Source organism: Citrobacter farmeri, assembly GCF_019048065.1.
Classification (GTDB): domain Bacteria; phylum Pseudomonadota; class Gammaproteobacteria; order Enterobacterales; family Enterobacteriaceae; genus Citrobacter_A; species Citrobacter_A farmeri.
On record NZ_CP077291.1, the window covers coordinates 979,752 to 1,037,422 of the forward strand.

The 57,671-nt window shown below is 53.7% G+C and carries 52 protein-coding genes (2 of these 52 cut by a window edge); 40 read left to right on the forward strand and 12 right to left on the reverse strand.

The features are described 5' to 3' along the window. From I6L53_RS04575 to fucA, 5 genes are all read left to right on the forward strand, one after another. On the forward strand, positions 1–1,112 hold the 3' portion of the coding sequence (locus tag I6L53_RS04575) for a sugar ABC transporter ATP-binding protein (RefSeq protein ID WP_042322489.1). 388 nt of this gene lie to the left of the window's left edge; the window shows 1,112 of its 1,500 coding nt (coding positions 389–1,500); its start codon lies beyond the left edge, outside the window; its stop codon occupies positions 1,110–1,112. Between the two features lie 3 nt (positions 1,113–1,115). Beyond that, positions 1,116–2,099, forward strand: a complete 984-nt coding sequence (locus I6L53_RS04580; RefSeq protein ID WP_042322493.1) for an ABC transporter permease — start codon at positions 1,116–1,118, stop codon at positions 2,097–2,099. Between the two features lie 73 nt (positions 2,100–2,172). After that, positions 2,173–3,123, forward strand: coding sequence for an ABC transporter substrate-binding protein (locus I6L53_RS04585; protein WP_042322495.1), 951 nt, complete (start codon positions 2,173–2,175; stop codon positions 3,121–3,123). 140 nt (positions 3,124–3,263) lie between these two features. Continuing rightward, on the forward strand, positions 3,264–4,262 hold the full coding sequence (locus I6L53_RS04590) for a LacI family DNA-binding transcriptional regulator (protein WP_042322499.1): 999 nt from the start codon (positions 3,264–3,266) through the stop codon (positions 4,260–4,262). Positions 4,263–4,318: 56 nt separating this feature from the next. Further along, a complete protein-coding gene (fucA, locus tag I6L53_RS04595; protein ID WP_042322501.1) occupies positions 4,319–4,966 on the forward strand; it encodes an L-fuculose-phosphate aldolase in 648 nt (215 codons plus the stop codon). 65 nt (positions 4,967–5,031) lie between these two features. Here fucA and xni read toward each other — a convergent pair whose 3' ends face one another. From xni to queF, 5 genes are all read right to left on the reverse strand, one after another. Continuing rightward, positions 5,032–5,787, reverse strand: coding sequence for a flap endonuclease Xni (gene xni / locus I6L53_RS04600; protein WP_042322504.1), 756 nt, complete (start codon positions 5,785–5,787; stop codon positions 5,032–5,034). 112 nt (positions 5,788–5,899) lie between these two features. Further along, complete coding sequence (gene sdaB / locus I6L53_RS04605) at positions 5,900–7,267, reverse strand: L-serine ammonia-lyase II (RefSeq protein ID WP_042322507.1); 1,368 nt, start codon at positions 7,265–7,267, stop codon at positions 5,900–5,902. A gap of 60 nt (positions 7,268–7,327) precedes the next feature. Further along, positions 7,328–8,617 (reverse strand): HAAAP family serine/threonine permease SdaC, encoded by a 1,290-nt coding sequence (gene sdaC, locus I6L53_RS04610; protein WP_042322509.1) that lies wholly within the window; start codon positions 8,615–8,617, stop codon positions 7,328–7,330. 507 nt (positions 8,618–9,124) lie between these two features. Next, positions 9,125–10,489, reverse strand: a complete 1,365-nt coding sequence (ppnN, locus tag I6L53_RS04615) for a nucleotide 5'-monophosphate nucleosidase PpnN (protein ID WP_042322511.1) — start codon at positions 10,487–10,489, stop codon at positions 9,125–9,127. 112 nt (positions 10,490–10,601) lie between these two features. Then, entirely contained in the window at positions 10,602–11,450 is an 849-nt protein-coding gene (gene queF, locus I6L53_RS04620; protein ID WP_042322514.1) for an NADPH-dependent 7-cyano-7-deazaguanine reductase QueF, read from the reverse strand. A gap of 68 nt (positions 11,451–11,518) precedes the next feature. Between queF and syd the strand changes: the two genes are divergently transcribed. The 8 genes from syd (at position 11,519) to I6L53_RS04660 (ending at position 20,049) form a co-directional block, all read left to right on the forward strand. After that, positions 11,519–12,064 (forward strand): SecY-interacting protein, encoded by a 546-nt coding sequence (gene syd, locus I6L53_RS04625; RefSeq protein WP_042322517.1) that lies wholly within the window; start codon positions 11,519–11,521, stop codon positions 12,062–12,064. 636 nt (positions 12,065–12,700) lie between these two features. Next, a complete protein-coding gene (locus I6L53_RS04630; RefSeq protein ID WP_042322519.1) occupies positions 12,701–13,030 on the forward strand; it encodes a YqcC family protein in 330 nt (109 codons plus the stop codon). Next, entirely contained in the window at positions 13,030–13,824 is a 795-nt protein-coding gene (gene truC, locus I6L53_RS04635) for a tRNA pseudouridine(65) synthase TruC (protein ID WP_042322521.1), read from the forward strand. The genes I6L53_RS04630 and truC overlap by 1 nt, the downstream gene beginning before the upstream one ends. A gap of 6 nt (positions 13,825–13,830) precedes the next feature. Further along, the gene (locus tag I6L53_RS04640; protein ID WP_042322523.1) at positions 13,831–14,280 is read left to right on the forward strand and encodes a flavodoxin; all 450 of its coding nucleotides are present in this window, start codon (positions 13,831–13,833) and stop codon (positions 14,278–14,280) included. A gap of 481 nt (positions 14,281–14,761) precedes the next feature. After that, on the forward strand, positions 14,762–16,120 hold the full coding sequence (gene gudP, locus I6L53_RS04645) for a galactarate/glucarate/glycerate transporter GudP (protein WP_042322524.1): 1,359 nt from the start codon (positions 14,762–14,764) through the stop codon (positions 16,118–16,120). Continuing rightward, complete coding sequence (locus I6L53_RS04650) at positions 16,117–17,457, forward strand: enolase C-terminal domain-like protein (RefSeq protein WP_042322527.1); 1,341 nt, start codon at positions 16,117–16,119, stop codon at positions 17,455–17,457. The genes gudP and I6L53_RS04650 overlap by 4 nt, the downstream gene beginning before the upstream one ends. 20 nt (positions 17,458–17,477) lie before the next feature. Next, complete coding sequence (gene gudD / locus I6L53_RS04655; RefSeq protein WP_042322529.1) at positions 17,478–18,818, forward strand: glucarate dehydratase; 1,341 nt, start codon at positions 17,478–17,480, stop codon at positions 18,816–18,818. 88 nt (positions 18,819–18,906) lie between these two features. Continuing rightward, positions 18,907–20,049 carry a glycerate kinase gene (locus I6L53_RS04660; RefSeq protein ID WP_042322531.1) on the forward strand — a complete coding sequence of 381 codons (1,143 nt, stop codon included), beginning with the start codon at positions 18,907–18,909 and terminating at the stop codon, positions 20,047–20,049. Between the two features lie 37 nt (positions 20,050–20,086). On the opposite strand, the gene barA is transcribed toward I6L53_RS04660, so the two are convergent. Further along, the gene (barA, locus tag I6L53_RS04665; RefSeq protein ID WP_042322532.1) at positions 20,087–22,843 is read right to left on the reverse strand and encodes a two-component sensor histidine kinase BarA; all 2,757 of its coding nucleotides are present in this window, start codon (positions 22,841–22,843) and stop codon (positions 20,087–20,089) included. A 57-nt stretch (positions 22,844–22,900) separates the two neighbouring features. On the opposite strand from barA, the gene rlmD reads away from it, so the two are divergent. The 5 genes from rlmD to eno all read left to right on the forward strand — a co-directional run bounded on the left by rlmD (position 22,901) and on the right by eno (position 30,621). After that, positions 22,901–24,202 carry a 23S rRNA (uracil(1939)-C(5))-methyltransferase RlmD gene (gene rlmD / locus I6L53_RS04670; RefSeq protein WP_042322534.1) on the forward strand — a complete coding sequence of 434 codons (1,302 nt, stop codon included), beginning with the start codon at positions 22,901–22,903 and terminating at the stop codon, positions 24,200–24,202. A gap of 48 nt (positions 24,203–24,250) precedes the next feature. Continuing rightward, positions 24,251–26,485 (forward strand): GTP diphosphokinase, encoded by a 2,235-nt coding sequence (gene relA / locus I6L53_RS04675; protein ID WP_042322537.1) that lies wholly within the window; start codon positions 24,251–24,253, stop codon positions 26,483–26,485. A gap of 97 nt (positions 26,486–26,582) precedes the next feature. Next, the gene (gene mazG / locus I6L53_RS04680; RefSeq protein ID WP_042322540.1) at positions 26,583–27,374 is read left to right on the forward strand and encodes a nucleoside triphosphate pyrophosphohydrolase; all 792 of its coding nucleotides are present in this window, start codon (positions 26,583–26,585) and stop codon (positions 27,372–27,374) included. Positions 27,375–27,598: 224 nt separating this feature from the next. Then, entirely contained in the window at positions 27,599–29,236 is a 1,638-nt protein-coding gene (pyrG, locus tag I6L53_RS04685; RefSeq protein ID WP_042322543.1) for a glutamine hydrolyzing CTP synthase, read from the forward strand. Positions 29,237–29,325: 89 nt separating this feature from the next. After that, a complete protein-coding gene (eno, locus tag I6L53_RS04690; protein WP_042322547.1) occupies positions 29,326–30,621 on the forward strand; it encodes a phosphopyruvate hydratase in 1,296 nt (431 codons plus the stop codon). A 56-nt stretch (positions 30,622–30,677) separates the two neighbouring features. On the opposite strand, the gene I6L53_RS04695 is transcribed toward eno, so the two are convergent. Further along, entirely contained in the window at positions 30,678–31,502 is an 825-nt protein-coding gene (locus I6L53_RS04695) for a MurR/RpiR family transcriptional regulator (RefSeq protein ID WP_042322549.1), read from the reverse strand. Positions 31,503–31,667: 165 nt separating this feature from the next. On the opposite strand from I6L53_RS04695, the gene I6L53_RS04700 reads away from it, so the two are divergent. The 3 genes from I6L53_RS04700 (at position 31,668) to queE (ending at position 34,656) form a co-directional block, all read left to right on the forward strand. Continuing rightward, entirely contained in the window at positions 31,668–33,224 is a 1,557-nt protein-coding gene (locus I6L53_RS04700) for a PTS transporter subunit EIIC (protein ID WP_042322765.1), read from the forward strand. Next, positions 33,224–33,913, forward strand: a complete 690-nt coding sequence (locus tag I6L53_RS04705; RefSeq protein ID WP_042322552.1) for an N-acetylmannosamine-6-phosphate 2-epimerase — start codon at positions 33,224–33,226, stop codon at positions 33,911–33,913. Before I6L53_RS04700 ends, I6L53_RS04705 begins: the two co-directional genes overlap by 1 nt. Before the next feature lie 71 nt (positions 33,914–33,984). Next, positions 33,985–34,656 carry a 7-carboxy-7-deazaguanine synthase QueE gene (queE, locus tag I6L53_RS04710; RefSeq protein WP_042322555.1) on the forward strand — a complete coding sequence of 224 codons (672 nt, stop codon included), beginning with the start codon at positions 33,985–33,987 and terminating at the stop codon, positions 34,654–34,656. A 79-nt stretch (positions 34,657–34,735) separates the two neighbouring features. Here the strand turns inward: queE and queD are convergent, their stop codons facing one another. Further along, the gene (gene queD / locus I6L53_RS04715) at positions 34,736–35,101 is read right to left on the reverse strand and encodes a 6-carboxytetrahydropterin synthase QueD (RefSeq protein ID WP_094465694.1); all 366 of its coding nucleotides are present in this window, start codon (positions 35,099–35,101) and stop codon (positions 34,736–34,738) included. Positions 35,102–35,403: 302 nt separating this feature from the next. Between queD and cysJ the strand changes: the two genes are divergently transcribed. The 4 genes from cysJ to I6L53_RS04735 all read left to right on the forward strand — a co-directional run bounded on the left by cysJ (position 35,404) and on the right by I6L53_RS04735 (position 40,392). Beyond that, the gene (cysJ, locus tag I6L53_RS04720; RefSeq protein ID WP_042322561.1) at positions 35,404–37,203 is read left to right on the forward strand and encodes an NADPH-dependent assimilatory sulfite reductase flavoprotein subunit; all 1,800 of its coding nucleotides are present in this window, start codon (positions 35,404–35,406) and stop codon (positions 37,201–37,203) included. Then, entirely contained in the window at positions 37,203–38,915 is a 1,713-nt protein-coding gene (gene cysI / locus I6L53_RS04725) for an assimilatory sulfite reductase (NADPH) hemoprotein subunit (protein ID WP_042322564.1), read from the forward strand. Before cysJ ends, cysI begins: the two co-directional genes overlap by 1 nt. A gap of 101 nt (positions 38,916–39,016) precedes the next feature. Then, the gene (cysH, locus tag I6L53_RS04730; protein WP_042322565.1) at positions 39,017–39,751 is read left to right on the forward strand and encodes a phosphoadenosine phosphosulfate reductase; all 735 of its coding nucleotides are present in this window, start codon (positions 39,017–39,019) and stop codon (positions 39,749–39,751) included. Between the two features lie 359 nt (positions 39,752–40,110). Next, the gene (locus I6L53_RS04735; RefSeq protein ID WP_042322567.1) at positions 40,111–40,392 is read left to right on the forward strand and encodes a DUF5339 domain-containing protein; all 282 of its coding nucleotides are present in this window, start codon (positions 40,111–40,113) and stop codon (positions 40,390–40,392) included. Between the two features lie 109 nt (positions 40,393–40,501). Here the strand turns inward: I6L53_RS04735 and I6L53_RS04740 are convergent, their stop codons facing one another. Beyond that, positions 40,502–41,539 carry an aminopeptidase gene (locus I6L53_RS04740; RefSeq protein ID WP_042322569.1) on the reverse strand — a complete coding sequence of 346 codons (1,038 nt, stop codon included), beginning with the start codon at positions 41,537–41,539 and terminating at the stop codon, positions 40,502–40,504. Between the two features lie 275 nt (positions 41,540–41,814). Between I6L53_RS04740 and cysD the strand changes: the two genes are divergently transcribed. The 12 genes from cysD (at position 41,815) to rpoS (ending at position 51,567) form a co-directional block, all read left to right on the forward strand. After that, positions 41,815–42,723, forward strand: a complete 909-nt coding sequence (gene cysD / locus I6L53_RS04745) for a sulfate adenylyltransferase subunit CysD (protein ID WP_042322572.1) — start codon at positions 41,815–41,817, stop codon at positions 42,721–42,723. 9 nt (positions 42,724–42,732) lie between these two features. Beyond that, positions 42,733–44,160 (forward strand): sulfate adenylyltransferase subunit CysN, encoded by a 1,428-nt coding sequence (cysN, locus tag I6L53_RS04750; protein ID WP_042322575.1) that lies wholly within the window; start codon positions 42,733–42,735, stop codon positions 44,158–44,160. Further along, positions 44,160–44,765 (forward strand): adenylyl-sulfate kinase, encoded by a 606-nt coding sequence (cysC, locus tag I6L53_RS04755; RefSeq protein ID WP_042322577.1) that lies wholly within the window; start codon positions 44,160–44,162, stop codon positions 44,763–44,765. The genes cysN and cysC overlap by 1 nt, the downstream gene beginning before the upstream one ends. Positions 44,766–44,811: 46 nt before the next feature. Continuing rightward, a complete protein-coding gene (locus I6L53_RS04760; RefSeq protein WP_042322579.1) occupies positions 44,812–45,135 on the forward strand; it encodes a DUF3561 family protein in 324 nt (107 codons plus the stop codon). A 183-nt stretch (positions 45,136–45,318) separates the two neighbouring features. After that, positions 45,319–45,630: a cell division protein FtsB gene (gene ftsB / locus I6L53_RS04765; protein ID WP_042322581.1), complete on the forward strand. Its 312-nt coding sequence runs from the start codon at positions 45,319–45,321 to the stop codon at positions 45,628–45,630. An 18-nt stretch (positions 45,631–45,648) separates the two neighbouring features. Then, positions 45,649–46,359: a 2-C-methyl-D-erythritol 4-phosphate cytidylyltransferase gene (ispD, locus tag I6L53_RS04770; RefSeq protein ID WP_042322584.1), complete on the forward strand. Its 711-nt coding sequence runs from the start codon at positions 45,649–45,651 to the stop codon at positions 46,357–46,359. Then, on the forward strand, positions 46,359–46,838 hold the full coding sequence (ispF, locus tag I6L53_RS04775; RefSeq protein ID WP_006811766.1) for a 2-C-methyl-D-erythritol 2,4-cyclodiphosphate synthase: 480 nt from the start codon (positions 46,359–46,361) through the stop codon (positions 46,836–46,838). The genes ispD and ispF overlap by 1 nt, the downstream gene beginning before the upstream one ends. Then, on the forward strand, positions 46,835–47,884 hold the full coding sequence (gene truD, locus I6L53_RS04780; protein WP_042322588.1) for a tRNA pseudouridine(13) synthase TruD: 1,050 nt from the start codon (positions 46,835–46,837) through the stop codon (positions 47,882–47,884). Before ispF ends, truD begins: the two co-directional genes overlap by 4 nt. Then, positions 47,865–48,626, forward strand: a complete 762-nt coding sequence (gene surE, locus I6L53_RS04785; RefSeq protein WP_042322590.1) for a 5'/3'-nucleotidase SurE — start codon at positions 47,865–47,867, stop codon at positions 48,624–48,626. The genes truD and surE overlap by 20 nt, the downstream gene beginning before the upstream one ends. Then, positions 48,620–49,246 carry a protein-L-isoaspartate O-methyltransferase gene (pcm, locus tag I6L53_RS04790; RefSeq protein ID WP_042322593.1) on the forward strand — a complete coding sequence of 209 codons (627 nt, stop codon included), beginning with the start codon at positions 48,620–48,622 and terminating at the stop codon, positions 49,244–49,246. Before surE ends, pcm begins: the two co-directional genes overlap by 7 nt. Positions 49,247–49,435: 189 nt before the next feature. Continuing rightward, positions 49,436–50,512 carry a murein hydrolase activator NlpD gene (gene nlpD / locus I6L53_RS04795; protein WP_233438086.1) on the forward strand — a complete coding sequence of 359 codons (1,077 nt, stop codon included), beginning with the start codon at positions 49,436–49,438 and terminating at the stop codon, positions 50,510–50,512. Positions 50,513–50,574: 62 nt separating this feature from the next. Next, positions 50,575–51,567: an RNA polymerase sigma factor RpoS gene (gene rpoS / locus I6L53_RS04800; RefSeq protein WP_000081550.1), complete on the forward strand. Its 993-nt coding sequence runs from the start codon at positions 50,575–50,577 to the stop codon at positions 51,565–51,567. Between the two features lie 110 nt (positions 51,568–51,677). Here the strand turns inward: rpoS and I6L53_RS04805 are convergent, their stop codons facing one another. Next, complete coding sequence (locus tag I6L53_RS04805) at positions 51,678–52,094, reverse strand: MarR family winged helix-turn-helix transcriptional regulator (RefSeq protein ID WP_042322601.1); 417 nt, start codon at positions 52,092–52,094, stop codon at positions 51,678–51,680. Positions 52,095–52,266: 172 nt separating this feature from the next. Between I6L53_RS04805 and I6L53_RS04810 the strand changes: the two genes are divergently transcribed. Genes I6L53_RS04810 through I6L53_RS04820 form a run of 3 tightly spaced genes read left to right on the forward strand, consistent with a single transcriptional unit; the run spans position 52,267 to position 54,534 of the window. Further along, complete coding sequence (locus tag I6L53_RS04810) at positions 52,267–52,860, forward strand: non-oxidative hydroxyarylic acid decarboxylases subunit B (protein WP_042322603.1); 594 nt, start codon at positions 52,267–52,269, stop codon at positions 52,858–52,860. After that, positions 52,860–54,287 (forward strand): non-oxidative hydroxyarylic acid decarboxylases subunit C, encoded by a 1,428-nt coding sequence (locus I6L53_RS04815; RefSeq protein ID WP_042322605.1) that lies wholly within the window; start codon positions 52,860–52,862, stop codon positions 54,285–54,287. Before I6L53_RS04810 ends, I6L53_RS04815 begins: the two co-directional genes overlap by 1 nt. 10 nt (positions 54,288–54,297) lie before the next feature. Next, complete coding sequence (locus I6L53_RS04820) at positions 54,298–54,534, forward strand: non-oxidative hydroxyarylic acid decarboxylases subunit D (RefSeq protein ID WP_042322608.1); 237 nt, start codon at positions 54,298–54,300, stop codon at positions 54,532–54,534. 98 nt (positions 54,535–54,632) lie between these two features. Here the strand turns inward: I6L53_RS04820 and mutS are convergent, their stop codons facing one another. Both mutS and sitD read right to left on the reverse strand, forming a co-directional pair. Next, positions 54,633–57,194 (reverse strand): DNA mismatch repair protein MutS, encoded by a 2,562-nt coding sequence (mutS, locus tag I6L53_RS04825; protein WP_042322611.1) that lies wholly within the window; start codon positions 57,192–57,194, stop codon positions 54,633–54,635. Positions 57,195–57,342: 148 nt separating this feature from the next. After that, on the reverse strand, positions 57,343–57,671 hold the 3' portion of the coding sequence (gene sitD / locus I6L53_RS04830) for an iron/manganese ABC transporter permease subunit SitD (RefSeq protein ID WP_042322613.1). 520 nt of this gene lie beyond the right edge of the window; only the last 329 of its 849 coding nucleotides appear in the window; its start codon lies beyond the right edge, outside the window — the gene reads right to left on this strand; the stop codon is at positions 57,343–57,345.

Here is a 57,671-nt window from a genome sequence, read left to right on the forward strand (position 1 = left end):
GATTAAACCTGAATATTTCGCCTGAAACGCTGGTGGCAGATCTGACGGTGGCACAGCAGCAGATGGTGGAAATCGCGAAAGCAATATCCGTTAATGCCAAAATCCTGATTATGGATGAACCCACGGCGGCGCTGACGGAAACGGAAATAGAAAGTTTATTTCAGGTGACCCGGTTACTTAAAGCGCAGGGGACCGGGATTGTCTATATCTCGCATCGTCTGGAAGAACTGGCCTTGATTGCCGATCGCGCGACGGTCATGCGCGATGGCCAGTACATTGATACCGTTGATTATGAAACCGTGAAGATCAGCGACCTGATTGCGATGATGGTGGGGCGTGAGCTGGGAAATATCTACCCTCGCCGCGAAGCGCGGGCGCATCAGGAACCGGTGCTGGAAGTCAGCGGCCTCACGCGTAAAGGCGTCCTCAATAACATCGATTTTACGCTGAATCGGGGAGAGATACTGGGCTTTGCTGGCTTGATGGGGGCCGGACGAACGAAGCTGGCGAGGGCGCTTTTTGGCGCCGATCCCATCGACAGCGGGACCATTAAGTTGAACGGCAAAGCCATTGTGATAAAGGGTATCTCTGACGCCATCGCGCAAGGTATTAGCTATTTAACCGAAGACCGCAAAAAAGAGGGGCTGGCGCTTAATCTGTCCGTTGAGCGCAATATTATGTTAGGGAATTACCCTGAATACGCTGACCGTTTTGGCAACGTTGATGCGAAACGCTGCCAGCAAACGAGTGAAGAACAGGTCAGGGCGCTCAGAATCAAAACGCCGCACCTTGAACAGGCGGCTCTGAATCTGAGTGGGGGAAATCAGCAAAAAATTATTATTGCCCGCTGGGTATGCAAAGATACCGATATTCTTATTTTTGATGAACCCACCCGGGGAATTGACGTTGGCGCAAAGCTGGAAATTTATGAATTAATGAATCGTCTTGTGGCGAAAGGGAAGTCGATCATTATGATTTCCTCGGAATTACCGGAGGTTCTGGGCATGTGCGATCGTATCTTAGTTATGCGCAGTGGTCGTATTACCGGAGAATTAACTGCTGATAACGCCACACAAGAAAAAATCATGCAATATGCGACGTTAGAGGATTAAATCATGACCATCTCTGTAACCTCTTCAGACAGCAATAATAAGAAAATAAAAATTAATAAAGAACTTTTAATGCGCCTTGCGCCGCTTTTTAGTTTGATTATTTTGGTTGTCTTCTTCAGCTTCAGTTCGCCGTTTTTCTTTAATACCGAAAATATTATGACGATTGCGCTACAAACGTCGGTTATCGGCATTATGGCTATTGGCGTAACGTTTGTGATTATTACTGCGGGGATCGATCTTTCCTTAGGGTCGGTGGTGGCGTTTTCCGGCGTTGCGGTGGGCATTTGTGCGACGCTCGGACTGCCACTGCCGGTTTGCATTCTGGCGGGCGTGCTGGCCGGGGGATTGTGCGGCTACATAAACGGTCTGCTGGTGACCAAAATGACGATTCCGCCGTTCATCGCCACCCTGGGGCTGATGATGTCCGTCAGAGGAATCAACATGGTCATGACGGACGGTCGCGCCATTTATTTTGCTGATTACCCCACCTTTAAATTGCTGGCGCAGGGACGTTTATTCGATGTACTGCCGTATCCGGTGTTCTATCTGGTGATTGTCGCCCTGGCTGCCGGTTATATCCTCAAAAAAACAGTGATTGGTCGCTACGTCTATGCCGTGGGCAGTAATGAAGTGGCGGCGCACCTTTCCGGGATCAAAGTCCAGCGCGTTAAGATCTTTGTTTATGCCTTCTGTGGACTGTTAACGGGCATTGCCGGGGTCATTCTGGCCTCGCGCCTGAACTCTGGTCAGCCAACGGTTGGCGTCGGTTATGAACTTGAAGCCATCGCCGCCGTGGTAATCGGCGGCACCAGTCTGATGGGCGGGATCGGCACTATCGGCGGCACCATCATCGGTGCATTCATTATGAGCGTATTGAAAAACGGCCTGAACCTGATGGGCGTCTCCCAGTTCTGGCAAATGGTGGCGATGGGCATTGTGGTCGTCGCCGCTGTCTATCTCGATACGTTACGCAAAAAGATTCGTTGATTTACGCTCCCGGCAGTCACGGGGAACACAGACCCTGACGTTAAGGGTGACACACTCACAACGGAGTACAACAATGAAAACCAGGCATTTTATCTATGCGTTATCCCTGCTGGCGTGCGTCACTTCCAGCGCGTTGGCGAAAGATTTGAACCTTCCCGTCATCAGTAAAGGTTTCCAGCATGAATTCTGGCAAACCGTAAAAATGGGAACGGAAGCGGCAGCGAAAGAGTTGGGCGATAAAACCAGCTATGTGGGGCCTGCGGATGAAACCCAGATCGCAGAACAAATTCAGCTGGTTGAAAACGCCATGGCGCAAAAACCGAATGGCCTGCTGCTGGCCGCGCTGGATGCGAATGCGCTTGCTCCGCTGGTGGAAACGGCGAATTCGCGAGGTATTAAGGTTGTCACCTTTGACTCTGGCGTGAACTCCGATATTCCAGTCAGCTTTGTTGCGACCAATAACCGTAAAGCTGGCGCTGAAGCGGCGGATGCGCTGGCGGCGCAAGTGAATAATAAAGGTAAAGTCGGCATTATTGCTCACGTCGCCGGAACGTCATCGGCGATTGAGCGCTCGGAAGGGTTTATTGCCCGTATGAAGGAAAAGTATCCGGACATCAAGGTGCTGCCTGTGCAGTACAGTGATGGCGATCCGCAAAAAGCGATGGATAAGACCATTGATATGATTCAGGCCAATCCCGATCTGGCCGGGATTTATGGCACTAATGAGGGCTCAACGCTGGGGGTCGCTAACGCTATTGACAGTCAGAATCTGAAAGGGAAGGTGAAAGTTATAGGTTTTGACAGCACTGAAGCCATTATTCACTTCCTTAACACTGGCGTGATCCAGGGCTTTGTCGTCCAGGACGCTTTTCAGATTGGTTACCAGGGGATTAAAACCTTGAATGCGGCGCTGTCCGGACAAACGGTCGCGAAAGAGATCGATATTCCGGTGAAATTTGTGAGCGCCCAGAACATTAATACGCCGGAAATTGACAAGCTGTTACATCCATTCGGCAAGAAATAGACAGGCTGGGGGCGGTATCTGCGCCCCGCTTACCTGGTGAGATCAATGGCGTGCGCTTAACCGACTGATGCGGTAAGACAAAAGTGTAAAATACTTTTATGATTGTCAATTGACGCGTGGACGGTGACTGGGGCACATACATGGCTAAAACAGTAGAACAGATAGCCAGCGACCTGAATTTATCGGTGACAACCGTGAGACTGGTGCTAAACGGAAAAGCTGAACAGTATCGAATCAGCCTCAAAACGCAAACGCGTATTAATGAATATGTCGAGCGATATGGTTATGTGATTAACCATTCCGCCCGCAGTCTGAAGCTGAATAAAACGGATACGCTTGGCCTGATTGTACCTAATATTTCTAACGTCTTTTTTGCCACGTTAGCTGAGAAACTCGAGCAGCGCTGCCGCCGCTCGGGTTACCAGTTGATGATTAGCTGTACCTATGATGATGTCGATTACGAAAACAAGATCACCAAGGCCTTAATTGCCCGTAATGTGGACGGCCTTTTTATTGTCCCGGCGACGTTAGAAAACCAGCAGCATCATTTACGCCAGGTGAGAAAACCGATGGTATTGCTGGACCGTGATTTTAAGTATACGGATAACGCGCTGGTGGAAAGTCACAATATTTCAGGTGGCGAACAATTAACCCAAAGTTTGCTGGATACCGAAACGTTACCGCTCTGGTTTCTGGTGGGTGATACCGGTTTACCCAGTATCAGCGACCGTATGACGGGCTATCTGAATGCGCTCAGTAAAAAAGGGATTCATCACCGTGACTGGGTGCGTGAAGGACCGGTGAACACCCCGGAAGGGGGATATCAGATTATGCAGGCTTTAATCGACGAAGCAGGGTGTCCGCAGGCGTTCATCGCCTCGTCATTACCGGTGCTGGAAGGCGCGGTAAGAGCCATTCGCGACCGTTTTGGCGTCATTCCGCCCGAGATCAATATCGGCACGTTCGATGAGCATCCGATGCTGGGATTTCTGTCCAATAACGTGTGGTCGATGCAGCAGGACGAGAATGCCTGGGCGGAAAAAGCGTTCGCCATGATGCTCAGCGCCATTGAAGATCGCCCCGTCCATGAGACGGTAAAAGTGGAAATGAAATTAATTAAGCGCTTAAGACAAAAATAATACGCGCGACAAAAAGAGCGTTATCAGCCATTGAACCGATTACCCGGAGAACTGAGATGGAAAGAACTCGTTTATCTCGAGAAATTATCGAAACCTGTCTTGAAATGACGCGCCTGGGTTTAAACCAGGGGACTGCGGGAAATGTGAGCGCGCGTTATCAGGACGGTATGTTGATTACCCCGAGCGGCATTCCTTATGAGCGAATGACCGAACAGATGATTGTTTACGTGGATAACGACGGCAGATATGAAGAAGGTAAATTACCGTCCAGCGAATGGCGCTTTCATCTTGCGGCGTATCAGACTCGCCCGGAGGCGAATGCGGTTGTGCATAACCACGCCATTCACTGTACTGCGGTGTCTATTCTCAACCGGCCGATTCCGGCAATCCATTATATGATTGCGGCGGCAGGGGGAAATTCAATTCCTTGCGCGCCTTACGCTACTTTTGGAACCCGAGAGCTCTCTGAACATGTTGTCGTGGCATTGAAAAATCGCAAAGCCACGCTGTTGCAGCATCACGGTTTAATTGCCTGTGAGGCGAATCTGCAAAAGGCGCTGTGGCTGGCACACGAAGTAGAAGTGCTGGCGCAACTCTATATGAAGACGCTGGCGGTTGTGGATCCGGTGCCGGTGTTATCCGATGAAGAGATCGCCGTTGTGCTGGAGAAGTTTAAAACCTACGGCTTACGTATCGAAGAATAAACGGCGGAGTGTCCGTCGCTGTTTGTGTGCCGGGTTGGGCGATCTGCGTCATCCGGCCCACGACATTATCGCGCCAGGCGCAACTGTTGCAGGTTACCGTCAAGCTGCAAATCGGTTTGCAAACGCGCAATATCACGGCATAAGAATGCCATCTCCTGGTGAGTTTCCAGCTTCTTGCGCCATTTTTCCGGCACATCATTCAGATGCGCGTAGAGACCTTCCAGCGTCTGAAACTGCACTAACAGTTGCGTCGCGCTTTTCGGGCCGATGCCAGCGACGCCTGGCACTTTTGAACTGCTGATCCCCGCCAGTCCCCAGTAATCCGGCAATTGCTGCGGTTGAACGCCAAACTCTTTTTCAATGAACGGCGCATCCAGCCAGCGTTTCTGAAAGTAATCACGAATACGTAAGGTTGGGGAGAGTAGCTGACAATAGCCTTTGTCAGTCGACACGATGGTGGCCTGATGGCCTGCCTGTGCGACTTTAACCGCCAGCGTTGCCGCCAGGTCATCGGCTTCATTGCCGCTCGACACCCAACACGCGACACCTCGTTGCTCGAAAGCGGCACGCAGGGCGGGCATCTCATTGTGCAGTTCGTCAGGCATCGGTGGACGGCCGGCTTTGTAGTCCGGTAGGCGCTGATGACGCCAGCCGTTGCTCCGTGCTTCATCATCAAATACCGCCACGGCGTGGGTGGGCTGACTGTGGACAATCAACTGATCAAGCGCATGCAGACAGGTATCCGCGCAGGGCGATCCCTGAACGGCGTGGATCCGACGGATTAAATTGAGTGCGTCGACGATGAGCAGATGGACAGCCACGGTGTTCTCCCTTACCAGTCAGCCTGTAGGGTAACATTCAGGACAGAAGCAGGCTATTGCGGGAGGCCAAAACAAGAAGAGGCCTCGCAAAATGAGGCCTCTGTGTGCACGATTAATCGCAGGTGACAATCTTCATGGCCAGGCCACCGCGAGAGGTTTCGCGGTACTTGGCGTTCATGTCTTTGCCCGTTTCGTACATGGTTTCGATGACTTTATCGAGGCAGACGCGCGGTTCGCTGGTGCGACGCAGCGCCATACGCGCCGCGTTGACCGCTTTTACGGACGCAATCGCGTTACGCTCGATGCATGGTACTTGAACTTGTCCCGCAACCGGGTCGCAGGTCAGACCGAGGTTATGTTCCATGCCGATTTCTGCTGCAATACATACCTGCGTTGGACTGCCGCCCAGCAGTTCTGCCAGACCGGCCGCCGCCATTGAACAGGCCACGCCGACTTCGCCCTGACAGCCCACTTCCGCGCCGGAAATTGAGGCATTCATTTTGTACAGTGAGCCAATCGCACTGGCGACCAGCATGTAGCGTGCCAGCGAGTTAGCGTTCACTTCGCGGATGAATTTGTCGTAGTAGGCGAGGACAGCCGGCACGATACCGCAGGCACCGTTCGTGGGGGCGGTGACGACGCGCCCGCCAGCGGCGTTCTCTTCGTTCACCGCCAGAGCGAACATGTTGATCCAGTCAACGACCGCCATCGGATCGGTGGTCGTTTTGTCGCTGCTTACCAGCATCCGACGCAGCGCCGCCGCACGACGGGGTACGCGCAGTTTTCCTGGCAGTACGCCCTCGGTGGTGATACCGCGCTCAATGCCGCCGCGCATCACGTCCCAGACGTTAGCAAAGTGCTGTTCCAGCTCTTCTTTGCTGTGCAACGCCAGTTCGTTTTGCATCATCAGGCCGGAAAGGGAAAGCCCGGTTTCCTGACAGTGTTTTTGCAGATCGGCCGCCGATTTGTACGGATACGGTACGTTGACCGGCGCACTGTTTGGTAAACCGAAATGTTCTTCATCAACGATGAAACCACCGCCAATGGAGTAATAAGTCTGGCTGTAGAGGACGTTATCGCCTGCCAGCGCGGTTATGCGCATCCCATTCTCGTGCAGAGACAGGTTATCAGCATGGAAGTTCATGCATTTATCAACCGGGAATTCAACCTCATGCTGACCATTCGCCAGCAGCAGGCGTCCATGGGTGTTCACATCCTGGATAAAGCCAGGGATGGCGTCGATGTCGACGGTGTCCGGCAGATTTCCTGCCAGACCCATGATAATCGCGATATCGGTGTGGTGGCCTTTACCCGTCAGCGACAGGGAGCCATACACATCCACCACGACGCGGGTTACATCCGTCAGAATATTGCGGGCAATCAGATCATCCGTGAATTGTTTGCCGGCTTTCATTGGTCCAACGGTATGTGAACTGGAAGGGCCAATGCCGATTTTGAAAATATCGAATACGCTAATCATAGGGCATCCATTGCGGTTGTATCAGGGAGGAAGCGCCGCCCGAAAGCGGCGCCAAACAACTTAGCTGAACAGGGAGTAGAAAATCGCGGAGATAGCAATCAGACCCATCACGACAACAAACACGTTGCTGATGTGACCGCTGTATTTACGCATTGCCGGTACTTTCTGGATCGCATACATCGGCATCAGGAACAGGATCATCGCGATGATTGGGCCGCCCAGGGTTTCAATCATACCGAGGATACTCGGGTTCAAAGTAGCGACAATCCAGGTCGTTACCAGCATGAACAGCGCGGTGATGCGGTTCAGTTTGTTGATTTCGATAGATTTGCCTTTACCACGCAGCGATTTGATAACCATCCCGTTGAAACCTTCACGTGCGCCCAGGTAGTGGCCGAGGAAGGATTTGGTGATGGCAATCATCGCGATGATCGGTGCCATCCAGGCGATGATCGGCGCGTTAAAGTGGTTTGCCAGGTAAGACAGAATCGAGATGTTCTGATCTTTCGCTGCTGCCAGGTCTGCCGGAGTCAGGCTCAGTACACAACTGAAGACGAAGAACATGACTGTCAGCACCATCATGATGTGAGCGAATGCCAGAATCTTCGAGCATTTTTTCTCTGCCGCGTCACCGTACTCTTCACGCTTCGCCACCGCGAAGGAGGAGATAATCGGAGAGTGGTTGAAAGAGAACACCATAACCGGAATCGCCAGCCACAGGGTCATCCACAAACCGTTGCCGGTAGAGGCCGCAGAATCAAAGGACAGCGTTTCCAGCGCAGCACCGCTCCACTGTGGGATCAGGTACAGGGCCAGCAGCATCAGCGCGGCAACAAACGGAAACACCAGGATACTCATCGCTTTCACGATCATCTGCTCACCGAAGCGGACGATAGTCATCATCCCGACAATCAGGATCAGCGACAGGATCGCACGCGGTGGTGGCGTGATAGCTAACTGATGAGTCAGGAAGCTCTCAACCGTGTTGGTAATCGCAACGCTGTAAACCAACAGAATCGGGTAAATCGCGAAGAAGTACAGCAGAGTAATCAGTTTACCTGCGCCGATACCAAAGTGCTCTTCAACCACTTCTGTGATGTCTTCGCCCGGGTTTTTGCCGGACAGCACGAAGCGAGTCAGACCACGGTGAGCGAAGAAGGTCATCGGGAAGGCGATAATTGCCATGATAATCAGCGGGATCATCCCACCGACACCTGCGTTAATTGGCAGGAACAATACGCCCGCACCGATAGCCGTGCCATAAAGGCCCAGCATCCACATGGTGTCGGTCTTGCGCCATGCGCTTCGTGTTTCAGTCGAAGCAATAGTGCTGGTTTGAATGGTTTCCATCTATTTCTCCTGGAGGAAGCTAAAAATCAGGAAAAAATTCCTGACAGTAAAACGAAATTCTTGCAATGACGATTTTTATAAAATTTTTAACCGTAGTAATTTGCGGGCAGAAAGATACATTTAACTAATGAATCTATCAGTGATCGCGATCCCAAATGCAATAATCCACTTCTAACAGGGATATGTTTGGATCATTAGTCTGTTAAAAAAACATCAAAGCGAATTTACGCGCGCGAAGGCTAGCATTAACGACATATCACCTGAAAGTATTGCAAGGTAGATACGGAGGTTGCGTTGTAAAAATCGTTGTTTATGGTGGTTTGTGATGACTAACTTAAATTTTGGCTTATAAAACGCGGTTGCATTAGGTGGGTAATCGTTTGCGTGGCGATAATTTTTGTATGATGTATTAGCTGGCTTAATAAAGGAAAGGTGTTATCTCTTTGGTAATTATAAAAAAACCGGGAGAGCGCATCGCTGTTCCCGGTTCATGAAACGCTTTGCGCGTCAGGCGCAGATTTCGTAGCAGGGGATATAGGCGGTGCCTGGCAGCTTCATACGGTGCTGCGCGACAAAACCTTGCAAGAGATCGTCCATGCGACGCATCATTTCACTGTCGCCGTGGATTTTGTATGGCCCAAACTCTTCGATGGCGCGGATGCCCACTTCCTTGACGTTACCCGCCACAATCCCCGAGAAGGCACGACGCAGGTCTGCCGCCAGCACTTCAACCGGTTGGTCAGGGTACAGCTTCAGGTTGGCCATGTTCTCGTGGGACGGTTCGAACGGCATTTGCAGATCCGGCGTGATACGAATCGACCAGTTGAAGCTGTAGGCATCGCCAGTATCACGACGGTTCTCTTTCACCAGCGGCATCGCTTTTTTCATCAGACGCGCCACTTCTGCCGCGTCATCAATGATAATGCGGTAATGCACGCGCGCGGCTTCGCCCAGCGTATGCACGATAAACTCATCCAGCACGCGGAAGTAGTCGGCACTCTCTTTCGGGCCGGTCAGGATGAGCGGCAGAACCTGATCTTTGTTCGCCGGGTTCATCAGGATCCCCAGCAGATACAGCAACTCTTCTGCCGTTCCCACGCCGCCCGGGAAGATGATAATGCCGTGGGCGATACGCACGAAAGCTTCCAGACGTTTTTCGATATCCGGCATGATGATCAGTTCGTTAACCAGCGGGTTCGGTGGTTCAGCGGCGATAATCGACGGCTCGGTCATCCCAATAAAACGGCTGTCTTTATAACGCTGCTGAGCATGACCCACCGCAGCGCCTTTCATTGGCGCTTCCATAGCACCTGGTCCGCAACCGGTGCAGATATTCAGCTCGCGCAATCCTAACTGCGTCCCGACGCGTCGGGCATACAGGTATTCATTTTCATTAATGGAGTGGCCGCCCCAGCAGACAACCATGTTTGGCGCTTCGCCCACGTGCAATGCTCTGGCGTTACGCAAAATAGAGAACACCAGGTTAGTAATGTGCACGGAGCTTTCGAGATCCAGATGCTGGAAACGCCCCGCATTATGAATCTGACCATTAACAAACAGAATGTCGCGCAGTACTGCAAACAGGTTTGCCTGTAGCGCGCGGATGATACGACCATCGACGAATGCATCTTCTGGCGGGTTGATCAGTTCCAGCTTCACACCGCGTTCGCGACGCAGCACGTTAATGTCGAAACTTTCAAAGCGGGACAGCAGTTCTTTGCTGTTGTCAGTCAGACTGCCGGAGTTTAAAACGGCAAGCGAACAGTTACGAAACAGTTGATACAGGTCGCTGCTGGCCGTGCGTTTAAGCATATCGACTTCCAGCTGCGACAACATGTCCATTGAGCCAAGTGGGCTAATATGTGTAATCAAGTAAACTCCTTATGGGACGCAAAACGTCATTCCCTGTAGATTACAATAGCCCTGGCTTATGACCTTTCACAACCTTGCGCGTGGAATCCGGCGCGCAAAATTGTGAAATAATTCATTGTCGAACTAATCTGCCGGTCGCCGGAACGAAGTCGGTGTTGCTCCGCCACGGGTTGATATCCAGACCGCCACGGCGTGTATAGCGGGCATAAACACTCAGTTTCTCTGGCTGGCAGAAGCGTAGCAGGTCATTGAAAATGCGTTCCACGCACTGCTCGTGGAACTCGTTATGGTGGCGGAAAGAGACCAGATAACGAAGCAACTTCTCTCTGTCAATTTTACGTCCGCGATACTGAATTTGTATGGAGCCCCAGTCCGGCTGATGGGTGATCAGGCAGTTTGATTTCAACAGATGGCTTACCAGCGTCTCTTCAACAATTTTTTCCCCACTGGCGGCGGACTGCAAAAAGTCAGTGGTGAACTGGTAGTTGTCGATGCCGATGTCTTGAAAATCAATGCAGGTGCCGTGAAAATGCGCGACAGGTTGTCCTTCCAGTTCGTCGAGACGGTACAACGCAACGGTCACATTCCCTTCGGCACAGGCACGCAGATCGTTTTCCAGCGTCCGTTGTACCGCTTCCCAGGAATCAAACCGCGTCTGGTTGAAGCTGTTCAGGTACAGCTTAAAGCTTTTGGATTCAATCAAATTAACGCTGGTGTAATCCAGTTCTACATGGCCAACCGCCACCTGCGGTAATCCCCTGGCATTCAGCCATGACAGTTCATACAGCGTCCAGATATCGGCACCGTGAAACGGCAGACTGCCTGCTTTTAACCCCAACGGGTCGCGATTCAGACTACGGGGCACGCCTTGTAGCAGGCTGGGGTCGTAAAGATCCCGGTAATCGGTTGATTTACCGAGCGTCAGGCCATCAAGAGCCTGATGGTTTTCATAAGAAGACATGTTTCACCGTCATAAACCAGATACACTATGCGTCAAGTGTATCCTGGCTTTTATGAAGAGAGAAACCGGTGGACGAACAGACAGCTCTGGCCCTGAAAGACTTTACGACGCGCTACTGCAACGAATGGCATGACAAACACGCAAGTTGGCCCATGAGCGAAGAGCTGTATGGCGTACCTTCTCCGTGCATCATTTCCACCACCCGTGATGCCGTTTACTGGCAACCGCAGCCGTTTGAAGGTGAACAGAATGTAAACGCGGTTGAACGTGCCTTCGATATTGTGATACAACCAGCCCTTCATGCGTTTTATACCACGCAGTTTGCCGGAGATATGCGTGCACAGTTAGCCAGTGAAACGCTGACGCTATTGCAGACCTGGAGTGCGGATGATTTCAGACGGGTTCAGGAAAACCTGATTGGTCATCTGGTGACGCAGAAACGTTTGAAACTGTCGCCGACCCTCTTTATTGCCACGCTGGACAATGAACTGGAGGTGATTTCACTCTGCAATCTGTCCGGTGAAGTGATCAAAGAAACGCTGGGAACGCGTAATCGTTCCGTTCTGGCGCCTTCTCTTGCGGATTTCCTTACGCAACTTAAGCCTCTTCTGTAATCCATTTACCCCGTTAATATGTGAGAGATCTCTTACAAGCCCTGTAGGAGATCGCCAGGTGATAAATAAAGACATCACGAAGCAAAAATAGTCAATATTCTAATAAATCAATATGTTAATCATTTTCTGTCAACTTTCATATGAAATTTTCCTTAAGGGATTGCCTATAAGCACCTTGTAAGACGGCGTAAAAAAGGCGATTCTATCTACGTCGACAAGGAGTCGCACAACGAAGTGAACATCAGGATGATGGCACATCGTAAGGACACACCAGGACGGTGTTACAGGGAAAGGCTTCAGGATGAAGTGAAGAGGAAAACGCGGGAATGCGTTAACGGACACCTCCAGGAAGGAGAACGAGAGCCAGTCAGGATAGTTGGTGGGTCAGGATGGCCAGGACGCTTCAGGATGAAGTAATCGCATCGGGGTGGTGTGAGCAGGATGCAAATGTTCAGGATGAACAACAGGTCGCAAGACCACTGGAAAAGTTGTCACGGATGAGCAGGGAGCACGAAAAGTAGCTGGAATGCTGCGAAACGAACCGGGAGCACTGTTTTTACAGTGCTCCCTTTTTTTGTTTCTTTTTTTACTGGTGGTATCCTTCGCGCCAGATTTTTCATCATTGAGGTGACTTTCATGACGACTCATGACCGTGTGCGTCAGCAGCTCCACGCACTTGAAGCGCTGCTGCGTGAGCATCAACACTGGCGGATGGATGAACCCGAAGCCCACCTGTTTACCAGTACCCAACCGTTTTGTATGGATACGATGGAGCCGATTGAGTGGCTGCAATGGGTCCTGATCCCCCGTATGCATGCTTTACTGGACAGCGCGCAGCCGCTGCCTGAGGCGTTTGCCGTCGCGCCATACTACGAAATGGCGCTCGAGGGCGATCACCCGCAGCGTGAGATCCTGCTGGAGGCGTTGCAGACGCTGGATGCGCTTTTCGCGCAAGATAAATCCTGATGCTGGAGATTCTGTATCAGGACGAGTGGCTGGTTGCGGTCAACAAACCTTCCGGCTGGCTGGTGCACCGCAGTTGGCTGGATCGCGACGAAAAAGTGGTGGTGATGCAGACTGTGCGTGACCAGATTGGCCAGCACGTGTTTACCGCGCATCGCCTTGACAGACCAACATCCGGCGTGCTGTTGATGGGCTTATCCAGTGAAGCCGGCCGCCGCCTCGCGCAGCAGTTTGAGCAGCACCAGATCCATAAACGCTATCACGCCATTGTCCGTGGATGGTTGATGGAGGAGGCGGTACTCGATTATCCGTTAGTAGAAGAACTGGATAAAATCGCCGATAAGTTTGTCCGTGAAAACAAGGACCCGCAGCCTGCAGTGACCCATTACCGTGGCCTCTCCACTGTTGAAATGCCTGTGGCGACCGGGCGTTATCCGACGACGCGTTACGGACTGGTGGAGCTGGATCCGCAAACGGGACGCAAGCATCAGCTCAGACGCCATCTGGCGCACCTGCGTCATCCGATTATTGGCGACAGCAAGCATGGCGATTTGCGGCAGAACCGCAGCGCGGCGGAACATTTTGGCTGCAACCGACTGATGCTACACGCCAGTCAGCTTTCGCTGACGCATCCGTTTACCGGTGAACCGCTGACGATTCATGCGGGGCTGGATGCGGTCTGGTTGCAGGCACTGTCACAGTTTGGCTGGCAAGGACTTCTCCCTGAGAATGAAAGGGTTGAGTTAAGTGAGCCAGCAGGTCAGGATGAAGGCATAAGTTCTTCATCCAGGGAGTAATCAAGCATGGCGGAAATTGGGATTTTTGTCGGGACGATGTATGGCAATGCGCTGCTGGTCGCCGAAGAGGCCGAAGCGATCCTGACGGCGCAAGGGCACAAAGCGACCGTTTTTGAAGATCCTGAACTGACGGACTGGCAGGAATATCAGGATAAAATCGCGCTGGTGGTCACCTCCACGACCGGGCAGGGCGATTTACCTGACAGCATTGTGCCACTGTTTCAGGGGATCAAAGACCAACTGGGTTTCCAGCCGAATCTGCGTTATGGCGTGATTGCACTGGGTGACAGCAGCTACGTCAATTTCTGCAACGGCGGTAAACAGTTTGACGCCCTGTTGCAGGAACAAAGCGCACAGCGCGTGGGAGACATGTTGCTGATTGATGCCAGTGAGCATCCGGAGCCTGAAAGCGAATCCAATCCCTGGGTTGAACACTGGGGCACACTCTTGTTTTGAGAGTTAACCCTCCCCCTACCGGGAGGGACTCCGTTGTGACACCAGGCACGGGAACGACCTGCCTTTATAGTACCCAATACTGAATCGAGTTAGCCTCGGGCAAACGCCCCTAAAAGCCTTCGCTATTGAAGGGTTTTTAGGGGCGTTTTCATAGGGTCAAGCGACCTGTTTCACACTCTTACCTTTTCCACCTAAGTCCCGTGCGATTTCCGTTATATGTTTTCATTTCCGTGAAGTCGCTTCCATCACCCTGGGCTTTTGCCATAAACATAAGTGATACGTTGCCTAAATGTTGGGTTCTTGCACGGTGAGCAAGAACCTGGTGCTTTTTATACTTCTCCTGCCAGTTATAAAAAAATGCAGTTAGCAAGGCGAACGACCTAATAAAAGCTGCAAAAAACACGAAACGTCACCTCTGATCCCCTACCAGTTGTGCTGTTCAGAGTGAGCGTGACTAACGCGAAAATTCAGGAGTGCAACAATGAGTTCATTAAGTCAGGCTGCGAGCAGTGCGGAAAAACGCACAAATGCCCGCTACTGGATAGTGGTGATGTTGTTTATCGTCACCTCCTTCAACTATGGCGACCGCGCCACCTTATCCATTGCCGGTTCGGAGATGGCCAAAGACATTGGTCTGGATCCGGTCGGTATGGGTTACGTTTTCTCTGCGTTCTCATGGGCCTACGTTATCGGGCAGATCCCGGGCGGCTGGCTGCTGGACCGTTTTGGTTCCAAACGCGTTTACTTCTGGTCCATCTTCATCTGGTCCATGTTTACTCTGTTACAAGGCTTTGTCGATATCTTCAGCGGATTCGGCATTATCGTTGCGCTGTTTACTCTGCGCTTCCTTGTCGGTCTGGCGGAAGCGCCGTCCTTCCCCGGCAACAGTCGTATTGTTGCGGCCTGGTTCCCGGCGCAGGAGAGGGGAACCGCCGTCGCGATCTTTAACTCTGCACAGTACTTTGCCACCGTTATCTTCGCCCCGATCATGGGTTGGTTGACACATGAAGTGGGTTGGTCACACGTATTCTTCTTTATGGGCGGCCTCGGGATTGTTATCAGCTTTATCTGGTTGAAAGTGATCCACGAACCGAACCAGCATCCGGGCGTGAACAAGAAAGAGCTGGAGTACATTGCAGAAGGCGGGGCGCTGATCAACATGGATCAGAAAGACACCAAAGCCAAAGTCCCCTTCAGCGTGAAATGGGGGCAGATCAAGCAGTTGCTGGGTTCCCGCATGATGATTGGCGTGTATATCGGCCAGTACTGCATTAACGCATTAACTTACTTCTTTATCACCTGGTTCCCGGTGTATCTGGTGCAGGCTCGCGGCATGTCGATCCTGAAAGCGGGCTTCGTGGCCTCGGTTCCGGCCGTGTGCGGTTTTATCGGCGGGGTTCTGGGCGGCATTATCTCCGACTGGCTGATGCGCCGAACCGGCTCGCTGAACATTGCGCGTAAAACGCCTATCGTTATGGGGATGCTGTTGTCGATGGTGATGGTGTTCTGTAACTACGTCAACGTCGAGTGGATGATCATTGGTTTCATGGCGCTGGCGTTCTTTGGCAAGGGGATCGGTGCGCTGGGCTGGGCGGTGATGGCCGATACAGCACCGAAAGAAATCAGCGGCCTGAGCGGCGGTCTGTTCAACATGTTCGGCAACATCTCCGGTATCGTTACGCCCATTGCGATTGGCTATATCGTCGGCACGACGGGCTCCTTTAACGGCGCGCTGATCTATGTGGGCGTGCACGCGCTGATCGCGGTACTGAGCTATCTGGTGCTGGTGGGGGATATCAAACGTATCGAACTGAAACCTGTCGCAGGACAACTATCATGACGACACAATCCAGTCCCGTTATCACGGACATGAAGGTCATTCCGGTTGCCGGACATGACAGTATGCTCCTCAACATTGGCGGCGCGCATAACGCGTACTTTACCCGCAATATCGTGGTCCTTACCGACAACGCCGGCAACACCGGCGTAGGTGAAGCCCCGGGCGGTGAGGTGATCTACCAGACGCTGGTTGATGCCATCCCGATGGTGCTCGGTCAGGAAGTGGCCCGGCTGAATAAAGTGGTTCAGCAGGTACACAAAGGCAATCAGGCAGCTGACTTTGACACCTTTGGCAAAGGCGCGTGGACCTTCGAACTGCGCGTAAACGCGGTAGCCGCGCTGGAAGCGGCCCTGCTCGATCTGCTGGGCAAGGCGCTCAACGTGCCGGTTTGCGAACTGTTGGGGCCAGGCAAACAGCGCGATGCGGTGACCGTACTCGGGTATCTCTTCTACATTGGCGATCGCACAAAAACCGATCTGCCCTATCTGGAGACCACGCCGGGCAATCACGACTGGTACCACCTGCGCCATCAGGAAGCGTTAAACAGCGATGCCGTGGTGCGTCTTGCAGAAGCCTCGCAGGATCGCTATGGCTTTAAAGATTTCAAACTCAAAGGCGGCGTGTTGCCTGGCGAGCAAGAGATCGACACCGCCCGAGCGCTGAAAAAGCGTTTTCCGGATGCACGTATTACCGTTGATCCCAACGGTGCCTGGCTGCTTGATGAGGCCATCACGCTGTGCAAAGGGCTTAACGATGTGCTCACGTATGCTGAAGATCCGTGTGGCGCGGAGCAGGGATTCTCTGGTCGCGAAGTGATGGCGGAATTCCGACGGGCCACGGGGTTGCCGGTGGCGACGAACATGATCGCCACCAACTGGCGCGAAATGGGCCATGCGGTAATGCTCAATGCTGTCGATATCCCTCTCGCCGATCCGCATTTCTGGACACTTTCCGGCGCGGTGCGGGTGGCACAGTTGTGCGACGACTGGGGGCTGACCTGGGGCTGCCACTCTAACAACCACTTTGATATTTCACTGGCGATGTTTACCCACGTTGGCGCCGCAGCGCCGGGTAAACCGACCGCCATCGACACGCACTGGATCTGGCAGGAGGGCGATTGTCGCCTGACGAAAAATCCTCTCGAGATTAAAAACGGAAAAATTGCCGTTCCGGATGCCCCAGGACTGGGCGTTGAACTGGACTGGGATCACGTGCAGAAGGCGCATGACGCTTACAAAAAACTGCCAGGCGGTGCGCGAAATGACGCCGGTCCGATGCAGTACCTGATCCCCGGCTGGACTTTTGACCGTAAACGTCCCGTTTTCGGCCGTCACTGATTTTGTATAAGGACTCAATAATGAACGCACAATTTACCACCCCAGTGGTTACGGCCATGCAGATTATCCCGGTTGCGGGACACGACAGTATGCTGATGAATCTGAGCGGTGCGCATGCGCCATTCTTCACGCGTAATATTGTGATTATCAAGGATAATTCGGGTCATACTGGCGTCGGTGAAATCCCCGGCGGCGAGAAAATTCGTAAGACTCTGGAAGAGGCGATCCCACTGGTGGTGGGTAAACCGCTTGGCGAGTACAAAAACGTGCTGAATGCGGTACGTAATACTTTTGCCGATCGTGACTCAGGCGGTCGCGGCCTGCAAACTTTTGACCTGCGTACCACCATCCACGTCGTGACCGGGATTGAAGCGGCACTGCTGGATCTGCTGGGACAGCATCTGGGCGTTAACGTGGCTTCTTTACTGGGCGACGGTCAACAGCGTAGTGAAGTTGAAATGCTCGGCTATCTGTTCTTCGTGGGTAACCGCAACGCCACACCGCTGCCGTATCAGAGCCAACCGGATGAGAAATGTGACTGGTATCGTCTGCGTCATGAAGAAGCGATGACGCCCGATGCGGTCGTTCGTCTGGCTGAAGCGGCGTATGAGAAATATGGTTTCAACGACTTCAAACTGAAAGGCGGCGTGCTGGCCGGGGAAGAAGAGGCAGAATCCATTGTGGCGCTGGCAAAACGCTTCCCACAGGCGCGCGTCACGCTGGATCCTAACGGTGCATGGTCGCTGAATGAAGCGATCAAAATCGGTAAGTACCTGAAAGGTTCACTGGCCTACGCGGAAGATCCGTGCGGTGCTGAGCAGGGCTTCTCAGGTCGTGAGGTGATGGCGGAGTTCCGTCGCGCTACCGGTTTGCCGACGGCGACAAACATGATCGCCACCGACTGGCGTCAGATGGGTCATACATTGTCACTACAGTCGGTGGATATTCCGCTGGCTGACCCGCACTTCTGGACGATGCAGGGCTCTGTGCGCGTCGCGCAGATGTGCCATGAGTTCGGTCTGACCTGGGGTTCACACTCCAACAACCACTTCGACGTTTCACTGGCGATGTTCACTCACGTTGCGGCGGCGGCACCGGGTAAGATTACGGCGATCGATACCCACTGGATCTGGCAGGAAGGCAACCAGCGCCTGACTAAAGAACCGTTTGAAATTAAAGGCGGTATGGTGCAGGTACCGGCGAAACCGGGTCTGGGTATTGAGCTGGATATGGACCAGGTGATGAAAGCCCATGAGCTGTATCAGAAACATGGGTTGGGCGCGCGTGACGACGCGATGGGGATGCAGTATCTGATCCCGAACTGGACGTTCGATAACAAACGTCCGTGCATGGTTCGTTAAGATAGACACCGGTCCCAAAAGGACCGGTTATTTTTTATCGGTAAACCGGGTGTATGCTTAGCGGAGTCAACATGCGTAAGGACGGCTTATGAAAATAGTGATCGCACCGGACTCGTATAAGGAAAGTTTGAGTGCTCTCGAAGTGGCGAACGCCATTGAGCAAGGTTTTCGCGAAATCTGGCCCGATGCGGATTACGTAAAACTTCCGGTTGCTGATGGCGGGGAAGGAACGGTCGAAGCCATGGTGGAGGCGACAACGGGACGCATTGTTGAAGTCGATGTCACGGGGCCACTTGGGGAACCTGTCACCGCGTTTTACGGTTTATCCGGTGATGCGCGTACGGCCTTCATCGAGATGGCGGCGGCCAGCGGTCTGGAACAGGTACCTGTCACGTTACGCGATCCATTAAAGACCACCTCCTGGGGGACCGGGGAGTTGATTCGTCATGCGCTGGATGTCGGCGTAGACCATATTATTATCGGGCTCGGCGGCAGTGCGACCAACGACGGCGGCGCAGGCATGGTGCAGGCATTGGGGGCAAAGTTGCTCGATGCTCAGCAGAATGAGATTGGAAAGGGCGGTGCGGCGCTCGACGCGCTTGCACGAATTGATATCAGCCACTTGGATCCACGTCTTGCCGCATGCCGTATCGAAGTGGCATGCGATGTGACTAACCCGTTGACGGGCAAAGAGGGCGCGTCGGCAGTGTTTGGCCCACAGAAAGGCGCGACGGCAGAAACGATCGATCGTCTGGATACGGCACTGGCGCATTATGCGCAGATTATTGCCCGCGATCTGAAGGTGGATGTCCTTGAACTGGCTGGCGGCGGCGCGGCAGGAGGTATGGGCGCGGCGCTGTATGCGTTTTGCGGTGCACAACTGCGGCGCGGGATTGAGATTGTCACCGATGCGCTGCAACTGGATGCGTACGTTGCGGATGCCGATCTGGTGATCACCGGCGAAGGGCGCATCGACAGCCAGACGATCCACGGCAAAGTGCCGGTAGGCGTGGCGAAAGTGGCGAAGCGCTACAACAAACCGGTGATCGGCATTGCCGGCAGCCTGACGGCCGATGTCGGCATTGTCCATGAGCATGGGCTTGATGCCGTATTCAGCGTGATTTATACCATCTGTACGCTGGACGATGCGTTGAAGAATGCCGCAGAGAATGTGCGCATGACCGCGCGCAACGTGGCGGCGACGCTCAAAATGGGGCAGACGTTACGCTGAGGCGAGCGACAGGCCGGATGGCGCGCGCCTGTCCGGCCTATAACAGCCATTTCCGCGCTTCACGCGCCACGTTATCCATCTCGTCCAGCAGTTCCAGAAATTCGGGTTCCAGATCCTCTTCCGGCGTCCCTTCGCGTAACTGACTTTCCAGTAACTGGCACAGATTCTTCATGCGAGGCACGCCGCTATAGCCGCAACTGCCATGCAGTTTATGAATCAGATCGATTAAGCCTTGCGGATTTTCTCCTACCAGCTGCTCTTCGATTTTATTACGCACTTCCGGCAGGAAGTCGATCAGCATTTGCAACATATCACGTGCCAGATCCGGTTTCCCGGCGGCCTGGCGCAGCGCCAGTTGCCAGTCCAGCGTGGCATTTGGGTTGAAAGCAGGTTCAACCGGTTCGATACTAATCTGGCGCGTCGGGACGCTTGTGCCGGGTTTATAGCGTTGCAGCAGGTTACACAGCTTCTCTTCTTCGATCGGTTTTGCCAGGTAGTCATTCATTCCGGCACTCAATAATTTCTCTTTCTGACCTGCCATCGCGTGCGCCGTGACGGCGATAACCGGCGTTTGTTGCTGATGAGGAAGCTGGTGGATCAGTTCGCAAGCCCGAATGCCATCCATATCCGGCATCTGAATATCCATCAGGATCAGATCAAACTGCATTTGCTTCGCACGATCGACCGCCTGCTGGCCGCTATTACACAGCTCAACATGCTGAACCAGATCGTCCAACAGCGCGCCAATCAGCTTCAGGTTAGCCGGATTATCATCAACCGCCATGACAGTCATAGCGATTTTGTTTTCGTCTGATACCAGTATGCTTTCGTCGTGGTTCTGACGACACAAATCCACCAGTGCTGGCAGCAGACGCGTGGAGGTCAGGGGTTTTAGCAGACAGCTGGCAACGCCGTCCTGTTTGAGCTTTTCGGCATTCACTTGAGCGTGGCACGGCAGCGCCAGCATCAGGAACTCAGCCATTTGGGTCGCCTGAATCAGCCGTTCGTGCTGCATCGTCAGCGGCTCTTTGAAGGTGACAGCAACGCCGAGCAGCATAAAGTCGTAATGCTCAACGGCCAGCGCGGAAAACGTAGGGCTGTAGACCACGTCCAGCGGCGTTTCGCTGAGAATATCCAGTGTGCTTTGCGCGGCGGCGGCATTTGGCTCGATATAGGCAATGCGTTTACCGGCCAGACATGCGGTTGCCAGGCCGTCGTTGATCACGTTCGGATTCAGATCGAGATTGATATGGAACCAGAAGGTTGAACCGCGATGTGGCTGGCTATGGAAGGAGATATCGCCTCCCATCTCGTTGACCAGTTTCTGCGTGATCACCAGCCCCAGCCCGGTGCCGCCGTGGCGACGGGAAATACTGGCATCGGCCTGACGGAAAGCCTGGAACAGGCGCGACTGATCGCGTTCAGGGATGCCGATGCCGGTATCGCGGATCTGCACTTCAATCTGCACTTTGGTATTACTCAGCGAGCGTTTCTCGACCAGAATGTCGATGTTGCCGCTCTCGGTGAATTTGATCGCGTTGCCGACCAGATTGGTGATCACCTGTTGTAAACGTAATGGGTCGCCAATTACGTTATCCGGCACGTCATTCTTAATATTGAGCGTCAGTTCCAGCCCTTTGTCGTGCGATGAATGCGCCAGCAGCGTTACCACTTCATCAAGCGTATTGCGTAACGCGAACGGAATACTTTCAAGAATGAGTTTACCCGCTTCCAGCTTAGAGAAATCCAGGACGTCATTGATGATCGCCAACAGATTGTTTGCCGACCGCTCGATGGTATTCAGGTGGTCGCGCTGGGTGGCATTCAGTTCAGTTTTCAGCGTCAGTCGCGTAAAGCCGATCACCCCGTTCAGCGGGGTGCGCAGCTCATGGGACATGTTGGCCAGAAACTCAGACTTGATGCGTGCGGCTTCCTGCGCGCGCTTTTTTGCCAGGTCCAGCTCGACGTTCTGGATCTCCATCTGCTCGAGCGTTTCACGCAAATCGGAGGTTGCCTGATCGATATTATGCTGCATCTCTTCATGATAGGCGGCGAGCGACATTGCCATCGAGTTAATGCCGTTCTTCAGCATATCCAACTCGCCGAGCATAAAGCCCTCAACGCGGCTGTCGAGCTGTCCTCGTCGGATGCGGTCAACCGTATTAACCATGTTGCGAATTGGCCCCGTCACGTCGCGCATCAGACGCCAGCCAAAGATCAGCGCAATGCCTATACAGAACAGCATCATGACGGAAGAGATGAAGATTTCTTTATACTGTTGTAAGCGGACCGACTTGAGATCGAGCTCAAGCGCCACATATCCCAACATATTACCCGCGTTTTTTGCATCAGTGACCGGGGATTCGTCCGGCGAATAGCTTTCTGAAACGATCGGCGTTCGCAGGATTAAAATATCGCCATGACGCTCAACGCTCAGTCGGCGCGGGAACGGCGAGCCCGGAGGCAACTGCATCTCTGACGGGTTGAGATTGAAATTCGAGGTGACAAAGAGGTGGTTATTCTCGTCGTAGACCGAAATCGCCCGCACGATATCAGAGTGGCGGCGATGTAGAACGCTGATGAGCTGGCCGATGGATTCGCGGTTTTGCAGGTTCATACCATATTCGGTAGAGACCGCGAGCGGCTCGATGATACTGGCACCGGCATCTTCCAGTTGACGCTGCAAGTCGTGGTAGCGATGCACAACAAAAAAGATACTGAGCAGTAAACCAATAAGCACGGTTGGGGCCAGGATCAGAATCATCATGCGAGCGCGCAGGCTGTAGTTGGTCATGGAGTTCCGTTATGGGACAATTAGGGTCACACTGTTAAATTGAGAATAATCTCGTCGATGGCGCAATTCTACTCTGCAAAACGGCGCGTGACGACGCGCCAGATCATAACCGTTACCGTCAATGACCTCGATTCTTTTGGTCAGGGCGTTGCGCGACACAACGGAAAGACGCTGTTTATCCCCGGATTGCTGCCGCAGGAAAGTGCGGAGGTGGCGATCACCGAAGATAAAAAACAGTATGCGAAAGCCCAGGTTAAGCGCCGTTTGAATGATAGCCCGGATCGCGTAACGCCGCGCTGTCCGCACTTTGGCATTTGCGGCGGCTGTCAGCAACAGCACGCCAGTATTGAACTGCAACAGCGCAGTAAAAGTGCTGCGCTGTCACGTCTGATGAACAACGATGTCACGGAGGTGATCGCCGATGCGCCGTGGGGCTATCGCCGTCGCGCGCGGTTAAGTCTCAACTATCAGCCGAAAACCCAGACGTTGCAGATGGGGTTTCGCAAGGCGGCGTCCAGCGACATTGTCGATGTCAGACAGTGCCCCATTTTAGTGCCCCAACTTGAAGCATTGCTGCCCGATCTCAGGGCATGCCTTGGTAGCCTGCAGGGCGTTCGCCATCTGGGGCACGTTGAACTGGTGCAGGCAGGCAGCGGCACGCTGATGATTCTGCGTCATACCGCGCCATTAAGTCGCGCGGATAACGAAAAACTGGAACGCTTTTCGCATTCAAAGGGACTGTCTCTTTATCTGGCACCACAAAGCGAGATACTGGAAACGTTATCTGGTCAGACGCCCTGGTATGAGTCAAACGGACTACGCTTAAACTTCAGTCCGCGTGATTTTATTCAGGTTAATGAAGGGGTGAACCAGAAAATGGTCGCCAGCGCGCTGGCGTGGCTGGACGTACAGCCCGGCGACCGCGTGTTGGATCTCTTCTGCGGGATGGGCAATTTCACCCTCCCGCTGGCGACCCGGGCAGCAAGCGTCGTCGGGGTGGAAGGGGTACCGGCGCTGGTGGAAAAAGGGCGCGAAAACGCGCAACAAAATGGATTACATAATGTGACATTCTTTCATGAAAATCTCGAAGAGGATGTTACCCGACAGCCGTGGGCCAAACACGGTTTTGATAAAGTCTTGCTCGACCCTGCACGTGCAGGGGCTGCAAGCGTGATGCAACATATTATAAAATTGCAGCCTGGCCGCATTGTTTATGTATCCTGTAATCCAGCTACGCTGGCGCGTGATAGCGAGGCGTTGTTTCGCGCAGGATACCAAATTCAGCGGCTGGCGATGCTCGATATGTTCCCCCACACGGGACACCTGGAATCAATGGTGTTGTTTGAGCATTCAAAATAAATCACGACTTGTCGACTTCGACAGGTCTCGTCCCTTAAGGAGAGGACAATGGTTGCGGTAAGAAGTGCACATCTAAATAAAGCTGGGGAATTTGATCCGAAAAAATGGATCAAAAGTCTTGGGATCACCAGCCAGCAGTCATGTGAACGCTTAGCCGAAACCTGGGCGTATTGCCTGCAACAGACGCAGGGGCATCCGGATGCGGAGCTGCTGCTGTGGCGTGGCGTAGAGATGGTGGAAATCCTCTCGACGCTGAGTATGGATATCGACACGCTGCGGGCTGCGCTGCTGTTTCCTCTGGCAGATGCCAATGTCGTTAGCGAAGAGACCCTGCAGGAAAGCGTAGGCAAATCTATCGTCAACCTGATTCACGGCGTGCGTGATATGGCGGCCATCCGCCAACTGAAAGCGACCCATACCGATTCCGTCTCCTCAGAACAGGTCGATAACGTGCGGCGGATGCTGCTGGCGATGGTCGACGACTTCCGCTGCGTGGTCATTAAACTTGCCGAACGAATTGCCCATCTGCGCGAAGTGAAAGACGCGCCGGAAGATGAGCGCGTACTGGCGGCGAAAGAGTGCACCAACATCTATGCGCCGCTGGCGAACCGATTAGGTATCGGGCAGTTGAAGTGGGAGCTGGAAGATTATTGCTTCCGCTATCTGCATCCTGCCGAATACAAACGTATTGCCAAACTGCTGCACGAACGACGTATCGACAGGGAGCACTATATCGAAGAGTTCGTCGGTCATCTGCGCTCAGAAATGAAAACCGAGGGCGTGAAGGCGGAAGTGTACGGGCGCCCGAAACATATCTACAGCATCTGGCGGAAAATGCAGAAAAAGCATCTGGCGTTTGATGAACTGTTTGATGTCCGTGCCGTACGTATTGTCGCCGAGCGTTTGCAGGACTGCTACGCAGCGCTGGGGATTGTGCACACCCACTATCGCCATCTGCCGGATGAGTTTGACGACTACGTTGCCAACCCGAAACCGAATGGCTATCAGTCGATTCACACCGTGGTATTGGGGCCAGGTGGCAAAACGATTGAGATCCAGATTCGAACCAAACAGATGCATGAAGATGCCGAGCTGGGCGTTGCCGCACACTGGAAATACAAAGAAGGTGCGGTCGCAGGCGGGGCGCGCTCGGGTCATGAGGACCGCATTGCCTGGCTGCGTAAGCTGATCGCCTGGCAGGAAGAGATGGCGGATTCCGGTGAGATGCTCGATGAAGTGCGCAGTCAGGTTTTCGACGATCGGGTCTACGTCTTTACGCCGAAGGGTGATGTGGTCGATCTGCCTGCTGGCTCCACGCCGCTCGATTTTGCGTACCACATTCACAGTGATGTCGGGCACCGCTGCATTGGGGCGAAAATTGGTGGGCGCATCGTGCCGTTTACCTATCAGCTACAGATGGGCGATCAGATCGAGATCATCACCCAGAAACAGCCGAACCCAAGTCGTGACTGGCTGAACCCGAATCTGGGCTATGTGACGACCAGTCGTGGGCGCTCGAAAATCCACGCCTGGTTCCGCAAACAGGATCGGGACAAGAACATCCTTGCCGGACGGCAGATTCTGGATGATGAGCTGTCGCATTTGGGGATCAGCCTGAAAGAAGCGGAAAAACATCTGCTGCCGCGTTATAACTTTAACGAGCTGGAGGAGCTGCTGGCGGCGATTGGTGGTGGTGATATCCGTCTGAATCAGATGGTGAATTTCCTGCAATCGCAGTTCAACAAACCGAGTGCCGCTGAAGAAGATGCCGCCGCGCTGAAACAGCTTCAGCAGAAAACGCATACCCCGCAGAACCGACGTAAAGATAATGGGCGTGTTGTTGTGGAAGGGGTCGGCAACCTGATGCATCACATTGCCCGCTGCTGCCAGCCGATTCCGGGCGATGAGATTGTCGGATTCATCACCCAGGGTCGCGGGATTTCCGTTCATCGGGCGGACTGTGAGCAACTGGTCGAACTGCGTGCGCATGCGCCGGAACGCCTTGTGGATGCCGTCTGGGGCGAAACCTACTCGGCGGGATACTCGCTGGTGGTACGTGTACAGGCCAACGATCGCAGCGGCTTACTGCGCGATATCACGACGATTCTGGCGAACGAGAAGGTTAACGTGCTTGGCGTTGCCAGCCGTAGTGATACCAAACAGCAGCTTGCCACCATCGACATGACGATTGAAATCTATAACCTGCAAGTGCTGGGACGTGTGCTCAGCAAGCTGAATCAGGTCCCCGATGTGATTGACGCGCGCCGTTTGCACGGCAATTAATAATTTGTAGGCCGGATAAGGCGTTAGCCGTCATCCGGCAATATCACAATGCCCGATGACGTTTCGCTTATCGGGCCTGCGTATTCAGGACTCACCAATGAACCAGATTGACCGCCTGCTTGGCATCATGCAGCGCCTGCGCGACCCGGAAACCGGCTGTCCGTGGGATAACGAACAGACTTTCGCCACGCTTGCCCCCTACACCCTTGAAGAAACTTACGAAGTGCTCGACGCGATTTCTCGTGAAGATTTTGACGATCTGCGCGGCGAACTGGGCGACCTGCTGTTCCAGGTGGTGTTTTACGCGCAGATAGCCCAGGAAGAAGGGCGCTTTGATTTCAATGATATTTGTGCCGCCATCAGTGACAAACTGGAGCGCCGCCATCCGCATGTTTTTGCCGATGCCCAGGCCCACAACAGCAGCGAAGTACTGGCCCGTTGGGAGCAAATCAAAACCGGCGAACGGGCGCAAAAAGCGCAGCACTCCGCCCTTGACGATATTCCGCGCAGTTTACCGGCGTTAATGCGGGCACAGAAAATTCAGAAGCGCTGTTCCAATGTTGGCTTTGACTGGACGACGCTGGGACCGGTGGTCGATAAGGTGTACGAAGAGATCGACGAGGTCATGCACGAGGCGCGGCAGGCCGTTGTCGACCAGGCTAAACTGGAAGAGGAAATGGGCGATTTGCTGTTTGCCACTGTCAATATGGCTCGTCACTTAGGCACTAAAGCGGAGACCGCCTTGCAAAAAGCCAACGAAAAGTTCGAGCGGCGTTTTCGTGAGGTCGAGCGGATTGTGGCGGCGCGGGGTCTGGAAATGACTGGCGTTGATCTGGAAACGATGGAAGAAGTCTGGCAGCAGGTAAAACGGCAGGAAATTGATCTCTAAGGAGTTTGAGCGGTCAAGGGCGTTTTGTGTGATTTTTTAAATAACAAGCTCTTGATTTGCGTCAAAAACATTTACCCCAAAGGGGCTATTTTCTCACTCCCGATGTTAATTGTGAGCTGACGAAGAGGAGGGATAATGAAAGTTTGTGGCGTACGTCATGTTCGGGTATACTACTTTCCCGTCCTGGTTATTCCATCGTTTCACCCTAACTTCTCAGGTTCAGCATGACAACGAACTATATTTTTGTGACCGGCGGGGTCGTATCCTCTCTGGGTAAAGGCATTGCCGCAGCCTCCCTCGCAGCCATTCTTGAAGCCCGTGGCCTCAACGTGACTATCATGAAACTGGATCCGTATATCAACGTCGATCCGGGTACCATGAGCCCAATCCAGCACGGGGAAGTGTTCGTTACTGAAGACGGCGCTGAAACCGACCTGGACCTGGGTCACTACGAGCGTTTCATTCGCACCAAAATGAGCCGCCGCAACAACTTCACTACGGGCCGTATCTATTCTGACGTTCTGCGCAAGGAGCGTCGTGGTGACTATCTGGGCGCGACCGTACAGGTAATCCCGCACATCACCAACGCTATCAAAGAACGCGTGCTGGAAGGCGGCGAAGGCCATGACGTTGTTCTGGTCGAAATCGGCGGCACCGTCGGTGATATCGAATCTCTGCCATTCCTTGAAGCGATTCGTCAACTGGCGGTTGATATCGGTCGTGAACACGCGCTGTTTATGCACCTGACTCTGGTGCCTTACCTGGCAGCCGCGGGTGAAGTGAAAACCAAACCGACTCAGCACTCTGTGAAAGAACTGCTGTCCATCGGTATTCAGCCTGATGTCCTGATTTGTCGTTCCGATCGCGCCGTTCCTGCGAATGAGCGCGCAAAAATTGCATTGTTCTGTAACGTGCCGGAAAAAGCCGTTATTTCAATGAAAGATGTCGATTCCATTTATAAAATTCCAGGCCTGTTGAAATCACAGGGGCTGGACGATTATATTTGTAAACGATTCAGCTTGAACTGTCCGGAAGCTAACTTGTCTGAATGGGAACAGGTTATTTATGAAGAAGCGAATCCGGCAGGCGAAGTGACTATCGGTATGGTCGGCAAGTACATTGAACTGCCGGATGCCTATAAGTCCGTTATCGAAGCGCTGAAACACGGTGGTCTGAAAAATCGTGTGACCGTCAACATCAAGCTGATCGATTCGCAGGATGTTGAAACGCGCGGTGTCGAAATCCTGAAAGATTTGGACGCTATCCTGATCCCTGGCGGCTTCGGCTACCGTGGTGTGGAAGGGAAGATCGCCACTGCACGCTATGCGCGTGAGAATAATATTCCTTATCTGGGCATTTGCCTGGGTATGCAGGTTGCGTTGATTGAATTTGCGCGTAACGTCGCCGGTATGGACAACGCCAACTCGACGGAATTTGTGCCAGACTGTAAGTACCCGGTTGTGGCGCTGATTACCGAATGGCGTGACGAAGACGGCAACGTTGAAGTCCGTACTGAGAAGAGCGATCTGGGTGGCACCATGCGTCTTGGCGCGCAGCAGTGTCAGCTTGGTGACGATAGTCTGGTTCGTCAGTTGTACGGCGCGCCGACCATTGTTGAGCGTCATCGCCATCGTTACGAAGTCAACAATATGCTGTTGAAACAGATTGAAGCTGCGGGTCTGCGTGTTGCAGGCCGTTCCGGTGATGATCAGTTGGTCGAGATCATTGAGGTACCGAATCATCCGTGGTTCGTGGCCTGTCAGTTCCATCCGGAATTTACTTCCACGCCACGTGATGGACATCCGCTGTTTGCTGGCTTTGTGAAAGCCGCCAGCGAGCATCAGAAGCGTCAGGCGAAGTAAGAAGTAAAAAAAGTTAGAACGGCAACGCGTACCAAAGGTACGCGTTGTTTGTCTGGAGTTTTAGTTTAACTTGTACTGAGGAAAACCTAATGTCCAAAATCGTTAAAGTCATCGGTCGTGAAATCATCGACTCCCGTGGTAACCCGACTGTTGAAGCCGAAGTGCACCTGGAAGGTGGTTTCGTCGGTATGGCAGCAGCTCCGTCAGGCGCGTCTACGGGCTCCCGCGAAGCGCTGGAACTGCGCGATGGCGACAAATCCCGCTTCATGGGTAAAGGCGTACTGAAAGCTGTTGGCGCGGTTAACGGCCCGATTGCTCAGGCAATCCTTGGCAAAGATGCCAAAGATCAGGCTGGCATCGACAAAATCATGATCGACCTGGACGGTACTGAAAACAAATCCAACTTCGGTGCAAACGCCATCCTGGCGGTGTCTCTGGCAAACGCCAAGGCAGCAGCTGCCGCTAAAGGCATGCCGCTGTACGAGCATATCGCTGAGCTGAACGGTACTCCGGGCAAATACTCCATGCCGGTTCCGATGATGAACATCATCAACGGTGGTGAGCACGCTGATAACAACGTCGACATCCAGGAATTCATGATTCAGCCGGTTGGCGCGAAAACCCTGAAAGAAGCCGTACGTATGGGTTCTGAAGTGTTCCACAACCTGGCTAAAGTGCTGAAAGCGAAAGGCATGAACACCGCTGTGGGTGACGAAGGTGGCTACGCGCCGAACCTGGGTTCCAACGCTGAAGCGCTGGCTGTAATTGCTGAAGCGGTTAAAGCTGCAGGTTACGAGCTGGGCAAAGACATCACTCTGGCGATGGACTGTGCAGCATCTGAATTCTACAAAGACGGTAAATACGTTCTGGCTGGCGAAGGCAACAAAGCGTTCACCTCTGAAGAATTCACTCACTTCCTGGAAGACCTGACCAAACAGTACCCGATCGTTTCTATCGAAGACGGTCTGGACGAGTCTGACTGGGATGGTTTTGCATACCAGACCAAAGTACTGGGCGACAAAATCCAGCTGGTTGGTGACGATCTGTTCGTAACTAACACCAAGATCCTGAAAGAAGGTATCGAGAAAGGCATCGTTAACTCCATCCTGATCAAATTCAACCAGATCGGTTCTCTGACCGAAACGCTGGCTGCAATCAAGATGGCAAAAGACGCTGGCTACACTGCCGTGATCTCTCACCGTTCCGGTGAAACTGAAGACGCTACCATCGCTGACCTGGCTGTGGGTACTGCTGCAGGCCAGATCAAAACCGGTTCTATGAGCCGTTCTGACCGCGTTGCTAAATACAACCAGCTGATTCGTATCGAAGAAGCGCTGGGTGAAAAAGCACCGTACAACGGTCGTAAAGAGATCAAAGGTCAGTAATTTATTACTGTCGCTTTATACTCTAAGAAACCCGCTTCGGCGGGTTTTTTATACCTTTAAAGCAGTAGCGGTAGGGTCGCACTGGCCGTTTTCTGGCTTACATCGCTGTACTTTTCATCCAGTGCGATCAGCGATGTGGTGAGCAGTTCTATCAACAGCATTACTCCCACCTTGGCGTTCAGCGCGCCGGCACTCAACGGACCTTCCGGTTTGGCCGCGACCAGTTGAATATCACTCAGCGACGCTAACGGACTGCGCGGCGTATTACTCAGCGCCAGTACGTGCACACCTTGCTTACGCGCTAGTTTTACGACATGCAGCAGATCGCGCGTGGAGCCTGAACTGGAAATCGCCACCACGAGCGTGTTTTTACTCAGCGTTGTGGCGTTCATAGCAGCACGATGCATGTCGCTGAACAATTGTGCGGGTTTCCCCAGACGCAGGAGTTTGTAATGTAAATACTCCCCCAGAATAGCGCTGGCCGCGACGCCATAAATCTGCACTGACTGGGCCTGATGCAGTGCAAGCGCGGCGTCTTCCAGCAAGGTCCTGTCGAGTAATTTTGCTGTGTCCTGTAGCGCTTGCACGGATTCATTGACCACAGTGTCAATTTCATCGCCGCTGTGCTCTACAGACTGTCCTTGTCGGAGATCGAGTGCCAGCGCCATTTTGAATTCGTTATAGCCCTTACACCCCAGTGTTCGGCACAGACGTGTGACGCTAGCCTCGCTGGTGCCGCTTTCACGCGCCAGTTCGGTAATCGTCAGGTAGACCACTTTTGCAGGATCGTTAAGTACAAACTCTCCTAGCTTTTGTTGTGTTCGGCTATATCCATCAACGCTCTGGCGCAATCTCAGCAGCAGGTTTTCATTTTCTGACATGCAAAATCCTTAATGCGTTTATCTGTTAACAGTGTGGCGGAAAGCAGGGGCGAGATGCCAGACATTTTAAAAAAGTATGATCGGCTTCCTGGATTTTGATGATAATTTTCACTTATAAAAATTAATATGGTAAAAATTTTCATCAATAATCGAGGAGATGAAAAAATGATGCAAATGTTTAGCGGCGCCTCATCGGGGGGATGGTTTGAAAAAGCACAGCGGTTCGGCAAATCCTTTATGTTGCCAATTGCGGTATTGCCCGCAGCAGGACTGTTGCTAGGGATTGGCGGCGCGTTGTCAAATCCAAACACATTGACGGCATATCCGTTTTTAGATGTCGGCTGGTTGCAGGCAATCTTTACGATCATGACCAGCGCAGGTTCCATTGTGTTTGCCAACCTGTCGGTACTCTTTGCGGTAGGTGTCGCCGTGGGGCTGGCGAAAACGGATAAAGGTACTGCCGGGCTTGCCGCATTGCTGGCATTTCTGGTGATGAACGCCACCATCAACGCCTTATTAACGCTCAACGGAACGCTGGCGCAAGAGAACCCGGGTGCTGTTGGCCAGGGAATGACGCTTGGTATTCAGACGCTGGAAACGGGCGTGTTTGGTGGGGTGGTGATTGGTCTTGTCACCTGCGCGTTGCATAGCCGTTTCAATAAAGTCTCACTCCCTCAGTTTCTCGGTTTTTTTAGCGGTTCGCGTTTTGTACCGATTATTAGTTCCCTTGCCGCGATTGTAGTGGGGGCGGTTATGACGGTGGTTTGGCCGCATTTCCAGAAACTTATTTTTGGACTGGGCGGTCTGGTGGATGCGACGGGCTATCTGGGGACGCTGTTGTACGGCTTCATTCTGCGTATGCTTGGCCCACTGGGTTTACACCATATCTTTTATTTGCCGTTCTGGACGACGGCGCTGGGCGGCAGCGAAATCGTCAACGGTCAGTTGGTTGAAGGTACGCAGCGGATTTTCTTTGCCCAGCTTGCCGACCCGAATACGCAGCAGTTCTACGCGGGAACCGCGCGCTTTATGTCCGGGCGCTTTATCACCATGATGTTCGGTCTGCTTGGCGCATGCCTGGCGATGTACCACACCGCAAAGCTGGAGAATAGAAAGGTTGTCGCCGGACTGCTGTTGTCGGCAGCCCTGACCTCTTTCCTGACAGGGATCACTGAGCCTATAGAGTTCTCCTTCCTGTTTGTCGCCCCCGTGTTGTACGTCATTCACGCCTTCTTCGATGGCCTGGCGTTTATGATCGCCCATATTTTACATATCACTATTGGGCAAACCTTTTCGGGTGGGCTTATCGATTTCCTCCTCTTTGGCGTGTTACAGGGAGAAGCTAAAACCAACTGGATGTACGTCCCCATGGTGGGAATACCGTGGTTCTTCCTTTACTACTTCACCTTCCGCTATTTGATCACCCGCTTTGGCTGGCTGACACCGGGTCGTGAGAACGCAACCGCGATTGAGTCCGGCTTGCCTCAAAGTGAACGCGCAGCGGCAGTCATCGCTGGGCTGGGAGGCAAAGAGAATTTGGAAGAGGTGGACTGTTGCGCCACGCGCTTACGCGTGACGGTGAAAGAGAGCAGCAAGGTAGATGAAGCGGCGCTGAAAGCGACCGGAGCGCGTGGCGTGATTATTCGCGGCAACGGCGTTCAGGTGATTTATGGCCCGCATGTCACCATCATCAAAAACGAAGTTGAAGAGATTTTATCGTAATGAAAACTGTACTGGATTCCCTGAAAGGTAAATTAATCGTCTCCTGTCAGGCGCTGGAAAATGAACCTCTACACAGTCCGTTTATTATGTCACGTATGGCGCTGGCGGCAGCACAAGGCGGTGCGGTAGGTATCCGTGCGAACAGCGTGGTGGACATTCGTGCTATCAAAGAGATTGTCTCCCTGCCGGTGATTGGGATTATCAAACGCGATTACCCTGGCAGTGAGGTGTTTATCACGGCCACTCTCCGGGAAGTGGATGAGCTGATGACCGTTGAACCGGAAATTATTGCCCTGGATGCCACTGCGCGCCCGCGCCCCGGTGGTCAGACGCTGGAAGAGTTGGTCACGCAGATCCGCGCTCGCTACCCGTCCGTACTGCTGATGGCGGATATTGCAACCGTAGACGAGGCGGTGACAGCCGAGCGTCTGGGGTTTGACTGTGTGGGCACCACGCTCTACGGCTATACCGCAGAAACCGTTGGGCATGTGCTGGTGGAGAATGACTGTGGGTTCTTGCGTGAGGTGTTGGCAGCGGTCAGCATTCCGGTCGTGGCGGAAGGGAACGTCGATACTCCGGAACGCGCCGCACGTTGCCTGGCATTAGGCGCTCATACCGTGGTGGTGGGCGGGGCAATCACTCGTCCGCAGCAGATAACGGCACGCTTTATCGCAGCGATCGCCTCTTAAAGCACCGATGGGGCATGATACTTTGGTGGGGATCTGCGATAATTATCGTTTATCCCCATATTGAGAGTGCTATGCAGTACCCGATTAACGAGATGTTCCAGACCCTGCAAGGTGAGGGTTATTTTACCGGCGTCCCCGCCATTTTTATTCGTTTACAGGGATGCCCGGTTGGCTGTGCCTGGTGCGATACCAAACACACCTGGGATAAGCTTGAGGATCGGGAAGTTTCCCTGTACAGCATCCTGGCGAAGACCAAAGAGAGTGATAAATGGGGGGCGGCAAGTAGTGAAGATCTGCTGGCAGTGATTGGCCGACAAGGGTACACCGCGCGTCATGTGGTGATTACCGGCGGTGAGCCCTGCATCCATGATCTAATGCCGCTTACCGACCTGCTGGAAAAGAACGGTTTTAGCTGCCAGATAGAGACCAGCGGTACGCACGAAGTGCGCTGCACACCCAATACCTGGGTGACCGTTTCTCCGAAGGTGAACATGCGTGGTGGTTATGATGTCCTGTCTCAGGCACTGGAACGCGCAAATGAGATTAAACATCCGGTTGGGCGCGTACGTGATATTGAAGCGCTGGACGAACTGCTTGCCACGCTGAGCGACGATAAACCGCGGGTGATTGCGCTGCAACCTATCAGTCAGAAAGAAGATGCCACACGCCTGTGCATCGAAACCTGCATCGCGCGCAACTGGCGCTTGTCGATGCAAACACACAAGTATCTGAATATTGCCTGATAAAAAGCCCGGCGCGTTAGCTTACCGGGCTTATCTGTAGTCCGGATGGGACGCTCTGCGTCACCATCCAGACGAAACGTTATTCCCCGCGATACACACAACCCGCCGTACAGGTCTCTTTGATCATAACTGCGCTCAACAGTGGAATAGCAGGTTTGACCTGATCCCAAATCCATTTCGCCAACACTTCGCTGGTCGGATTTTCCAGACCGGGAATGTCGTTCAGATAGTAATGATCGAGTCGGTCGTAAGTCGGTTTGAATGCGGCTTTTAATTCGGCGAAATCGATAATCCAGCCTGTATGCGGGCAGACTTCACCGGTGACTTCAAGGCGCACCATAAAAGAATGTCCGTGCAGACGGCCACATTTATGTCCTTCAGGAACATGAGGCAGACGGTGAGCGGCTTCGAAGGTGAAATCTTTAAACAGGGTGGTGGTCATCATAAATTCTCAGTCAGGCAAAAAACCGCCGTAGGGTACCGGAAAGTACATTTTTTATCATTAACTAAAACGGCTTTCCGTTGCAGATGACGCCATTTATTACCTTTACAAGAGATAACTCTATATATTTCATATGGTTATTTAATCGTTTTTGTTGTTAACAACTATAACTAAAACAGGTTAGTTCATTTGGTTATTTGTTATTTCCAACCCTTATTTAATTGTTATTATCCCCGCCGTTACCCTTACCTTCAGTTTGGGTTTTATTGCTTAAATCCGCTTTGCTTACTGGAACATAACGACGCATGACGACACAGGCCCCACCTTCCGCTTTGCTTCCGCTGACCCCGGAGCAACTGGCCCGCCTCCAGGCGGCCACCACCGATCTCACGCCCACGCAGCTTGCATGGGTCTCTGGCTATTTCTGGGGCACGCTGAATCAGCAACCCGGCACGACCGTTGCGACACCGACTCCCGTAGCTGAAATGCCGGGTATCACGCTGCTCTCCGCGTCACAAACAGGCAACGCGCGTCGTGTGGCAGAAGCGCTGCGTGACGACCTGTTGGCGGCAAAACTCAGCGTTACGCTGGTTAACGCAGGCGACTACAAATTCAAACAAATCGCCAATGAAAAGCTGTTGATCGTCGTTACCTCCACACAGGGCGAAGGCGAACCGCCGGAAGAAGCCGTCGCGCTGCATAAGTTCCTGTTCTCTAAAAAAGCACCGAAGCTCGAAAACACCGCATTTGCCATCTTTGGTCTGGGTGACACCTCATACGAGTTTTTCTGCCAGTCAGGTAAAGATTTTGACAGTAAACTGGCGGAACTCGGCGGTGAGCGCCTGTTGGATCGCGTTGACGCCGATGTGGAATACCAGGCCGCTGCCGCCGAGTGGCGTGCCCGTGTGGTTGAGGTGTTGAAATCCCGTGCGCCCGTTGCGACACAGACTCAGTCGGTTGCCAGCGGAGCGGTGAATGAGATCCACTCCAGCCCGTATACCAAAGAAGCACCGCTGAGCGCCACGTTGTCGGTGAATCAAAAAATTACTGGACGCGATTCAGAGAAAGATGTTCGCCATATTGAAATCGATCTTGGTGATTCGGGTCTGCGCTACCGGCCTGGCGACGCGCTGGGCGTCTGGTATCAAAACGATCCGGCGCTGGTAAAAGAGATTGTCGAGCTGGTCTGGCTGAAAGGTGATGAGCCCGTTACGGTCAATGGTCAGTCTCTCCCGCTGTCCGAAGCCCTTCAGTGGCATGTTGAACTGACTGTCAATACTGCCAATATCGTTGAAAACTATGCCACCTTAACGCGCAGTGAATCGTTGTTGCCGTTGGTTGGCGATAAGGCACAGTTGCAGCATTACGCCACGACAACGCCTGTTGTCGATATGCTGCGTTTTTCGCCAGCACAACTGGATGCACAGGCGTTAGTTGACCTGTTGCGTCCGCTGACACCGCGTCTTTACTCCATTGCGTCCTCTCAGGCGGAAGTGGAGAGCGAAGTGCACATCACCGTAGGCGCGGTGCGTTACGAAGTGGAAGGTCGCGCGCGGGCTGGTGGCGCATCCAGCTTCCTCGCCGATCGCGTCGAAGAAGATGGCGAAGTGCGTGTGTTCATCGAACATAACGATAACTTCCGTTTGCCGACGAATCCTGAAACTCCGGTGATTATGATTGGTCCGGGAACGGGCATCGCGCCGTTCCGCGCCTTCATGCAGCAGCGGGCCGCTGATGAAGCGTCAGGCAAAAACTGGCTGTTCTTTGGCAATCCCCACTTTACCGAAGATTTTCTCTACCAGGTGGAATGGCAACGTTACGTCAAAGAAGGCGTACTGAGCCGCATCGATCTCGCCTGGTCACGAGACCAAAAAGAAAAAATCTACGTACAAGACAAACTGCGCGAACAGGGCGCAGAACTGTGGCGCTGGATTAATGACGGTGCGCATATTTATGTCTGCGGCGACGCCAATCGCATGGCGAAAGACGTTGAGCAGGCATTGCTGGACGTGATTGCTGAATTCGGCGCGATGGACGCGGAATCAGCGGATGAATTTTTAAGTGAGCTGCGCGTTGAGCGCCGTTATCAGCGAGATGTCTACTAATGAGTGAAAAACATCCAGGACCCCTGGTGGTCGAAGGTAAACTGACGGACGCCGAACGCATGAAGCTGGAAAGCAACTATCTGCGCGGCACCATTGCTGAGGATCTGAATGACGGTCTCACCGGCGGTTTTAACGGTGATAACTTCCTGCTGATCCGTTTTCACGGTATGTACCAGCAGGATGACCGAGACATCCGCGCGGAGCGTGCAGAGCAGAAGCTGGAGCCGCGTCACGCGATGCTGCTTCGTTGCCGTCTGCCGGGGGGCGTCATCACCACTAAACAGTGGCAGGCGATTGATAAGTTTGCTCATGACAACACCCTTTACGGCAGTATTCGTCTGACCAACCGGCAGACGTTCCAGTTCCACGGGATTCTGAAGAAGAACGTGAAACCGGTGCACCAGATGCTGCACTCCGTTGGCCTGGACGCGCTGGCGACCGCTAACGACATGAACCGTAACGTGCTGTGTACTTCGAATCCCTATGAATCCCAGCTGCATGCTGAAGCGTACGAATGGGCGAAGAAGATCTCTGAGCATCTGCTGCCGCGTACCCGCGCTTATGCGGAAATCTGGCTCGATCAGGAAAAAGTCGCCACTACCGACGAAGAACCGATCCTCGGCCAGACCTATTTGCCGCGTAAGTTCAAAACTACGGTCGTGATCCCGCCGCAAAACGATATCGATCTGCACGCCAATGATATGAACTTTGTGGCGATTGCCGAAAACGGCAAACTGGTGGGCTTCAACCTGCTGGTGGGGGGCGGATTGTCCATTGAACACGGCAACAAGAAAACTTACGCCCGGACGGCGAGCGAGTTTGGCTATCTGCCGCTGGAACACACGCTGGCGGTCGCGGAAGCGGTGGTCACCACGCAACGTGACTGGGGCAACCGTACCGATCGTAAGAATGCGAAAACCAAATATACGCTGGAGCGCGTTGGCGTCGAGACGTTTAAAGCGGAGGTGGAACGCCGCGCGGGGATCAAATTCGAACCGATCCGCCCGTATGAATTTACCGGTCGCGGCGATCGCATTGGCTGGGTAAAAGGCATTGATGACAAATGGCACCTGACGCTGTTTATCGAAAATGGCCGAATCCTCGATTATCCGGGACGTCCACTGAAAACCGGTCTGCTGGAGATCGCGAAGATCCATAAAGGCGATTTCCGCATTACGGCCAACCAGAACCTGATCATCGCAGGCGTGCCGGAAAGCCAGAAAGCGAAAATTGAAAAGATTGCGCAGGCGAGCGGGCTGATGAATACCGTCACCCCGCAGCGTGAAAATTCAATGGCCTGCGTGTCGTTCCCGACCTGCCCGCTGGCCATGGCGGAAGCTGAACGTTTCCTGCCGACGTTTATCGATAAGATTGATGGCCTGATGGCGAAGCATCATGTCAGTGACGAGCATATCGTGATGCGTGTGACGGGCTGCCCGAACGGCTGCGGCCGCGCGATGCTGGCAGAAGTCGGGCTGGTCGGGAAAGCCCCGGGACGCTATAACCTGCATCTCGGCGGTAACCGAATGGGAACGCGTATCCCGCGGATGTTTAAAGAGAACATCACCGAGCCGGAAATTCTCAACTCGCTGGACGAACTGATTGGGCGCTGGGCGAAAGAGCGCGAAGCGGGTGAAGGCTTCGGTGACTTTACGGTGCGTGCGGGCATTATTCGTCCGGTGCTCGATCCTGCCCGGGATTTCTGGGAATAACGTCTTATTGCCGGATGGCGGCGTGAACGCCTTATCCGGCCTACGGATTTTGTAGGCCTGATAAGTGAAGCGCCATCAGGCAGTCAAACAGTGAGGAACTTATGTCCAGACTCGATCTACACGCTCTGAACGCGCTGCCGAAAGTTGAGCGCGTGATGGCTCTGGCTGAAACCAACAGCCAACTGGAAAAACTTGACGCGGAGGGTCGCGTGGCGTGGGCGCTGGAGAATTTGCCTGGCGAATACGTCCTCTCATCAAGCTTCGGGATCCAGGCGGCGGTCAGTCTGCATCTGGTCAATCAGATCCGCCCGGATATCCCGGTGATCCTGACCGATACCGGCTATCTTTTCCCGGAAACGTACCAGTTTATCGATGAGTTAACGGACAAACTCAAGCTGAATCTGAAGGTTTATCGCGCCCCCGAAAGCGCCGCCTGGCAGGAAGCGCGTTACGGCAAACTGTGGGAGCAGGGCGTTGAAGGCATTGAGAAATACAATGAGATCAACAAAGTCGAACCGATGAACCGGGCGCTGCAGGATCTCAACGCGCAAACCTGGTTTGCGGGGCTGCGACGTGAACAATCTGGTAGTCGCGCGCATTTGCCCGTGCTGGCTATCCAGCGTGGCGTCTTTAAAGTCCTGCCGATCATCGACTGGGATAACCGCACGGTTTACCAGTACCTGCAAAAGCACGGGCTGAAGTATCACCCGTTATGGGATCAGGGCTATTTATCGGTGGGCGATACGCATACAACCCGGAAATGGGAACCGGGAATGGCGGAAGAAGAAACCCGCTTTTTCGGATTGAAGCGTGAGTGCGGGTTGCATGAAGGGTAAGGTTTATCTGCCAGTTACACGCCTCTGTCGGAAACGACAGGGGCGTTTTTCGTTATGCGAGCCGCTTCCCGTGTTAAAACGCGAATGCAGTATAAGTGGGTGACCAGAAAAGAATGATGGTGGCTACGCGTTCCCCGCGCCAGCGGGGATAAAATGAGCCATTCCTGGAGTGTCTTAATGACAACCATTTATTCCCTGCCTCAGCAGGAATAAATCAAAATCGTGATGGTGTTCCTCATTGCATCAGATAAAAATCTGAAAATATTATCCCGTGCTGTTTTATTAATTTCTTTGTTTTACCCTTGGTGACGTTATTGCCGGAGGCAGTGACGTCACTATAAAACTGAGGGATTAAATAGATGAAAAAGACTTTTTTGGCTGCGGTACTGACTCTGGTATCTGGTTCTTCTTTTGCTGCAATTACTGATACTTGCCAGCAGTACTTTGATGATGTTGATGCGTTGATTGTTCAGGCATCCAAAACCAGCGATCAGGCTAAACAGCAGATGGAAGCCATGAAACCTCAACTTGAGGAGGCCAAGAAACAACTCGCAGGATTACCGGCTGAAAGTCAGGATGCTGGCTGCAAACAAGGTGCTGCCGCGCTGGTGCAAATGAAGCAGTCCATGGGCATTCAATAATTTATTATAAGAAAACGCGTCATTGAATAAACGACGCTCAGAATAGTGTCACCCTTCGCGTCTTTTGCCAGAAAGCCGGATAACGATATCGTTTTATCCGGCCGTTTGTTTAGCTTGCTTTTGCCAATTCTTTCACTAGCGGCAGCATAATGCGCATTACATCCCGATTGCGATGTTCAATGCGTCCAGGCAGCGCTTTATCAATATGCTGTTGATTATCCAGACGTACGTCGTGCCAGCTATTTCCTGCCGGGAAAGAGGCGGTTTTGGCGCGCTGCTGGTAACCATCTTTCTTGCCGAGACTCCAGTTCGTCGCCTCGACGGAAAGTACCGAAATTCCCGCCTTATCGAAGACCTCTGCGTCGTTGCAGCAGCCGGTGCCTTTTGGATAATCCTTATTCAGGCCAGGATTAGTGGTGGCAGCAATACCATGACTGCGCGCGAGAGCTAATGCCCGGTCGCGGGTTAACTTACGTACGGCTTCCGGGGTACGTTGCCCGCTGTTAAAATACAGCTTATCGCCGACGATCAGGTTATCGAGATTAATCACCAACAGCGTGTTTTTCTTCTCGACCGCGCTCATGCGCTTGAGCAGGTTTTCGGCTCCCAGTTTTCCCTCTTCCTCGCCGCTGGTGGCAATAAAGCGAATACCGTATTCGGTAGGCACATCTTTCAGGCGTTCTGCCAGTTCAAGCATAACGCCCAGTCCGGCGGCGTTATCATCGACACCTTGCAGAGTCAGACCGCCGAGATTCGCGTCGGTGTCGGCGTCACTTTGCGGGGCGTAGGTGTCCAGATGCGCCATGATAATAATCTGCTGCGGGGCTTTACCTTCATGAGCGGCAATGACGGTGCTGCCCGTCACGTTATGCCAGTTTTTGCGGTTATTTTTAGCGGTATAAATGTAGCGACTGTTGAACGTGCGGATATCACTGCGATAGCCCATCTGCTCAAACTGCTGGCGTAAATAGTCGGCAGACAACATTTCTGCCGGTGAGCCGGTCATCCTTCCTGGGAAAACGGTCGCAATATGACGGGTCTGGGTTGTCGCAAAATCGCCCGGTTTTGGGGATGACGCCTGAGCGGGGACAATAAAGCATACGCCGAGCGCCAGGAGAGCGGAAAGACGGCGCGTTGCGGAAAACATAGTGAGTCCTTAATAGCCTGCGGGGAGAAGCCCTGAATACAAAACAAAAATTTTAATCCATCTAGTATGAAACGGTGACTTCGCTAAGACAATTTCATTTGCTCTTAAATGCCCGAATTCCGGCGGGTTAAGCACTTTTTGATATTTGCTTTGCCAGATCGTTATTCCTTTGAGGAACTACTCATTCCAATTCGTAATTTCATTCGTTCTCCTGCGCTCCCTATAGTCGGGTTATCTGACGCGCTCGACATTAGCGGTATTGTAAAGGAACGGTTATGGACCAAAAACGACTCACCCATCTGCGACAGCTGGAGGCCGAAAGCATCCACATCATTCGCGAGGTGGCAGCAGAATTTTCTAACCCGGTAATGCTGTACTCCATTGGCAAAGATTCCAGCGTCATGCTGCATCTTGCCCGTAAGGCATTCTACCCGGGGTCGTTGCCGTTCCCGTTGCTGCATGTCGATACCGGCTGGAAGTTCCGCGAGATGTATGAATTTCGCGATCGTACCGCCAAAGCGTACGGCTGCGAGCTGCTGGTGCATAAAAACCCGGAAGGGGTGGCAATGGGCATCAACCCGTTTGTCCACGGCAGCGCCAAACACACCGACATTATGAAAACCGAAGGACTGAAGCAGGCGCTGAATAAATACGGTTTTGACGCCGCATTTGGCGGCGCGCGTCGTGATGAAGAAAAGTCGCGGGCGAAAGAGCGCATCTACTCTTTCCGCGATCGTTTTCACCGCTGGGACCCTAAAAACCAGCGTCCTGAGCTGTGGCACAACTACAACGGGCAGATTAACAAAGGCGAAAGTATCCGCGTCTTCCCGCTCTCCAACTGGACCGAACAGGACATCTGGCAGTACATCTGGCTGGAAAACATTGAGATCGTTCCGCTGTATCTGGCTGCAGAGCGTCCGGTGCTGGAGCGCGACGGCATGCTGATGATGATTGATGACGATCGCATCGACCTGCAGCCCGGCGAGATGATCAAAAAAAGGATGGTTCGTTTCCGTACCCTCGGCTGCTGGCCGCTGACCGGTGCCGTGGAGTCAAACGCGCAAACGCTGCCGGAAATTATTGAAGAGATGCTGGTCTCGACCACCAGTGAACGTCAGGGGCGCGTGATTGACCGCGACCAGGCGGGCTCTATGGAGCTGAAGAAACGTCAGGGGTATTTCTAAGGAGCCGCCATGAACACCACACTTGCACAACAAATCGCCAATGAAGGCGGCGTCGAAGCCTGGATGGTCGCCCAACAACATAAAAGTCTGCTGCGCTTTTTAACCTGCGGCAGCGTGGATGATGGCAAAAGTACCCTGATTGGTCGCCTGTTGCACGACACGCGGCAGATTTATGAAGATCAATTGTCATCGCTGCACAATGACAGTAAACGCCACGGTACACAGGGCGAGAAGCTGGATCTGGCGCTGCTGGTGGATGGCCTGCAGGCCGAGCGCGAGCAGGGGATTACCATTGACGTGGCGTATCGCTATTTCTCCACCGAGAAGCGTAAATTTATCATTGCCGATACCCCCGGGCACGAGCAATACACCCGTAATATGGCGACCGGTGCATCAACCTGCGATCTGGCGATCCTGCTGATCGACGCCCGTAAAGGCGTGTTGGATCAGACCCGTCGTCACAGCTTCATTTCAACGCTGCTGGGGATCAAACACCTGGTGGTGGCGATCAATAAAATGGATCTGGTCGACTACAGCGAAGAGACCTTTGCGCGCATTCGCGAAGACTATCTGACCTTTGCCGAACAGCTGCCGGGTAATCTGGATATCCGCTTTGTGCCACTCTCTGCGTTAGAGGGGGATAACGTGGCCTCCCAGAGCGTCAGCATGCCGTGGTACAGCGGCCCGACTTTACTTGAAGTACTGGAGACAGTTGAGATCCAGCGCGTAGTCGATAGCCAGCCAATGCGCTTTCCTGTGCAGTACGTAAACCGTCCAAACCTTGATTTCCGGGGCTATTCCGGCACGTTGGCCTCTGGCCGCGTCAAAGTAGGGCAGCGCGTGAAGGTACTGCCATCCGGCGTGGAATCCAGCGTGGCGCGGATCGTCACCTTTGATGGCGATCTGGATGAAGCCTTTGCCGGTGAAGCCATTACCCTCGTCCTGAAAGACGAGATTGATATCAGCCGGGGCGATCTGCTGCTGGCGGCAGACGAAAATCTGCCTGCCGTACAGCATGCCGCTGTTGACGTGGTCTGGATGGCGGAACAGCCGCTGGCACCGGGACAAAGCTACGAAATCAAAATCGCGGGTAAGAAGACCCGCGCGCGCGTTGATAACGTTCAGTATCAGGTGGATATCAACAATTTGACGCAGCGTGAGGTGGACAATCTGCCGCTGAACGGCATTGGTCTGGTGAATCTGACCTTTGATGAGCCGCTGGTGCTGGATACTTATCAGCAGAACCCGGTGACCGGTGGCCTGATTTTCATCGATCGTCTGAGTAACGTCACTGTGGGTGCCGGTATGGTCCGTGAACCGATTGTCCAGGAAACCGCAGTGCCGTCAGAATTCAGCGCCTTTGAACTGGAACTGAATGCGCTGGTACGCCGCCACTTCCCGCACTGGGGCGCTCGCGATCTGCTGGGAGGAAAATAATGGCGCAGCATGACGAAAATGTCGTCTGGCATGCCCATCCCGTCACGCCGCAACAACGCGAGCAACACCACGGTCATCGTGGTGTTGTGCTGTGGTTTACCGGGCTATCGGGGTCCGGTAAATCGACGGTCGCCGGGGCGCTGGAAGCGGCGCTGCATCAACTGGGGGTCAGTACCTATTTGTTGGATGGCGATAACGTTCGCCACGGCCTGTGCAGCGATCTGGGGTTCAGCGATGCCGATCGGAAGGAGAACATCCGTCGTGTCGGCGAAGTAGCAAACCTGATGGTGGATGCCGGACTGGTGGTTCTGACGGCGTTTATTTCTCCGCACCGTGCGGAGCGACAAATGGTGCGCGAACGCGTCGGCGAGGGACGCTTCATTGAAGTGTTCGTGGATACGCCGCTGGAAATCTGTGAAGCCCGCGATCCGAAAGGGTTATACAAAAAAGCGCGTGCTGGCGAATTGCGCAACTTCACCGGAATTGATTCCGTTTACGAAGCGCCTGAATCGCCAGAGGTTCATCTTAATGGCGAACAATTAGTAACAAATTTGGTCGCCCAATTATTAGACCTGCTCAGACAGAGCGATATTATCAGATCCTGAGACACCTGACTTATGTGTTCAGTCAGTCAAGGTTACAGGATTCAATATGCGCAATAGCCAGAACATCACACTCACAACGACAGACGCGTTTGCTACTGATGACGAAACCACCTGGTCGCTGCCGGGCGCCGTGGTGGGTTTCGCGTCATGGCTGCTGGCGTTGGGGATCCCCTTTCTGGCTTACGGCCCTAATACGTTGTTTTTCTTTATCTACACCTGGCCTTTCTTCCTGGCGTTGATGCCCGTCGCGGTCGTCGTGGGTATCGCGCTGCATTCCCTTCTTAAGGGGAAATTGCGCTACAGCATTATCGCAACGCTGCTGACCGTTTGTGCGATGTTTGGCGCGCTGTTTATGTGGTTGCTGGGCTAAAGCGCGACCGCTGTCCATAATTCAAACCGTAACTAACAATGAGATGATGTTCTCAGGGTTCTGGGTATACGTTATAAAGGGCAATTGTGGTACATTTGCCCGCGTTGTTGCGGCTTTCCCGCCCGCAAACGTCGTGTCGTTTGTGGAAGTATGGGAGGATGATGCCGTTTTTCAGGGGGCAGGATGGGTAAACTAACGCTGCTGTTGCTGGCTTTACTGGTCTGGCTACAGTATTCGCTGTGGTTCGGTAAGAACGGCATACATGATTACAGTCGCGTCAATGATGACGTGGCGGCGCAGCAGGCGACAAACGCCAAACTTAAAGCACGTAACGATCAGCTTTTTGCCGAAATTGACGATCTCAATGGCGGTCAGGAGGCTATCGAGGAGCGTGCACGCAACGAACTCAGCATGACTAAGCCGGGCGAAACGTTTTATCGTCTGGTGCCCGACGCGTCTAAACGCGCGCAAACAGTGGGGCAAAATACTCGTTAAACCAGCCCAGGAAATCACATGGCAGCCACTTTTTTGGATGTTTGCGCCGTGGTGCCGGCGGCCGGATTTGGTCGCCGTATGCAAACGGAATGTCCGAAGCAATATCTCTCGATCGGCAATAAAACCATTCTCGAACACTCGGTCTCCGCGCTGCTGGCGCATCCCCGGGTGACCCGCGTGATCATCGCTATCAGCCCTGGCGACAGCCGCTTTGCCCAACTTCCTCTGGCGCAACATCCGCATATTACCGTCGTGGACGGGGGAAATGAGCGCGCGGATTCCGTGCTGGCCGGATTACAGGCCGCAGGAAACGCCGAATGGGTGCTGGTGCATGACGCGGCGCGTCCCTGTCTGCATCAGGATGATTTAGCCCGCCTGCTGGCGCTTAGCGAAACCAGCCGCACCGGCGGGATCCTCGCCGCACCGGTACGCGATACCATGAAACGCGCGGAGCCGGGGCAAACGGCCATCGCCCATACCGTTGAACGCAACGATTTGTGGCACGCGCTGACGCCGCAATTTTTCCCTCGTGAACTGCTGCATGACTGCCTGACGCGCGCGCTAAATGAAGGGGCGACCATTACCGATGAGGCCTCGGCGCTGGAATATTGCGGCTTTCATCCACAGCTTGTTGAAGGACGAGCTGATAACATCAAAGTGACCCGCCCGGAAGATTTAGCGCTGGCTGAATTTTATCTGACCCGAACGACCCACCAGGAGAATTTGTAATGCGAATTGGACACGGTTTTGACGTACACGCCTTTGGCGGGGAAGGCCCAATTATCATTGGTGGCGTACGCATCCCGTATGAAAAGGGGCTGCTGGCGCATTCTGATGGCGATGTCGCGCTGCATGCGCTCACCGACGCACTGCTTGGCGCTGCGGCGCTGGGTGATATTGGCAAGCTGTTTCCGGATACCGATCCGGCATTTAAAGGCGCGGACAGTCGCGAACTGCTGCGTGAAGCCTGGCGTCGGATTCAGGCCAAAGGGTATACCCTGGGCAACGTGGATGTAACCATTATTGCTCAGGCACCAAAGATGTTGCCGCACATCCCGCAAATGCGCGTGTTTATTGCTGAAGACCTCGGTTGTCACATGGATGATGTGAACGTGAAAGCAACTACCACGGAAAAACTCGGTTTTACCGGGCGTGGGGAAGGGATTGCCTGCGAAGCGGTGGCGTTACTTGTTAAGGCCGCGAAATGACAGAGTTTGAAAATCTCACCTATCTCTATGGAAAACCGCAAAGCGCCGGGTTGCTGAAAGCCAGTCCGGAAGATTTTGTGGTGGTCGAAGACTTAGGTTTTGAACCGGATGGTGAAGGTGAACACATCCTGGTGCGTATTCTTAAAAACGGCTGCAATACCCGTTTTGTCGCCGACGCGCTGGCGAAATTTTTGAAAATTCATGCTCGCGAAGTGAGCTTTGCCGGGCAAAAGGATAAGCATGCGGTCACTGAACAGTGGCTATGCGCGCGCGTACCGGGCAAAGAAATGCCTGACCTGAGCGCTTTCCAGCTTGAAGGCTGCAAGGTACTGGAGTATGCGCGTCACAAACGCAAGTTACGTTTAGGCGCACTGAAAGGGAATGCGTTCACGCTGGTGCTGCGCGAAGTCAGCCATCGTGACGAGGTAGAATCCCGCCTGCATGCGATAAACACTGGCGGCGTACCGAACTATTTTGGCGCTCAGCGTTTTGGCATCGGCGGCAGCAACCTGCAAGGCGCGCTGCGCTGGGCGCAAAGCGATGCACCGGTCCGGGATCGCAATAAACGCAGTTTTTGGTTGTCGGCGGCCCGCAGTGCGTTGTTTAATCAAATTGTCAGCGAGCGTCTGAAAAAAACAGACTTTAATCAAGTTGTTGACGGCGATGCGCTACAATTAGCGGGACGCGGAAGCTGGTTTGTCGCCACGCAAGAAGATCTGGCGGAATTACAGCGTCGTGTCGATGAAAAAGAACTGATGGTGACGGCTTCGCTTCCCGGCAGCGGCGAGTGGGGAACCCAGCGGGATGCGCTGGCGTTCGAACAGTCCGCGATTGCCGAAGCGCACGCGTTGCAGTCACTGTTGCTGCGAGAAAAAGTCGAGGCCTCGCGAAGAGCGATGCTGCTCTATCCGCAGCAATTAAGCTGGAACTGGTGGGATGATGTTACTGTCGAGTTACGTTTTTGGCTGCCTGCGGGGAGCTTCGCCACCAGCGTTGTGAGGGAACTGATCAACACAATGGGTGATTATGCGCATATTGCTGAGTAACGATGATGGGGTCCACGCGCCCGGTATACAAACGCTGGCGAAAGCCCTGCGGGAGTTTGCTGACGTACAGGTTGTCGCCCCGGATCGGAACCGCAGTGGCGCGTCAAACTCGCTCACGCTTGAATCCTCTCTCCGGACGTTTACCTTTGAGAACGGCGACATCGCCGTACAGATGGGGACGCCCACCGACTGTGTTTATCTGGGCGTCAATGCGCTCATGCGCCCGCGTCCAGATATTGTGGTCTCAGGAATTAACGCTGGCCCTAATCTGGGGGATGACGTTATCTATTCCGGCACCGTCGCCGCGGCGATGGAAGGGCGTCACCTTGGCTTTCCTGCGCTTGCCGTATCGTTAGACGGGCATCAGCATTACGAAACAGCGGCTGCCATCACCTGTCGGATCTTACGCGCACTGCGTCGGGAACCGCTGCGTACCGGGCGGATACTTAACATCAACGTCCCCGACTTGCCGCTGGATCAGATCAAAGGTATCCGCGTAACGCGCTGCGGTAGTCGTCATCCAGCAGACAAAGTGATCCCGCAGGAAGATCCGCGCGGCAACACGCTGTACTGGATTGGTCCACCGGGAGACAAATGCGACGCCGGGCCTGATACCGATTTTGCGGCAGTGGATGAAGGTTACGTGTCCATTACACCGTTGCATGTGGATTTAACCGCGCACAGCGCGCATGATGTGGTTTCCGACTGGTTAGATAGCGTGGGAGTTGGCACGCAATGGTAAGCAGACGCGTACAGACGCTTCTTGAACAACTGCGCGCGCAGGGGATTCGCGATGAGCAGGTGCTTAATGCCCTGGCCGCGGTGCCGCGTGAGAAATTTATTGATGAAGCGTTTGAACATAAGGCCTGGGACAACATCGCGTTGCCGATAGGTCAGGGACAGACGATTTCGCAGCCGTATATGGTGGCGCGAATGACCGAACTGCTCGAGCTGACCCCGCAGTCGAGGGTGCTGGAAATTGGCACCGGCTCCGGGTATCAGACGGCGATACTGGCGCACCTGGTACAGCAGGTTTGTTCAGTCGAACGCATTAAAGGTCTGCAATGGCAGGCGCGTCGTCGCCTGAAGCAGCTCGATTTACACAATGTTTCAACTCGTCACGGTGATGGATGGCAAGGCTGGCAGGCGCGTGCGCCATTTGACGCTATTATTGTGACGGCAGCTCCGCCGGAAATTCCGACTGCGTTGATGACGCAACTGGATGAAGGCGGAATTCTCGTCTTGCCTGTGGGGGATGAGCACCAGTTTCTGAAACGGGTGCGTCGTCGGGGCGGCGAATTTATTATCGACACCGTGGAGGCGGTACGTTTCGTTCCCTTAGTTAAAGGGGAGCTCGCGTAAGACGCGGTTCCGAATACCTGGAGTTTTCCTGGAGTTTTTGGAACGGGTCAGCGTATCGTGGTCACATTTTCCAGTGCCCATTTGCTGTCTGCACGATTATACGTCACTGGTTGTTAACCAATTTTTCCTGGGGGATAAATGAGCGCGGGAAGCCCAAAATTCACCGTTAGCCGCATTGCGGCATTGTCACTGGTTTCGCTATGGCTGGCGGGTTGTTCAAATTCATCGAATCCGCCTGCTCCGGTAAGCTCAGTCAATGGTAATGCCCCGGCGAATACCAGTTCCGGCATGCTGATCACGCCGCCACCGAAGATGGGGACGTCGTCGTCCGTTTCGCAGACACCGCAAATTCAACCGGTGCAGCGTCCGACGACTCAACCGACGCATGTTCAGCCGGTTGCCGAGCAACCCGTACAGATGGAAAACGGACGTATTGTCTACAATCGCCAGTATGGGAACATTCCGAAAGGTAGCTACAGCGGCGGCAGCACCTACACCGTTAAAAAAGGCGACACGCTTTTTTACATCGCCTGGATCACCGGGAACGATTTCCGTGACCTGGCGCAGCGCAACAACGTCCAGGCCCCGTATAGTCTGAATGTCGGACAAACGCTGCAGGTAGGTAATGCATCGGGCGCGCCAATTACCGGTGGTAACGCGATCACTCAGGCCGATGCAGCAGAGCAAGGAGTTGTGACCAAACCTGCACAAAATTCCGCCGTCGCTGTTGCGTCGAAACCGACAATTACGTATTCTGAGGATTCAGGTGAACAAAGTGCTAACAAAATGTTGCCGAACAACAAGCCTGCTGGGACAGTCGTCACAGCACCTGTAACGGCCCCGGCAGTTAGCGCAACCGAATCGACAGCAAGCAGTTCGTCTACCAGTTCGCCAATCTCCACATGGCGCTGGCCGACTGACGGCAAAGTGATCGAGAACTTTGGGGCTTCCGAGGGAGGCAATAAAGGGATCGACATTGCAGGCAGTAAAGGACAGGCTATTATCGCGACCGCCGATGGGCGCGTGGTCTATGCCGGTAACGCACTGCGCGGTTACGGTAATCTTATTATCATCAAACACAACGATGATTACCTGAGTGCCTACGCTCATAACGATACAATGCTGGTCCGGGAACAACAAGAAGTGAAGGCAGGACAAAAAATAGCGACGATGGGTAGCACCGGAACCAGTTCTACACGTTTGCATTTTGAAATTCGTTACAAGGGGAAATCCGTAAACCCGCTGCGTTATTTACCGCAGCGATAAAGCGACGGAACCAGGCTGACACTTGCTAGTTCCGTCAAGGGATCACGGGTAGGAGCCACCTTATGAGTCAGAATACGCTGAAAGTTCATGATTTAAATGAAGATGCGGAGTTTGATGAGAACGGAGTTGAGGTTTTTGACGAAAAAGCCTTAGTTGAAGAGGAACCCAGTGATAACGATTTGGCTGAAGAAGAGCTGTTATCGCAGGGGGCCACACAGCGTGTGTTGGACGCGACTCAGCTTTACCTTGGTGAGATTGGTTATTCGCCACTGTTAACGGCCGAAGAAGAAGTGTATTTTGCGCGTCGCGCACTGCGTGGAGATGTCGCCTCTCGCCGTCGGATGATTGAAAGTAACCTGCGTCTGGTGGTGAAAATTGCCCGCCGTTATGGCAATCGTGGTCTGGCGCTGCTGGATCTGATTGAAGAGGGCAATCTGGGGCTTATCCGTGCCGTCGAGAAGTTTGACCCGGAACGCGGGTTCCGCTTCTCAACATACGCAACCTGGTGGATTCGCCAGACGATTGAACGGGCTATTATGAACCAAACCCGTACCATTCGACTGCCGATTCACATTGTTAAAGAGCTGAACGTCTATCTGCGTACTGCGCGTGAGTTGTCCCATAAACTGGACCACGAACCTAGCGCGGAAGAAATTGCAGAGCAACTGGATAAACCCGTTGATGACGTTAGCCGTATGCTTCGTCTTAACGAGCGCATTACCTCGGTGGACACCCCGTTGGGTGGCGATTCCGAAAAAGCGTTGCTGGACATTCTGGCCGATGAGAAAGAAAACGGTCCGGAAGACACCACGCAAGATGACGATATGAAACAGAGCATCGTCAAATGGTTGTTCGAACTGAACGCCAAACAGCGTGAGGTACTGGCACGTCGTTTCGGTCTGCTGGGTTATGAAGCGGCGACACTGGAAGACGTTGGTCGTGAAATCGGCCTGACTCGTGAACGTGTTCGCCAGATTCAGGTTGAAGGTCTCCGCCGTCTGCGTGAAATCCTGCAGACTCAGGGGCTGAATATCGAAGCGCTGTTCCGCGAGTAAGCACTGTTCTAACAAGAAAGGCCAGCCTCTTTGAGGCTGGCCTTTTTCTTTCCGGCTTTTTTCGCTGTGGTTTCGCGGGCGAAGGCAGACGGGCGCATTTTCACGCGTACTCAGGCTTGTCTGTCAGGCATCATTTTCTTGATTAGCAGGGCGAATTGCGCACGTTCCTCGTCATTCAATCTTCCCAGAAACTCCTCATCCACCTGGTTTCCCAACGGCATGCATACTTTCAGCAATGCTTCTCCTTCAGAGGTCAGATAAACGAAGCGGCGACGTTTATCCAGCGGATCGTTCTCACGCCTCACCAGCCCACGTTTTTCCATCCGGCTCAGCATTTCAGCCAGCGTCGCTTTGGTACTGACGGCTGCCTCCATCAGATTAACCTGTTCAATGCCGGGGCGTTCCGCAATGGCACGCATCACTGCGTATTGCGGTTTAGTGAGATCCGGCAACTCGTGCTGCCAACGCGCCGTATGTTGCTGAAAAAGCTGGCGTAACAGGTGAAACGCTTTACTCCGTAACTCCATGAAAACTCCAGGCTAAAAATCATTTCTCCTATCATAACGGGTAACGCCGCGTTTTATAACGAGGAAATTTTAAGCTATACGTGCGAAAAAAAGCGGGCGATCTTGTCGCCGCGGTTTCACAGGGGTAATGTAAATTAAAACGTTCGTATACGAACAATTTATGGAGTGCTGAATGAGATTAATTGTGGGGATGACCGGGGCAACGGGGGCGCCGCTGGGCGTGGCGCTGTTGCAGGCATTGCAGAAAATGCCGGATGTGGAAACGCATCTGGTGATGTCGAAGTGGGCCAAAACCACCATTGAACTGGAAACGCCCTACCGCGCGCGCGATATCGCCGGGCTGGCGGATTTTTGCCACAGCCCGGCGGATCAGGCGGCGACAATCTCGTCGGGTTCATTTCGTACCGACGGCATGATCGTTATTCCCTGCAGCATGAAAACGCTGGCGGGCATACGTGCCGGTTATGCCGAGGGGCTTGTCGGCCGCGCCGCCGATGTGGTGTTGAAAGAAGGGCGCAAACTGGTGCTGGTGCCGCGTGAAATGCCACTCAGCACGGTTCATCTCGAAAACATGCTTGCGCTTTCCCGCATGGGCGTGGCGATGGTGCCGCCCATGCCTGCGTTCTACAACCATCCTCAAACCGTTGATGATATTACACAACACATTGTGGCCCGTGTCCTGGACCAGTTTGCGCTGGAGCATCCACTCGCGCGTCGCTGGCAGGGGTTGCCGCAGGCACAAAATTTTTCACAGGAGAATGAATAATGGCATTTGATGATTTGCGCAGCTTTTTGCAGGCGCTCGACGACCAGGGGCAACTGCTGAAAATCAGTGAAGAGGTGAACGCAGAGCCGGATCTGGCGGCGGCCGCCAACGCGACTGGTCGTATTGGCGACGGCGCTCCGGCGCTGTGGTTCGACAATATCCGCGGTTTCACCGATGCTCGCGTGGCGATGAACACTATCGGTTCATGGCAAAACCACGCCATTTCCCTAGGTCTGCCGGCCAACACGCCGGTCAAAAAGCAGATTGATGAGTTTATCCGTCGCTGGGATAAGTTCCCGATAGCTCCGGAACGCCGCGAGAATCCGCCATGGGCGCAAAACAGCGTCGATGGCGAAGAGATTAACCTGTTCGATATTCTGCCGCTGTTTCGCTTAAACGATGGCGATGGGGGATTTTATCTCGATAAAGCCTGTGTGGTATCCCGTGATCCTCTTGATCCGGATAACTTCGGCAAACAGAACGTGGGTATCTATCGGATGGAAGTGAAAGGCAAGCGTAAGCTGGGCCTGCAGCCGGTACCGATGCACGATATCGCGCTGCATCTGCATAAGGCAGAAGAGCGTGGTGAGGACCTGCCGATCGCCATCACGCTGGGTAACGATCCCATCATCACGCTGATGGGGGCGACACCGCTGAAATACGATCAGTCCGAATATGAGATGGCGGGAGCGCTGCGTGAAAGCCCGTATCCCATTGCCACCGCACCGTTGACCGGGTTTGATGTGCCGTGGGGATCGGAGGTGATCCTGGAAGGGGTGATTGAAAGCCGCAAACGTGAAATTGAAGGCCCGTTCGGTGAGTTTACCGGACACTACTCCGGCGGGCGTAACATGACCGTCGTACGTATCGACAAAGTCTCTTACCGCACAAAACCGATTTTTGAATCGCTTTATCTCGGTATGCCGTGGACGGAAATTGACTACCTGATGGGACCAGCAACCTGCGTTCCGCTGTATCAGCAACTAAAAGCGGAATTCCCGGAAGTGCAGGCAGTTAACGCCATGTACACCCACGGTCTGCTGGCGATCATCTCCACCAAAAAACGCTACGGTGGCTTTGCTCGCGCAGTGGGCCTCCGGGCGATGACTACGCCGCATGGCCTGGGCTACGTGAAGATGGTGATTATGGTTGATGAAGATGTCGACCCGTTTAACCTGCCGCAGGTGATGTGGGCGCTCTCCTCAAAAGTTAACCCGGCAGGCGATCTGGTGCAATTGCCGAACATGTCGGTACTGGAACTGGATCCGGGCTCAAGTCCGGCGGGGATCACCGATAAGCTAATTATCGATGCCACCACGCCGGTTGCGCCGGATAACCGGGGTCATTACAGCCAGCCGGTGGTGGATTTACCGGAAACCAAAGCCTGGGCTGAAAAACTGACCGCGATGCTGGCCGCACGTAAATAAGGAGGAAACCATGATTTGCCCACGTTGTGCTGATGAACAGATTGAAGTGATGGCGACATCACCTGTGAAGGGGGTCTGGACGGTTTACCAGTGCCAGCATTGTCTTTATACCTGGCGTAATACGGAACCGCTGCGCCGCACCAGCCGCGAACATTATCCGCAGGCGTTTCGCATGACGCAAAAAGATATTGATGACGCGCCGATGGTACCGAGTATTCCGCCGCTGCTGGCGGAAGATAAACGCTAACGGAGTGCCGGATGGCGGCTGACGCCTTATCCGGCCTACGAAAGTACAGTAACGTTAGTGTGTAGGCCCGATACGCAAAGCGTCATCGGGCATTTCTCTTACACCAGACTTTTCAGCCGATAGATCCACTCCAGCGCCTGGCGGGGCGACAGGGAATCCGGATCGAGATTTTCCAGCGCTTCAACGGCGGGAGAGGTCTCTTCGGGAACGGACAGCAATGACATCTGCGTGCCATCCACCTGAGTGGCTGCGGCATTTGGCGAAATGCTCTCCAGCTCGCGCAATTTCTGCCGCGCGCGTTTAATCACCTCTTTTGGCACACCCGCCAGCGCCGCAACGGCCAGACCGTAGCTCTTGCTTGCCGCGCCATCCTGTACGCTGTGCATAAATGCGATGGTTTCGCCGTGCTCCAGCGCATCCAGATGGACGTTAGCCACGCCTTCCATCTTCTCCGGCAGTTGTGTCAGCTCGAAGTAGTGCGTCGCGAACAGCGTCAGCGCTTTGATCTTATTCGCCAGATTTTCCGCGCAGGCCCACGCCAGCGACAGTCCGTCGTAGGTTGACGTGCCGCGGCCAATTTCGTCCATCAGCACCAGGCTATTTTCGGTAGCGTTATGCAAAATGTTGGCGGTTTCAGTCATCTCTACCATGAAGGTGGAACGCCCGGAGGCCAGATCGTCTGCTGCACCCACGCGGGTAAAAATGCGATCGATAGGGCCAATCTCCACTTTCTGCGCCGGTACATAACTGCCGATATAGGCCAGCAGCGCAATCAGTGCCGTCTGGCGCATGTAGGTACTTTTACCGCCCATATTTGGCCCGGTAATGATCAGCATTCTGCGCTGCGGTGAGAGGTCCAGCGGGTTGGCGATAAACGGCTCATTCAGTACCTGTTCCACCACCGGATGGCGGCTTTCAGTAATGCGAATGCCGGGTTTATCGATAAAGGTTGGGCAGGTGTAGTTCAACGTATACGCGCGCTCGGCCAGGTTCACCAGTACGTCGAGTTCTGCCAGTGCACTGGCGCTCTGTTGCAGATCCGCCAGATGGGGCAACAGCAGGTCGAACAGTTCGTCATACAGCTGTTTTTCCAGCGCCAGCGCTTTCCCCCTGGAGGTCAGAACCTTATCTTCGTACTCTTTGAGTTCAGGGATGATGTAGCGCTCGGCGTTTTTCAGCGTCTGGCGACGGACGTAATTGATCGGTGCGAGGTGGCTCTGCCCGCGGCTAATCTGGATGTAATAACCGTGCACCGCGTTATAGCCGACTTTCAACGTATCCAGTCCGGTGCGCTCACGTTCACGGATTTCCAGTCTGTCGAGATAGTCGGTTGCCCCGTCTGCCAGTGCGCGCCACTCATCGAGTTCTTCGTTGTAGCCTGGTGCGATGACGCCGCCGTCGCGGACCAGTACCGGCGGCGCGTCAACGACCGCGCGTTCCAATAGTGTCCGAAGTTCGCTGAATTCGCCCATTTTCTCGCGTAGCACCTGTACGGGAGCGCTGTCCACCGATTCCAGTTGCGCACGCAGTTCAGGCAACTGCTGGAAGGCGTGACGCATACGGGCGAGATCGCGCGGACGGGCGGTACGTAGCGCCAGACGCGCCAGAATACGTTCCAGATCGCCCACCTGGCGCAATACCGGCTGTAGCTCGTTGGTCGCATCCTGTAGCGATCCGATGGTCTGCTGGCGTTCAGTCAGGATTTTCGTGTCCCGTACTGGCATGTGCAACCAGCGTTTGAGCATACGACTGCCCATCGGCGTTACGGTACAGTCAAGCACTGACGCCAGGGTGTTCTCCACGCCGCCGCCGAGGTTTTGGGTTATTTCCAGATTGCGGCGCGTGGCAGCATCCATGATGATGCTGTCCTGCTGGCGCTCCATGGTGATAGAGCGAATATGCGGCAGAGAAGTGCGCTGGGTATCTTTGGCGTACTGCAACAGACAGCCGGCAGCGCAAAGCCCGCGCGGCGCGTTTTCAACGCCAAAGCCAGTCAAGTCGCGGGTACCAAATTGCAAATTCAGTTGCTGACGGGCGGTATCAATTTCAAATTCCCACAGCGGGCGACGGCGTAATCCTCGACGTCCTTCAATCAGCGCTATCTCGGCGAAGTCTTCGGCGTACAGCAGTTCCGCCGGGTTGGTGCGCTGAAGTTCTGCCGCCATCGTTTCCCGATCGGCCGGTTCACTCACGCGAAAACGTCCGGAGCTGATATCCAGCGTGGCGTAACCGTAGCCTTTGCTGTCCTGCCAGATGGCCGCCAGCAGATTGTCCTGGCGCTCCTGTAACAGGGCTTCATCGCTGATGGTGCCCGGCGTGACGATACGCACAACTTTACGCTCAACAGGTCCTTTGCTGGTGGCCGGGTCGCCAATTTGCTCGCAAATAGCGACGGATTCACCCTGATTGACCAGCCTGGCGAGGTAGTTTTCGACCGCATGATGGGGAATGCCCGCCATCGGGATAGGCTCGCCGGCGGATGCGCCGCGCCTGGTCAGCGAAATGTCGAGCAGTTGCGACGCCCGTTTTGCATCGTCGTAAAAGAGTTCGTAAAAGTCGCCCATGCGATAGAAAAGCAGGATCTCCGGGTGCTGCGCTTTCAGCTTGAGATACTGCTGCATCATGGGGGTATGGGCGTCGAGATTATCGATTGTACTCATGGAGTTGTGTCCAGTTCCCTGAATGTAAATGGGTTGCGATACTTTTAGTTTTCGTTGTTATCACATAAGGGGCACATGATAACGGAGATACGCATTTCAGGGAAAGCCAGGATCGCCGACTTCTCGATCCTTCTTCCGTTTCAGAATTTTACATCGATTGTTGTTGTCGCAATTCCGAACGCCGGTCGCGTAATGCGGCAAAAACAAACGCAACGATAAAGATAATGGTAAACAGCACGACGATGGTGGGGGCAGGGGCGCTGTCGAGGAAGAACGACAGATAGACACCTGAAAATGAGGTGACCACCGACAGACCCGTTGCCAGCAGCAGCGCGTGGGCAAAGCGTCGGGTGAGGAGAACGGCAATCGCGCCTGGAGCGATCAACAGGGAGATTGACAAAATGATCCCCACCGATTTCAGCGTCGCCACGATGGTCAGCGCTATCATGCACAGGAGTCCATAATGCAGTAACGAGG

What these genes read in the sequence shown, in the direction of transcription:
- I6L53_RS04580 (WP_042322493.1), top strand. Translation starts at nt 1,116, where the DNA reads ATGACCATCTCTGTAACCTCTTCAGACAGCAATAATAAGAAAATAAAA.
- I6L53_RS04585 (WP_042322495.1), top strand. Translation starts at nt 2,173, where the DNA reads ATGAAAACCAGGCATTTTATCTATGCGTTATCCCTGCTGGCGTGCGTC.
- I6L53_RS04590 (WP_042322499.1), top strand. Translation starts at nt 3,264, where the DNA reads ATGGCTAAAACAGTAGAACAGATAGCCAGCGACCTGAATTTATCGGTG.
- fucA (WP_042322501.1), top strand. Translation starts at nt 4,319, where the DNA reads ATGGAAAGAACTCGTTTATCTCGAGAAATTATCGAAACCTGTCTTGAA.
- sdaB (WP_042322507.1), bottom strand. Translation starts at nt 7,267, where the DNA reads ATGATTAGCGTATTCGATATTTTCAAAATCGGCATTGGCCCTTCCAGT.
- sdaC (WP_042322509.1), bottom strand. Translation starts at nt 8,617, where the DNA reads ATGGAAACCATTCAAACCAGCACTATTGCTTCGACTGAAACACGAAGC.
- queF (WP_042322514.1), bottom strand. Translation starts at nt 11,450, where the DNA reads ATGTCTTCTTATGAAAACCATCAGGCTCTTGATGGCCTGACGCTCGGT.
- I6L53_RS04630 (WP_042322519.1), top strand. Translation starts at nt 12,701, where the DNA reads ATGACGACTCATGACCGTGTGCGTCAGCAGCTCCACGCACTTGAAGCG.
- truC (WP_042322521.1), top strand. Translation starts at nt 13,030, where the DNA reads ATGCTGGAGATTCTGTATCAGGACGAGTGGCTGGTTGCGGTCAACAAA.
- I6L53_RS04640 (WP_042322523.1), top strand. Translation starts at nt 13,831, where the DNA reads ATGGCGGAAATTGGGATTTTTGTCGGGACGATGTATGGCAATGCGCTG.
- gudP (WP_042322524.1), top strand. Translation starts at nt 14,762, where the DNA reads ATGAGTTCATTAAGTCAGGCTGCGAGCAGTGCGGAAAAACGCACAAAT.
- I6L53_RS04650 (WP_042322527.1), top strand. Translation starts at nt 16,117, where the DNA reads ATGACGACACAATCCAGTCCCGTTATCACGGACATGAAGGTCATTCCG.
- gudD (WP_042322529.1), top strand. Translation starts at nt 17,478, where the DNA reads ATGAACGCACAATTTACCACCCCAGTGGTTACGGCCATGCAGATTATC.
- I6L53_RS04660 (WP_042322531.1), top strand. Translation starts at nt 18,907, where the DNA reads ATGAAAATAGTGATCGCACCGGACTCGTATAAGGAAAGTTTGAGTGCT.
- barA (WP_042322532.1), bottom strand. Translation starts at nt 22,843, where the DNA reads ATGACCAACTACAGCCTGCGCGCTCGCATGATGATTCTGATCCTGGCC.
- rlmD (WP_042322534.1), top strand. Translation starts at nt 22,901, where the DNA reads ATGGCGCAATTCTACTCTGCAAAACGGCGCGTGACGACGCGCCAGATC.
- relA (WP_042322537.1), top strand. Translation starts at nt 24,251, where the DNA reads ATGGTTGCGGTAAGAAGTGCACATCTAAATAAAGCTGGGGAATTTGAT.
- mazG (WP_042322540.1), top strand. Translation starts at nt 26,583, where the DNA reads ATGAACCAGATTGACCGCCTGCTTGGCATCATGCAGCGCCTGCGCGAC.
- pyrG (WP_042322543.1), top strand. Translation starts at nt 27,599, where the DNA reads ATGACAACGAACTATATTTTTGTGACCGGCGGGGTCGTATCCTCTCTG.
- eno (WP_042322547.1), top strand. Translation starts at nt 29,326, where the DNA reads ATGTCCAAAATCGTTAAAGTCATCGGTCGTGAAATCATCGACTCCCGT.
- I6L53_RS04695 (WP_042322549.1), bottom strand. Translation starts at nt 31,502, where the DNA reads ATGTCAGAAAATGAAAACCTGCTGCTGAGATTGCGCCAGAGCGTTGAT.
- I6L53_RS04700 (WP_042322765.1), top strand. Translation starts at nt 31,668, where the DNA reads ATGATGCAAATGTTTAGCGGCGCCTCATCGGGGGGATGGTTTGAAAAA.
- I6L53_RS04705 (WP_042322552.1), top strand. Translation starts at nt 33,224, where the DNA reads ATGAAAACTGTACTGGATTCCCTGAAAGGTAAATTAATCGTCTCCTGT.
- queE (WP_042322555.1), top strand. Translation starts at nt 33,985, where the DNA reads ATGCAGTACCCGATTAACGAGATGTTCCAGACCCTGCAAGGTGAGGGT.
- queD (WP_094465694.1), bottom strand. Translation starts at nt 35,101, where the DNA reads ATGATGACCACCACCCTGTTTAAAGATTTCACCTTCGAAGCCGCTCAC.
- cysJ (WP_042322561.1), top strand. Translation starts at nt 35,404, where the DNA reads ATGACGACACAGGCCCCACCTTCCGCTTTGCTTCCGCTGACCCCGGAG.
- cysI (WP_042322564.1), top strand. Translation starts at nt 37,203, where the DNA reads ATGAGTGAAAAACATCCAGGACCCCTGGTGGTCGAAGGTAAACTGACG.
- cysH (WP_042322565.1), top strand. Translation starts at nt 39,017, where the DNA reads ATGTCCAGACTCGATCTACACGCTCTGAACGCGCTGCCGAAAGTTGAG.
- I6L53_RS04735 (WP_042322567.1), top strand. Translation starts at nt 40,111, where the DNA reads ATGAAAAAGACTTTTTTGGCTGCGGTACTGACTCTGGTATCTGGTTCT.
- I6L53_RS04740 (WP_042322569.1), bottom strand. Translation starts at nt 41,539, where the DNA reads ATGTTTTCCGCAACGCGCCGTCTTTCCGCTCTCCTGGCGCTCGGCGTA.
- cysD (WP_042322572.1), top strand. Translation starts at nt 41,815, where the DNA reads ATGGACCAAAAACGACTCACCCATCTGCGACAGCTGGAGGCCGAAAGC.
- cysN (WP_042322575.1), top strand. Translation starts at nt 42,733, where the DNA reads ATGAACACCACACTTGCACAACAAATCGCCAATGAAGGCGGCGTCGAA.
- cysC (WP_042322577.1), top strand. Translation starts at nt 44,160, where the DNA reads ATGGCGCAGCATGACGAAAATGTCGTCTGGCATGCCCATCCCGTCACG.
- I6L53_RS04760 (WP_042322579.1), top strand. Translation starts at nt 44,812, where the DNA reads ATGCGCAATAGCCAGAACATCACACTCACAACGACAGACGCGTTTGCT.
- ftsB (WP_042322581.1), top strand. Translation starts at nt 45,319, where the DNA reads ATGGGTAAACTAACGCTGCTGTTGCTGGCTTTACTGGTCTGGCTACAG.
- ispD (WP_042322584.1), top strand. Translation starts at nt 45,649, where the DNA reads ATGGCAGCCACTTTTTTGGATGTTTGCGCCGTGGTGCCGGCGGCCGGA.
- ispF (WP_006811766.1), top strand. Translation starts at nt 46,359, where the DNA reads ATGCGAATTGGACACGGTTTTGACGTACACGCCTTTGGCGGGGAAGGC.
- truD (WP_042322588.1), top strand. Translation starts at nt 46,835, where the DNA reads ATGACAGAGTTTGAAAATCTCACCTATCTCTATGGAAAACCGCAAAGC.
- surE (WP_042322590.1), top strand. Translation starts at nt 47,865, where the DNA reads ATGCGCATATTGCTGAGTAACGATGATGGGGTCCACGCGCCCGGTATA.
- pcm (WP_042322593.1), top strand. Translation starts at nt 48,620, where the DNA reads ATGGTAAGCAGACGCGTACAGACGCTTCTTGAACAACTGCGCGCGCAG.
- rpoS (WP_000081550.1), top strand. Translation starts at nt 50,575, where the DNA reads ATGAGTCAGAATACGCTGAAAGTTCATGATTTAAATGAAGATGCGGAG.
- I6L53_RS04805 (WP_042322601.1), bottom strand. Translation starts at nt 52,094, where the DNA reads ATGGAGTTACGGAGTAAAGCGTTTCACCTGTTACGCCAGCTTTTTCAG.
- I6L53_RS04810 (WP_042322603.1), top strand. Translation starts at nt 52,267, where the DNA reads ATGAGATTAATTGTGGGGATGACCGGGGCAACGGGGGCGCCGCTGGGC.
- I6L53_RS04815 (WP_042322605.1), top strand. Translation starts at nt 52,860, where the DNA reads ATGGCATTTGATGATTTGCGCAGCTTTTTGCAGGCGCTCGACGACCAG.
- I6L53_RS04820 (WP_042322608.1), top strand. Translation starts at nt 54,298, where the DNA reads ATGATTTGCCCACGTTGTGCTGATGAACAGATTGAAGTGATGGCGACA.
- mutS (WP_042322611.1), bottom strand. Translation starts at nt 57,194, where the DNA reads ATGAGTACAATCGATAATCTCGACGCCCATACCCCCATGATGCAGCAG.